This is a genomic window from Butyricicoccus sp. OF10-2 (assembly GCF_003481925.1).
Taxonomy (GTDB): domain Bacteria; phylum Bacillota; class Clostridia; order Oscillospirales; family Butyricicoccaceae; genus Agathobaculum; species Agathobaculum butyriciproducens.
In genome coordinates, this window is the sequence record NZ_QUMC01000029.1 from 1 (window position 1) to 47,191 (window position 47,191).

Here is a 47,191-nt window from a genome sequence, read left to right on the forward strand (position 1 = left end):
GGGGCGAATGCAGCGCACACTATATCCGGGAAGATGTACTGCGGGAACTGGTACAGGAACGGATTCAGGCGGTCAATGCGTATATCCGCAGCGATGTGGAGGGCTTTCAGGAGGAGTGGCTGCATTACCGCCGCGCCGATCAGGAACGAGACATCCGGGAAGATCAGAAACGCATGGAGCAGGCAAAAAAGCGCCTTGCCAATCTTGATGTGGTCATGTCCCGGCTCTATGAGGATTACGCTCTCGGTGAGATCGGCAAGGAGAAGTATAAGAAAATGACGGCTGATTATGAAGCGGAGCAGGAACGGTTAAAGCTCGAAATGAAACAACGGAAGAATGGGGCGAGCAGCGGCAGGCAATGGGCGATGATCTGGACGCTTTCATTGCGCTGACGAAAAAGTATGTGGATGTCACGGAGCTGACGCAGACGATTGTCAACGAGTATATCAAGAAGATCATCATCCATGCGCCGGACAAGTCCAGCGGCAAGCGCCGACAGAAGGTTGAGATTTTCTTCAACTTTTTGGACGATGTGGAGATCCCCGTACTGGTAGAACCCATGATCGCAGAATCTACCCTTGGACGCAGAAAAACGGCGTGACCTTTTCGGTCACACCGTCCTCTGCCCCAACCGCAAGACAAATAGTTCCTTACGACTGTTAAGCCTTCGGAAAACGCCTTTTGTAATATTGAGCGAATGGGTTCAGTTGAAATTTCAAGTAGCAGAGCGTCGAAAAAGTGGTATAATGAATAAGTAAAAGGAAGACAGATGTGAACAGAGCGTGAGTGCAGGCGGTACTGCGCTGTGTATGCCGCGTATGCCAAAGCGTGTGCCAGCAAGTGGATTGTAGACAACAAGGAATCGCAGATTTTTAATCGAGGCCGATTTAACCGCTGTTGTGCGACTACAGAGGGTCAACAGGGGCTTGCAGACCTTTGTCCGTTCAGGTCATAATTTCCCGACGATGAAGCCGCTGGACTAAAAAGTCTAGATATACCGTCACTTTTGGGCATTGTGGGATTGGTTTGACACCAATTTGACACCACATATGAACAAAATGGCTTTACAGAAAGTAAGGAGTTATCCGTTTGGGATAGCTCCTTTTTTCGAATTCTTTTTATGAAGAAATTTCAAGCAAAAGCACTCCTTTCTCTCATAAAGAGATAATTGATGTATGTGCGCACTGATTAAATTTAACGGAGCAGTGTCTCCTCTTTACAATCAAAACATATATGTTGCGGCATACATTCTGTACGAGGATGATTCTGGGCGGAATAGACTTGAAAACAGTTCAGATTATCATGGGGCACGCAGATGCCGAAACAACCATGCGCGTTTATGCAAACGTGACCAAAGCGCAATCCCAGAATGAGATGATGCGAATGGAGGGAAAGATGAAGCTGAAGTAGAATTATGCAACTCAAATCCTGTTTGAGGACACTTGGTTTTTCTGCTACCAATGATATATTTGCGGAAAATGCGTGGTATTTCAGAAATGCACTTGTCCGTGCAAACTATACGAACCTGCAGAAAGGTATTCACGAAACAACGGAGTATCTGGAAGTGTTTTTCAGAAATCTGCTTTTGAACGAGAAGAATGAGCTTCATAATCGCAATCTACATATAAGTGGACTTTTGAATGAAGAAAAAGTGGATATGGGAAATGCAAAAGTGGATATTGAGAATGAAAAAGTGGACATTGAAAGCGTGCTTTCCGAGAAAGGCAGTAATTTCTCAGTAAAAACGACGGTTCATATTCATAGACTCTTTTGTGAATGCTACCCTAATAGTTGGCCACAGGAGATGCGGGAGGTTTGACGGTTACGTTATAATTTGAAAAATACGATTGACATACGAGATAAACAGGGCTATGCTTGTATTGCGAAAAAGCAAGCTCTTGACAGTGCATGAGGAGGAATTATCATGGCATCACTTTTTCCAAGAGAGGAACACGCCGAAGCACTGTTCCACAGAATTCTGAGCAATCCGGGTGCAGAGCAGCAGTTGTACGAAACCTTCTGCATGGAACAGGAGAATGCATCGTTTGAGGATGGCGGCGGTGCAGAGTGCAGCTTTGCGAAAGCGCTTTTGCAGGCTTACGAGAACCGCGATATTTCCGCGCTGACGATTGCGCTATGCAATAACACGATGTTCGATCTGCTGCGCACAGCCTATCTTATTCCGTATCGCTTTCATGGCAAAAACGGCGGGAATCCCAGACTGCTGACCGATGCGAACGGTGAGGTGCGCGAGGAATACCGCAATGCCGTCTCGGCACGAGAGCTGCGCAAGTTCCACGATATTTACCGTCAGCACCTGTCTGTACCGCGTGCGGCGCTCTACCTGGCCGATGGCAGTCATCTGCGCCACAAGTACACCAAGGACATGCAGGTGCGGGAGATGTATTCGCCGTCCCGCCGCGGCGTGCTGACGCTGTACGCGCTGCCGGATACGGTCGAGCAGGGTCTGACCGAAGCACAGGCGTACAACATCGTCTGGGACGCATTCAATGAAATCCAGCAGAGGTGTCCGACCGCGATGGTATTCTACGGTCAGGACACCGGCTACAAGTTGCAGAAAAGCCACGATGAACTGGGCGTTCTGCTGCCGCTTAAGGAGTTTGAACATAACATCCTGCACCATCTCGAGCAGGTGGACGGCATTGTGCTGCGCTGTCGTGAGGAGATGATCCATCAGGCTGGCAAGGACTCGCTGCCGCTGTAAAAAGCATAACAAAACCGCTGCTATGAGGAAAACTCACAGCAGCGGTTTTGGCTTGTCTGCAGAAAATCAGGTGCAGTAACGGAACATCTTATCCGTCATAATACGGGCGAAGATCAGTCCGAGCGGAAGCGCGAGAATGATCAATGTGGCAGACGCGAACCACGAAGCGGAAATGCTCAGGTTCATCATACCGAGATTGTAAATTGCGCGGTAGAGATACAGGCCGGGCACCATAATCACAATAGATGGCACTGTAATCGCGATGCGCGGAAAACCGGAGTGCTTTTTGTACGCAGAAGCCAGCAGTCCGGCGATCATGGCCGCGAAAAATGCGGCAGCCGCAGGCGGCAAAGATGCAAGGTCAACCAGCTCCAGACGCAGCGTGTTGGATATTGCGCCGATAACCGCGGCGGACATCGCCAGTGGTACCGGGCTGTTGAACATGATCGAAAAGCCGAACACACCGCAGAAGCTGGTGAGCAGGCGGAATACGATATACTGTAGCATGCTGAGGTTCAGCGGCAGAAAATCTACCGGTTTGAGGTGCAGCGCGAGCGCCATCAGCCATGCGGCCATCGTGGCAATCAATACGATCATTACCGCGTAGCTGAGCCGTTCGAGACCTGACCGCATATCCAGCTTGGCCATGTCGATGCCGCTGGTGATGAACGGAAATCCGGGAATGATGAACAGCATGGAGCAGATGTAGCCGGCTTCGTGCTGGACATTGATGCCGCAGGTCATCTCGGCAATCTTGAGACAGCCCGCGTACACCAGACAGGCTGCTGCGACCGAAACAGTCGTGCAGAGCACAAGCGTCAGATGGTGCTTGGACAGCTTGCAGCGCACGGCGTTGCCGATACCCGCGCCAAAGAATGCGAGTATCATCTCGACCCAGCCGCCGCCGAGCAGAAACGTAAATGCACCGCAGGCGAGGGCAGCCGCCAGACCGAGCATCAGTGGCGAATACAGTCCGTGCACCTGCTCGATTTCGTCAAGGTGGGTGTGCAGCTGCTCGCCGGTCATACGGGAGCAGATGTCGGCAAACTCAGCGACGAACTGCTCGAGTCGGTTGAGCTTTGAGGTGTTGACGCCTGTGCTGGTCAGCGTGAGCGTTTGCGAAAATGCCTGTTCACCGTCAAAGCAGGTGTATTCGATTGAGGTCAGGCCAATGTCGGCTGCACAGACCAGCCCCAGCTCCTCCGCAAGCGTGTTCATCGAACTGCGGACACGCCATGCACCGGTGCCGCATGAGAGCAGCATCAAGCCGGTGCGGCCGATGACGGAGGCCTTCTCGCGCAAGGGCGCGGCAGAGATCGGTAGAGTAGCATCATGTGATGTGTAATCGTGCCACGCAATGTGCATGTGGTTGGGGCGAAAAGCAGTTTGCGGCATAGTAACGCACTTCCTTATATGGCTGTATTGTAGTCGTTCTGTGCAGTAAAGTCAATAGATGAATGTAGAAAACGTCTGTTCAATTATTTGTAAAAGTAAATTCCTGTTGGGTGTGGAATTTAGCCTTACAAACTTATTCGCTGTTCACCTGTAGTGGTAAAAATCACATATTTTGCAGAGTCGCCGTATTCTGAGCACTTTGCCTGTGAAGCTTTCAGCAGTTTTGCTTTTTCAACTTCTTTATTAATCTCATATATCTGCTTCTTGGCCAGTTTGGGATTAAAAGTAACAATCCTTTTTTCTGTTATCTTGAACTTTTTAATTTTTCCTGTTTCGGAGTCCTTGAATTTATATTCAAACTCATCTACACATTCTTTGATGCGGTATAAAAGTATTAAGCAGTTAAAAACAAAAATCCAAGAAGATATTTACTAATCTTATTGACATAGAAAAATAAATGAATATAATCATAGTTGAACAACTATTCAACTAAAATTATACGAGGTAAGTGTATGCCTAAAACGTCTTATATTTGTAATTGCGATGTAATTCATGAGGATATTGTGAATGATGTGAAATCCAAGATGCAACCCAAAGATGATTATATCCAGTTAGCATCTTTATTTAAGCTATTTGGAGATGGTACCAGAGTACAAATCTTACACGCTCTGGAACAGAGTGAGATGTGTGTATGTGATCTTGCTGTGCTACTGGGGGTAACGAAATCCGCAATCTCACACCAGTTAAAGGCATTGCGTCTTGCGAATCTGGTAAAATTCCGTAAAGAAGCACAGATAGTTTACTACTCGCTGGCAGATGATCATGTGAAAGAGATTATTGACAAGGGATTTGAGCATCTTTGGCAGAAATAATATTTTTTAATATTATAGTTGAGTAATTGAACAATTAAACAAATTATAGAGTAGGGATGCGCTGATTGCTGCAGGTTATGATCCGTGTAAAAAATGCAATCCGTAAAAATGTGTCAGATATTTAAAAAATATAGAAGAGGAAGGTTGTAGTTCTATATTGCAATACTTCTTCTTTGCGCATATTGGATATGTTGTTGAGGGCGACTGTTGCACGCAGAAGATAAGTTGCGCCGGTCTGCGATAATGTGCTGTTTGTATAAGGAAAAGGACAAGGAGTTATGATGAATTTTAGTGGTATATTGATTGGTGTGCTTACCTTTTTTCTGATTGGATTGTTCCATCCTATTGTTATATATGCGGAGTATTACTTTGGAAGCCGCTGTTGGCCGGTATTTTTGCTGGTGGGCATTTTGTGTATGATTCTATCCGTAAGAATGCAGGAAATACTTTGGTCGGTTTCCCTGGGTGTTTTGGGCGTCAGTTGCTTTTGGAGCATTAAGGAACTGAAAGAACAGGAAATAAGAGTGGCAAAAGGATGGTTCCCGAAGCGGAAGGTGGATAAGCACTAAAGAAGAAAGCGGGGAGATGAGAAGATGGCGGTATGGAGATTACAGGTGAATACTGGAGGAGCGAACGTTGCGGATTATTGCTTGCAAAACCATGTTGCAGCACTTTGGGGCTGGCAAGGTACTTGCTATGGAGCGTTTATCAAGCAATCTTACACGTTTCTGACGAGCTGATTGAAAAAATCTATATCGACTTCTTCAACAGACTGCCAGAATTCATGCAGAACGCCCTAAGTGAAGACTTCCGGGTGGCGTAAGTGGTATTTTTAGGATCTGAAATATAGAGTTTTCAAGGTACAAATCCCACTATTTATGTGGGAAGTTTAAGTGAGTGATTGAACAATTAAACAAATTATAAGGAGATTATCATGAAACGCATATTTCTATTAAAAGGGTTGGACTGTCCAAATTGTTCCGCAAAAATTGAAAAGGAAGTCGAAGAATTGGATGGAGTACAATCCTCAGTTGTAAATTTGATGAAGCAGACGCTTACAATCAATGTTGCTCCAGCTGCCGCAAATACAATAGCCAGTCAGATTGAAACGATTGTCTACAGCCATGAGCCGGGTGTGGAGGTTCAGGAAGAAACAATTATCCCCGTTACAAAGAGTTATTTGTTAAAGGGCTTGGACTGTCCGAACTGCTCCGCAAAAATTGAAAAAGAAGTCGGAGAATTGGATGGAGTGCAATCCTCAGTGGTAAATCTGATGAAGCAGACGCTTACAATCAATGTTGCTCAGACAGCCGCAGATACGATAGCCAGTCAGATTGAAACGATTGTTCATAGCCATGAGCCAGATGTGGAAGTTTCTGAAATTGTACAGGAATCTTATATACCGGAAAAAAGCAGGAGGCCAATGAATCCTATAACAATGAGGACAAGAAGTTGACGATTCGTTTAGCGATTGGCGCAGCAATCTATGGTATTGGTATGGCATTGACTGTTTTTGCGAAAGTGCCACTGCCTATCGAGTTAGCTTTTCTCATTGTTTCTTATGTTATTCTTGGTGGAGATGTTGTATGGCAGGCTGTGAGGAACATTTCAAAGGGGCGTGTATTTGATGAACATTTTTTGATGAGTGTTTCTACGATTGGGGCTTTTGTCATTGGTGAATATCCAGAAGCAGTTGCTGTTATGCTGTTCTATCAAGTTGGTGAATTTTTCCAGTCGTTGGCTGTTAAGCGTTCCAGAAAATCTATATCAGATTTAATGGATATACGTCCGGATTGTGCTACAGTCAGAAGGAACGGAGAATTGATTACCATATCTCCTGAAAGTGTTGCCATTGGTGAGATTATTATTGTAAAGCCTGGTGAAAAAATCCCATTAGACGGTGTGGTATTGGATGGAGATTCTATGCTGGATACGAGGGCTTTAACTGGAGAATCGGTTCCGAGAAGCGTTCATAAAGGAGACGAAGCACTTTCCGGTTGTATGAATCAGACGGGTGTTTTAACGATTAAGACAACGAAAGCATTTGGTGAATCTACTGCTTCAAAGATTATTGATCTTGTGGAGAATGCGTCCAGTAGAAAAGCACCAACAGAAAATTTCATTACTACATTTGCACGTTATTACACTCCTGTTGTTGTAATCTTAGCAGCTATTCTGGCAATTCTGCCACCGATCCTTCTTGGTGGAGGTTGGACAGAGTGGATTCGCAGAGGATTTGTTTTCCTTGTGGTATCTTGCCCATGTGCATTGGTCATTTCAATCCCGCTGACTCTCTTCGGAGGTATTGGTGCGGCATCTAAACGAGGTGTTCTTGTAAAAGGAAGTAATTATTTAGAGGCGCTTAATAATGTCAGCATTATTGTGTTCGATAAAACTGGAACACTTACAAAGGGTGTTTTCAATGTGACTGATATTCTGCCTGCAAATGGATTTTCAAAAGAACAGGTTCTGGAGTATGCGGCCCAGGCAGAGAGCTTTTCTAACCATCCTATTGCAAAATCCATTCTCTCCGCTTATAGAAAAGAAATTGACCAATCAGTTATCTCTGATTACAAGGAAATTTCCGGATATGGAATCAGTGCCATGGCAGGAAAGAAGAAAGTTTATGCTGGCAATACGAAACTTATGGATTCAGAGCATGTGGAGTACACAGCCTGTGAAAAAGTTGGTACAAAGGTTTATATAGCAGTAGATGGTCAATATGCCGGATGCATTTTGATAACAGATGAAGTAAAGCCGGACAGCAAAAAAGCAATTTCTGATTTGAAACATATCGGTGTGGAAAAAACAGTCATGCTTACCGGTGATGATGAAAAAATTGGGAAGTCTGTTGCAGAAGAATTGCAGTTGGATGAATATTATGCACAGCTGCTTCCTGACCAAAAAAGTGGAAAAGGTTGAGCTTTTAGATGGTAAAAAGAGACCGGGAAGCAAAATGGCTTTTGTTGGTGATGGTATCAATGACGCTCCTGTCCTTGCCCGTGCAGATGTTGGTATTGCAATGGGTGGGCTTGGTTCGGATGCGGCCATTGAAGCAGCAGATGTAGTTCTGATGACAGATGAACCGTCTAAGCTGGTGGACGCGATTGAAGTAGCAAAAGCGACAAAACAGATTGTCATGCAGAATATAGTGATTGCTCTTGGGATTAAGAGTGTGTTCCTGATTCTTGGCGCTCTTGGTATTGCGGGAATGTGGGAAGCTGTATTTGGTGATGTAGGCGTTACCATAATTGCTGTTTTAAACGCAATGAGAATTTTGAGAAAATAGGAAATGAGGTGGGAATGTGAAACGAAAACTGATTCTGTTAGTTGTTACGATTGTTTTTCTTGCAGGTTTCGGTGCACTTTTGCACTCACCGCTCTCTATGATTGATGCAATCACAGGAGCAACACCGAAAGCAAAAAAAGCTGCCCAAGCCGCCGCACAGTTGGAAGGCTCTTATGTTCTCGGTATTAATATGATGTCAGATGGTCTCGACAACGAGAACACCCGGAATAAATTAAAAGAATTGGCACTGGACGATTCGGAAACAAATGAAACAGATCTCATGAAAACGGACATTAGTTTTCGGTTATATGTATCTGAGACGGATTATCCGCTTGTCAGTTATGCTAAGAAACTCTGTGACAGGTTGAAACAGGCCGGTTTTTTCGTAGATCTGAAAGAGTACAGTAACACAATGATGCTATCAAGAGTGGTAAGTGGAAAGTATGATGTATTCCTGGCATCGGATGATTTTATTGACGTTACAACGCTAACACAGATGGACTATATGATCATGGACAGCGAAGAAATGAGGTGAGCGGGAATTTATGAGAAAATGGAATACGATTTTGTCTGTTTTAATGCTTCTCATTTTTATGATTCATGGAATCATGGGCAGCTTTATGCTGAACGGAGTTGGAAGTAGCGCAGGGAAACTTCTTGCATGGATTGGTGTTGGTATTCTTGTTGTGCATACGGTGATTGGTGTCATCCTGACAGTTCAGAGTTTACAGACAGCGAAGCAATCCGGAAAAATGTATCTGAAACAGAACGCCATATTCTGGGCGAGACGAGCCAGTGGGCTGGCAATACTGATCCTGCTGTTCTTCCATATTGGCTTGTTTGGAAAGGTGCAGAATGGGACATATATTTTGTTCCCTTTTACAACGGTAAAGATGGTAACTCAGCTTTTGTTCGTGGCGGCAATCTTTGTTCATATTTTTATCAATATCCGCCCATTGCTCGTATCGCTGGGAATCATCAGTTATAAAGAACGAAGGGGGGATATTTATTTGATTCTTTCGGTGCTCCTTCTGTTTATAGCGGGCGCAGTTATTTTCTATTATATTGGGTGGCAATATCTATGAGTAAGACAATTATTATTATTATAGGTGCTGGACTGGCAGGACTTTCAGCGGCTTTGCAGGCAGCGGAAAATGGATGCAATGTAAAACTGGTTTCCTCCTTTCCATCAGAGCGGGCACAGTCTGTTATGGCGGAGGGCGGTATCAACGCAGCTTTGAATACAAAAGATGAAAACGACAGTCCCGAAGAACATTTCACAGATACAATAAAGGCGGCTTGCGGTCTGGCAGACCCAAATGCAGTTTGGGGAATGACACAGGCAGCACCGGAGCTGGTGCACTGGCTGTTAAAACTTGGAGTTCAATTTAACATGAGCGGCTATGATGATGTGGATCTGCGGAATTTTGGCGGGCAGAAAAAGAAAAGGACTGCTTTTGCGCAGAGCGATACCGGGAAGCAGATTATGACAGCTATGATAGACGCTGTTCGCAGGAAAGAAGCATCTGGTATGGTAGAACGGTTCAGCCATCATTCTTTCCTAACACTTCGTCTTTGTGACAATATTTGTTGTGGCTGCGTAATCAGGGATGAATACAGTCAGGAGACTGTGGAATTACCGGGGGATGCGGTTATTGTTGCCACCGGTGGTATGCACGGATTGTTTGGAAATACAACGGGTTCGCTGAGCAATACAGGAGAAGTCACCGCAGAATTGTTCAGGCTTGGTGTTCCTCTGGCAAATGGCGAGATGATCCAGTATCATCCGACAACTGTGAAATGTGGTGGAAAACGCATGCTCATCAGCGAGGCGGCCAGAGGGGAAGGTGGCAGGTTGTTTGCCATGAAAGATGGAAAACAATGGTATTTCATGGAGGAAAAATACCCGGAGCTTGGAAATCTGATGCCACGAGATATTACCGCCAGAGAGATATGGAAGGTCAGCCATGAATCAGAGGTATTTCTTGACATGACGGAAATATCGGACGAGATTATTTCAAATAAGCTATCTGGTCTGGCAGACGATTGTATGACCTATCTGCATAAAGATATACGAAAGGAACCGGTGTCTGTTTTACCGGGAATTCACTATTTTATGGGAGGCATTCTGGTGGATGAGCAGCACAGAACGCCGATTCAGAATCTTTACGCTGTCGGAGAATGCTGTGCCCAATATCATGGTGCCAACCGTCTTGGTGGAAATTCTCTGTTAGGAGCGTTATACGGAGGACGTGTTGCGGCAAAATCAGCATGCGAACAGGCAGATGTAGTAGATCTATCTTGTGCGACACAGATAGATTTTCCACCAGCGTCCCAAATTTCAGAAATAAAGCAATTAAACAAAGTGATGCAGGAGACTATGGGCGTTGTCAGAAATGAGAATACGTTGTTAAATGGGATTCAAACGGTACAAGCGCTGACAGGAAATCTTCCATTGCTTGGCATGGCAGTTCTAAAGAGTGCTCTTGCAAGAAAAGAAAGCCGTGGTGCACACTGGCGGGAGGATTATCCGAAGAGCAATGACGATGATTACCTTAAAACAACGGTAGCCAGATTTGATGGAAAGCAGATACAGATTTCCTTTGTACCTGTTCCAGAAAGGCGGTGATTCACTTGGTATATAAAATAAGAATCAGGCGGCAGGAGAGTCAGAAAGCAGACAGTTATTGGCAGGAATTTGAGTTCGACGGAAGCAGAAACAGCTCTGTTGCCACTGTTCTAAAGGAATTGAACAGTAGAACCCCTTTGAAAGATAACTCAGGGAATATAGTTACTCCCATCAGCTGGGAATGTAGCTGTATGGTGCGAAAATGTGGGGCTTGCGCCATGCTGATTAACGAACGTCCGAGGCTGGCATGCTCTACATTTCTACATACGTTAAAAGGTTCTACAATTACCTTGGAACCTTTAAGCAAATTTCCGCTTGTAAGAGATTTGATCGTTGACCGGTCAAATCTGTTTGAAAATTTGAAAAAACTGAACCTTTGGCTTGAAAGTGAAGCTTATATGAGTTCGTGGACACATGAACCGAGATACCAGTCGGCACGCTGTCTGATGTGTGGCTGCTGCCTTGAAGTGTGTCCTAACTTCTCTGCAAATGGGACTTTTGCAGGCGCTGTTGCTGCAGTCAACGCATTTCGGATTCTGAATGAAGAACAGGAAATAAGCCATCGAAACGATGTTTCAACTCAATATAAGGAAAATTATTTTGAGGGATGCGGGAAATCATTAGCTTGCCATAACATTTGCCCGATTGGTCTACCTGTCGAAGAATTGATCGTGAGGTCAAATTCGGTAGCTATTTGGGGAAGACAGTGAGTAGCAAAATGCTGATTAAAAAACATGATTAACCTACATCTATGGTTTTACCAAAAATAGAGACATATCCTTTGTTTCGGTGTGTTAGCGGTTTTATTATGGACTGGATTCCGTATATGTATACTGTGGCAAAGATACCAAAAACAGGAGTAGTTCTTGTAATGAACCTGTTTGTTGCAGTCGCTTTTCTGGCTTTTGGGGAACTTGCAAATCTGCTGCTTGTCAGTTTGAGTGTTTGCTCTATTTTAGGGGGAATTGTTCGGAAATGGGTCGAATATAAGAATTATAAGTAATCAGCGATTTTGGGAAAAGCAGGCTGAGGCGTTCGGGAAGCGGTTTTTGAATTTTGAGCGAATGAGTACAGTTGAAATTTCAAGTAGCAGAGCGCCGAAAAAGTGGTATAATGAACGAGTAAAAGGAAGACAGATGCGAACAAAGCGTGAGTGCAGGCGGTACTTCGCTGTGTATGCCGCGTATGCCAAAGCGTGTGCCAGTGAGAGGATTGTAAACAACAAGGAATCGCAGACTTTTAATCGAGGCCGATTTAACCGCTGTTGAGCGACCGCAGAGGGTCAACAGGGGCTTGCAGACCTTTGTCCGTTCAGGTCATAATTTCCCGACAATGAAACCGCTGGACTGATTGCGGGCGCACAAGGCAGAATAACCGTGTACACGCGAGATTCTGCAGATAGCTTACACCAAATTACCACAGGCTTGCAGCAAAGGAAGCCTTGGAAATGTACAGATTGAATTTGGGCAATCGACCCGTCGAGAAATCGGCGGGTCTTTTTTTGCTCATCGGAGGCGCGGCGGTGTGTTCTTTTCGCAGCCTTGCAGCCACACAGCGTTTCACGCCGGTATCCCATTTCAACTTGTTTTACAGGAATATTCGCCGCAAAAGCGCTCCGAATACGGCGTATAGTCTGTGTTTTCGCCTGTTTTGGCAGAAAAAAGGCGAAATTCCTTGAAATACCGTCCGCGAAGTGCTATGCTATTCTTATATAATGCCGTTTTGCGGCGAGAAATGAGGAAAAAGAAGGGCAGTCTGTCGGGGAGAGGCGGCTGTCACGGGTAAGGAGAATTGGTTGATGAAAACAAAAAAGAGGAAGCGGGGTCTGTCCTTCCTGCTCGCGGTACTGGTAACAGCGGCATGTCTGCTGACCGGCTGCGGCACACAAAAGAGCGAAGCACAGGAGGACGCGGAAACCATTCAGGTCTATCTATGGAACACCACGCTGTACGAAAAATATGCCCCCTATATCCAGTCGCAGCTGCCGGATGTGAATATTGAGTTCATTGTCGGCAATAACGATCTGGATTTTTACAAATTTCTGAACGAGAACGGCGGCCTGCCGGACATCATTACCTGCTGCCGCTTCTCGCTGCATGACGCTGCGCCGCTCAAGGCAGTCTGATGAACCTCGCCACGACCAACGAGGCAGGCGCGGTCTACAACCCCTACCTCAGCAGCTTCAAAAACGAGGACGGCAGCATCAACTGGCTGCCGGTCTGCGCGGACGCGCACGGCTTTGTGGTCAACCGCAGTCTGTTCGAGAAATACGGCATTCCGCTGCCAACCGATTACGACAGCTTTGTTTCCGCCTGCAAGGCGTTTGCAAAGCACGGTATCCGCGGCTTTGATGCGGACTATACCTACGATTACACCTGCATGGAAACCCTTCAGGGACTTTCGGTTTCCGAGCTTTCCTCGGCGGAAGGCCGCAAATGGCGCGCCGCGTACAGCGACCCGGCCAGCACCGAGAAAGTCGGTCTGGACGACACCGTCTGGCCGACCGCATTCAAGAACCTCGAGCAGTTCATCCGCGACACCGGCCTGAACGCCGCTGACCTGACACTGAACTACGACGACATCATGGACCGGATGCGCAGCGGCGAGCTTGCCATGTGCTTCGGCACCTCGGCTAACGTTAAGATCCTGCAGGATGAGGGTATCGATACGACTTTCCTGCCGTTCTTCGGTCAGGACGGGCAGCAGTGGCTGATGACTACCCCGTATTTTCAGATTGCGCTGAACCGCGAGCTGGAACAGGACAGCGCACGCCGCGACAAGGCGATGCAGGTGCTCCATGTCATGCTCTCCGAGGAAGCACAGAACCACATCGTCTATGACGGACAGGACATCCTGAGTTACAGCCAGAACGTCAGCCTCCGTCTGACCGATTATCTGGAGGACGTGCGCCCGGTGGTCGAGCAGAACCATATGTACATCCGCATCGCCTCCAACGATTTCTTCTCGATCTCCAAGGATGTGGTCTCGCGCATGATCGCGGGCGAATACACAGCAGAGCAGGCGTATCAGGCGTTCAACGCGCAGCTGCTTGCGGACGAGCCTGCCCCGGATGCGGCTGTGCTGACCTCGGACAAGGGCTATTCGAACGTTTTCCATGCGGACAGCGGCAACGCTGCCTTCTCCGTAATGGCGAATACGCTGCGCGGCGTGTATGACACCGATGTGCTCATCGCTGCGGCGAACAGCTTTACCGGCAGCGTGCTGGCGGCAGACTATACCGAGAAGATGGCGGCCTCTATGATCATGCCGAACGATCTACGCGCGTATCAGCGCACGATGAACGGTGCGGAGCTGACCGAGACCGTCCGCGCCTTTGTCGAGGGCTGCGAGGGCGGCTTTACGCCGTTCAACCGCGGCTCTCTGCCGGTGGTCAGCGGCATCGCCATCGAGGTCAAGGAGGAAAACGGTGGCTTTACGCTGATCGGGATCACGCGGGACGGCAAACCGCTCCGCGAGGACGAGACCGTAACCGTAACCTGTCTGGCGACGGCGGGCAGCATGGCGCCGCTGTTTGCGGACGAGAGCCGTGCCTTCGAGGGCGGCGACACGAGAGTTCGGGACACCTGGAGCGCGTATGTTTCCGGAGGGAACGCCGTACTGGCGGAGCCGGAAAACTATATTACATTGAGGTAAACGAAAATGGCAGATAAAACACGCGGAAGCAAAATAAAATACCGCTTCCTGAAAAAATGGCGCCGCCCTGCCGCCGCACTGTTGGCTCTGGCGGTGCTGCTCGGCGGCATCTGCTATCGGTATTTCTTGTTTATGTCGCAGACGGTCTATCGGGAGAGCACCTCGCATCTGTCGGAGATCCTGCGTAAATCCGACAATATGCTGAACCATCTGGTCAGCCGAAACCAGATGATTCTGCATCTGTGGAACGATTTTCTGAAAAACGCCTCGAGCGAAGAACAGATCCGTTCCAGTCTGAACGAGATGCAGAAGGAGACCGGCTGCGCCGCCCTCTACTTCCTCGCCTCGGACGGCAGCTGCATGACGCAGGACGGCGAAAAGAGCAGCCTTGGCTCGCAGACCGATCTGGACACGCAGCTTTTCGCCGGAGAGGATGTCGTTGTGAATGCGGTGCTGCCCGGAAAGCCGCAGATGCTCGTGTTTGCCTGCCCGGAGATGAGCGGCACCTACCGCGGCTTCGCCTATGATGCGATCGCCATCGCCTACTATAATGGTACGGTGCTGAGCGCGATCGACAACTCCGCCTTCGAGGGCACGAGCCACAACTATGTTGTCTACCCGGACGGGCGCGTTGTGCTCGACAGCGAGGCTGACGGTGAGAACGGCAGCGAGGAATCGGTCTATAATTTCCTCGCGGAGCTGCGCAGCAGCTCCAATCTGTCCGATAAAGCGTTCGACGCGCTGAGTGACGATTTCGCGCAGGGCAGGGACGGAAGCAAGATGCTGACGCTGCATGGAACCCGGTACTATCTGGTCTACGAGAACACAGGCATTCAGGACTGGATTATGCTCAGCCTTGTCCCGGTCAGCGTTGTTAACGCCAGCATGGATACGCTGTGGCACCGGACGGTCGAGATCGTGACCGCTATTGCGTGCCTGCTTATGGTGCTGCTCATCGCGCTCATCGTGCACAGAAGCCGCGATGCGCTGCGTCGGAGAGATACCGAGATCCTGTATCGGGATGAGCTGTTCACCCGGCTCTCACGCAACGTGGACGACGTTTTCTTCATGCTGGATGCCGAAACCTCCCGCACGGACTATGTCAGCCCGAACATCGAGCGGCTGCTGGGCGTGCCGCTCGAGCAGGTGCAGCAGGACATCCGTGCACTGCGGGCGCTGCACCCGAAAGACTCTCCCGACCACGATAAGAACTTCCTCGCGGGGATTCAGTGCGGCGAGCAGAGCGAATGGGATGCCGATTATGCCCATCAGCAAACCGGTGAGCGCCGCTGGTTCCACATCGTCGCCATGGGCAGCGAGGTCGCAGGCCGGACCAAGTACATCCTCGTGATGTCCGACCGCACGGCTGACCGGAAGATCAATCAGGCACTTTCCGAGGCGGTTGCGGCCGCCGAAGCCGCCAGCCGCGCCAAGAGCACCTTCTTGTCTAATATGTCGCACGATATCCGCACACCGATGAATGCGATCATCGGCTTTACTACCCTTGCGGTCAGCAATATCGACAATCAGGAACGGGTGAAGGACTATCTGACCAAAACCCTCTCCTCGAGCCGCCACCTGCTCGCGCTCATCAACGATATTCTGGACATGAGCCGCATCGAGAGCGGCAAGCTTCATCTGGAGGAAACCGAGGTCAACCTCGCCGAGATGCTGCACGATATCAAGACCATCGTCAGCGGACAGATATACGCCAAGCAGCTCGAGCTTTATATGGATGTGCTTGACGTTGCCGACGAGGACGTTTACTGCGACCGGACACGTCTGGGGCAGATTTTGCTCAACCTGCTGTCCAACGCCATCAAGTTCACGCCGGCGGGCGGCACGGTCTCCGTGCGTATCCGGCAGCTTGCCGGAACCGTGCGCGACTGTGCACAGTACGAGTTCCGCGTCCGCGACAACGGCATCGGCATGAGTCCGGAGTTCGCGCAGAAGATTTTTGAGCCGTTTGAACGCGAGCGTACCTCCACGGTCAGCCGGATACAGGGAACCGGTCTTGGCATGGCCATCACCCGGAACATTGTCGAGATGATGGGCGGCACAATCAAGGTGCAGACCGAGAAGAACCGGGGCACCGAGTTTATCATCTGTCTGCCGCTGCGCGTGCGGACCGGAACCCGCCGCGAGGAAAAGATTGCGGAGCTTGCCGGCCTCAAAGCGCTGGTGGTGGACGACGATTTCAACACCTGCGACAGCGTGGCAAAGCTGCTGACCCGTGTGGGAATGCGTGCGGAGTGGACGCTCTCCGGACGGGAGGCTGTGCTGCGTGCACGGCAGTCCATCGAGCTGGGCGACCCCTGCCGCGCCTATATCATCGACTGGCGGCTGCCGGACATGAACGGCATCGAGGTCACGCGCCAGATTCGCAGCCTGAATGATGACACCCCCATCATCATCCTGACCGCCTACGACTGGTCGGATATCGAAGCGGAGGCGAAGGCGGCAGGCGTGACGGCCTTCTGCTCCAAGCCGATGTTCCTGTCCGACCTGCGCGACACCCTGCTGACAGCCATCGGACACATGCAGACGGCAGATGAGCAGGACATCCTGCCCGGGAAAAACGCCGACTTCCGCGGACGGCATATCCTGTTGGTTGAGGATAACGAGCTGAACCGTGAGATCGCAATGACAATCCTGCACGAGTACGGTTTTCTGGTCGATATCGCCGAGAACGGCGCGGTCGCGGTGGAAAAGGTCCGCACCTCGGACCCGGGCCGCTATGATCTGGTGCTGATGGATGTGCAGATGCCGGTCATGGACGGCTATACCGCCACCCAGCGCATTCGTGCGCTGAAGGACCCGGCGCGCGCCGCAGTCCCGATCGTTGCCATGACGGCCAACGTGTTCGAGGAGGAGCGAAAGCAGGCGTTCGACTGCGGCATGAACGGCTTTTTGTCCAAGCCGATCGTGGTTGAGGAGCTGATCGACGCGCTGAAGGGCATTATGCACTGACCGCGCCATGCGGATACATCAAAACCCGGAGTACCGGCCGAGAACGGCTGACGGTACTCCGGTTTTTTCGGATATGCAGAGGAAAATAAATGCCGCTGCGCCGCAATCTTCGCTTTCCTTTTCGGTCGGGAAATAGTATAATTATGGCATGGGAAAAGGAATGAATAAATTTTACCGAAGGAGGGGCAGAACATGAAAAAGCGATCAAGAATTGCTCTGCTGACCGCACTTCTCACCATAGTGTTTGCGGCGGGTATTGGCGTTTACAGCAACTATATCGGAATGCAGATTTATCAGGAAAGCTCGAATCATCTGCTCGAAAGCTATGCGCAAATCTCCAAGACCTTCACGCTGTTCGTGCAGCGAAACTGGACCGTGCTGAGCCAGTGGGACAGCCTGATGAGTAACGTACAGACTGATGAAGACGTTGACGAGATATGGAACACGATTCAAGACAACCGATCGTCGTGGCATTACAGCGATTTCTATATGGTCAATCAGAACTCGCAGTATCTAACAGCAGATGGGCGAAAGGGCAGCGCCGACAGCATCGACGGCGTTTTTCAGGAGATGTACAGCAAGGGCGGGCCAATCGTCTCCACCTATACGGCAACCTACGGCGTGCCCAAGATCGCGTTTGCGATGCCGATGAGCCGAAATCTGACGCTGGACGGCGTGACCTACACCGGTATCGCGGTCAGCTATGATACGGACGTGGTCGATGATCTGGTTGACGGCAGTATGTACGGCGGACAGAGCGACTGCTATGTGGTGCGCTCGAACGGCGACATCGTGCTGGAGTTTGAACCGCAGACCGAGCTGTGCGCGGGAATGACCAACCTGTACGACCTGTCCAACCACGCTGACTGGAAATATGGCAGCATGGACGATATTAAGGACTGCATTCAGCTTGGCAAGAGCGGAAGCGCGCAGTTCACCTGCGATGGGACGAGAAACTATCTGGTCGCGATGCCGACCGCGTTTCCGGACTGGTCACTCGTTGGCATCATCCAGGCGGATGAGGTGGACGGTGCACTGTATGACGTGCAGAATTCCTCGCTCATCCTGCTCGGCGCACTCTGTTTTTTCACCGTCATCATCGTGGTGCTGGCGCTGGGGATGGAGAGCCGGCTGCGCCTTAAGAACGAGGAAATGGAGCGGCTGAACCTCGAGCGCGAAAAGATGAAAAGCGACCGTTTCCTGCAAAGCATGAGCCGCATCGTCGATCGGTATTCCATCGTCAATCTGGATACCGGACGCTACCGCTATTATGAGCTGCGGTTCGATCAGCCGCTCTATCCGACCTCCGGACAGTATTCGGAAATGGTCGAAATCATCTCTAAACGCTATGTCGCGCTGATCGATACGGAAAACGCCAAGCTTTCGCGGCTGCTTACGCCGGACTATCTGCGCAGTGTGCTCCGCAAACCGGATGACAACCTCAAAATCGAGTATTGCAGCCGGACGGAGAACGCCTATATGGTGATGACCGTCCTCCCGGTTGAGTGGCACGCGGACGGCACGGTCTCCGTGATCATGCAGGTTGTGCAGGATATCGGGCAGAAGGTCGAGCTGGAAAACATGGCAAACACGGACGGTCTGACCGGCCTGTTCAACGAGCGCTATTTCAGTCGGGTCCTGAACATCTGTGAGGCGAAAAAGCTGCCGTTTGTGCTGTATTACCTCGATCTCGACCGCTTTAAGCCGATAAACGACACCTACGGTCACGCCATGGGAGACCGGCTGCTCAAGGAGATCAGCGCGCGGCTGCTGCGCTGCATCCGCAGCCGGGACTACGCCTTCCGCATCGGCGGCAATGAGTTCGCGCTTATCGTCAGCGCCGATATGGACGAGGAGCAGCGCAGCCGCATGGCCGAGCGCATTCAGACTATGCTCTCTGCGCCCATCGTTATCGAAGGAAAACTGCTTTCGGTCGGCGTCAGCTGCGGCTGCGCCTGCTATCCGGAGGACGGCGACGCTTCGCAGGTGCGCATCACGGCGGACAGCCGTATGTACGCGGAAAAGCAGCACCATCACGAAGACGACCGGACGGAGGAACAGTCATGAAACACAAAACCCTGCGGTGCGCCGCAGAGACAGCCGCCCTGCTGCTGACCGTGGCAATGCTGACGTTCCTCATTGCCGGACTGCATCAGCACGAGCCGGACAGGGAGCTTTCCACCCTTGATACCGGCTGGTATCAGCTGACGAACGGCGTGCGGCGCGAGATTACGCTCCCGGTCACGCTTCCGGCTGAGCCGGGGCAGACGCTTACCCTGTATAACGACACGCTGACCGCCCGCGATGCCGGAAAGCTGCTGAGCGCGCGCGGCGTGGAATACGGCATCGAGATCCGTGCGGGCGAAACGCTGCTCTATCGCTACGAGGACAACGCTTTTCCGAAAAACACGCAGATGAAGGGTCGCCTGTGGGCGGATGCGGAGCTTCCGGACAATATCGGCGGACAGACGCTCAGCCTGACCTTTACGCAGCTTTCCGACCGGACAGACAGGTTTGACGCGCCTTTGCTCGGCTCGGTGCGGAGCATCACCGGCCACCATATCCAGACCTCACTGTTTTCCCTGGTCATGATGCTCGCCATGGTCATCCTTGCCGTGCTGGCGCTGCTGATCTTCTGCTACATGAGCAGCTGCGGCATCCACGAGCGCCGCTTCCTCGATGTGGCGGTCTTTCTGCTGCTGTGCAGCCTGTGGTGCCTGACCGATTCCGCTCTGTATCAGATTTACGGACGGGATACTGCCGCCGGAAGCGTCGTTTCCTTTTACGCCTTTATGCTGATGTCTATCCCGATGGTGCATTTTGTCCGCAACACGATAAGCGGCAGACGGCAGCTCGTTCCCGATATATGCATTGCGCTGTTCTGCGCCAACGCGCTCGCACAGGGCGCGGCGTACCGGCTTTTCGGCATCCGGTTTATTGATATGCTGCCGCTGACGCACCTGCTTCTGACGGCAGGCGTTGCGGCGATGCTGATCGTGCTGCTCCGGTCGTACCGCGAGCAGCCCTCGCAGCAGCTTCGGCTGCATATTGCGGCGTTTGCCGCACTGGGCGTGTTCGGCGTGGCAGCGCTCGTCCTGTACGGCCTGCTGCACATCTACTGGTACGATGCAATATTCCAGTTTGGCGTGCTGCTGTTCATCATCCTGCTCTTCCGTGAGCTGCTCGGACAGGCGACCGAGGATATGCGCTTTCACATGGAGCACCGCATCAGCATCAGATGCAGCGTGAGGATCGTATGACCGGTCTGCCGAATCGCCGCGCGTTTGAGGAATACATGGAGCGCATCCGCACCGGCGAGGTCGGATGCCGCGATGCGGTGCTGACCTATATCCGGCTGGAGGGCTTGAACGAGCGCAACGACCGCTTCGGCCTTCAGGCAGGGGATGAGGCGGTCATCGCCGCCGCGCGGTGCGTTGCAGACTTTTGCCGCGCGTGCGTGGACGGAGGCGAAAGTGTATCGTGCTTCCGCACCGGCGGAAACGAGTTCGCCCTCATTCGTCCCGAGCCAAGGGCAAATTCGGGGCAGCTGCACCGGCAGTTCAGCGCGATCGTCGCGCGGTACAACCGCACCTGTGCGCCGCGCGCCCGCATCACGATGACCTACGGCTTCAGCCGCCTGTGCGACGAGGACGGAAAATCGCGCAGCATCAGCGCATGGAAGGCGGAGGCGGACGCCTATTTGAAGAGAAATGCAACCAGACTGGGAGGGGACACGGAATGACAACCAATCTACATTATCTGATCGCCGGGATGGCGGTGCTGCTGGTTGTTCTGTGGCAGTATTCTCATCAGCGGCAGATGGATGACCGGAACAGCCTCATGTTCCGCCGCCTGCTGACCGTCGTCAGTCTGGACGTTTTCACCGAGCTGGTGAGTACATGCTTCATCCTGTACGCTCCGTACAGCTTTGGCGTCGGCCGCATGCTCTCGAACACCGTGTTCTATCTGTTTCAGGCGATCCTGCCGCTCATGCTGCTGTACTATGTCTGTACACTGTGCTCGAGCCGCGTGATCTCCACCGGAACCGTACTGCGCATGGGCATTCCGACTATCGTTTTGGTTTTTATCATTCTGACCAACCCTTTCACCGAAAAGCTGTTCTATTTCGACAGCACCGGCTACTACCACGGTCCGTGGTATCTGCTGCTGTATGTCAGCGCCCTGCTGCACATCGCAGCGGCAGCGATTTTTGTCGCGGTGCACCGGGATGCGGTCAGCCGCCGCAATCTGACGGCGCTGCTTACGGTCTTTTTGCTCGCCGCCTTCGGCATCGCCGCGCAGGCCGTCAATCCCGCGGTGCTGACGATCGGCTTCGGCCTTTCGCTCAGCATTCTCGCAATGTATCTGACCATCAACAATCCCTGCGCGTGCATGGACAGCCTGACCGGACTGAATGACAAGCAGTATCTGCTGCGCCGCATGAACGAGCTGACCGACGCACACAAGGCCTTTCACATCATCACGGTCTACGCCTACCAGCTTGACCACATGAACAAAGTCTCGGGCGTGCAGAGCGGCGACGAATTTCTGCGCCGCGCGGCAGAGCACATGCAGGAGATCGCGGGCAGGAACGTGTTCCGCGTGACAGGCAAGCGGTTTCTGCTGCTGACGTTCTCGCTGCGCGAGTACGAAGCCTGTCTGACGAGTCTGCGGCAGGTGTTCCGCACGCAGCCGGATGACGAGCAGGCCGCTCCCTCGCCGGTCATCCTGTGCGGCGTGGTGGGCGCGGAAAAGCTGGGAACGGGCGGTCTTGTGCTGGATTATGCGGAATATCTCGAATCTCTCGCAGCACGCCGCGGCGGGACTGAGGTCATCCAGAACGACCGCAAGAACAGGGACAGTTTTTACTACAACAAGCAGGTCGAGCAGTTCCTGCACCGCGCGATCGACGAGGATCTGTTCGAGGTCTATTATCAGCCGGTCTATTCGCTGCATCAGCAGCGCTTTGTCACCCTTGAGGCGCTCAGCCGCCTGCGGCATCCCACGCTCGGCTGGATCTCACCGGATATTTTTATCCGCCTTGCGGAGAAGAACCGCCTTATCAGCCAGATCACCGAGCTTCAGCTGCGGCGTGTCTGCCGTTTTCTGCGCGAAACCCGGCGCTCCGCGCGAGCATTGCGAACGTCAAGATCAATCTTTCGCCGCTCGATCTCATTCACAGCGATGGCGGAAGCCACCTGATCCGCATTCTGGATGAATACGGTCTGCCGTACTCCTGCTTCCAGTTTGAGATCACCGAGACGGTTGCGACCGAGTATTCCGCGAGCCTGACCCGGGTGGCGGAGAGCTTTCAGGCGGCCGGCATCGGCCTGTGTCTGGATGATTTCGGCTCGGGCTACGCCAACCTGAATACGGTCATGCAGCTGCCGTTCTCGGTCATCAAGCTCGACCGTTCGCTGCTGTTCCACATCTGCACGGACAAAAACGCCGCGCTCTTCTACCAGAGCATCGTATCCGCCTTCTGCCGTCTCGGCTACCGCATCATTGCGGAGGGTGTGGAGACGCAGGAGGAGATGGAGCTGCTGCGGAGCTGGAACGTGGACATGATTCAGGGCTATTATTTCTCCCGTCCCCTGCCGCCGAGCGAGCTGCTGCGGCTGCTGACCGAGGAAGCCGTCGAGCAGATGTGACCGGGTGCGGCGGACCGCCCCAAAAAATCCGTGAAAAAATTTTTCAGAAGACGGAACCTTTTTAGACGTGCTTCGTCTAATAGAGAGAAAGAGAGCAGATACTGCTCTCTTAGAAAGAAGGCTTTTTACATGAAAAAAACACTGATGGTATTTGCATGCACGGCTCTGCTGGCTGCATCGCTTTCGGCCTGCGGCAGCAAGCCCGCCGAAAATAAGGATACCGGTACAGCATCGTCTGCGGCGGCCTCGTCCTCGAGCAGCGAACAGCAGCAGGAAAACACGCTCACCGGCTCGCTCGATGAGAAGAAGAACGGCATGTTCGTTGTAACGGATGCCGAGGGTGCCTCCTATGAATTTACCTACGATCCCTCCGATACGCCGAAGGGTCTGGACGATGCCGCAGAGGGCGATTCGGTCACTGTGACTTATACGGGCACGGTCTCCGAGGTCGATTCGTTTGACGGCACGATCGTTTCGGTCGAGGAAGCGGAGGCAGCACAAAATTAAAGACGCGGCTCCTTGCGCAGACTCCGTCGCGCTGCCGCTTGGAAAGAACGCAAAAAATCCCCTGCCGGGGACAGATTTTCTGTATCCCCGGCAGGGGATTTCGCTTTTCAGGACTTCTGTTCGGCCTTGTCCAGATACATCAGATAATCCGCCTTGCGGATAGCCTCTGTGATCGGATGCACGCCGCAGATGCCGCCGATGCTGACCGAAAGCTGGACATCCGCGAACTCCGACATGCGGATGCCGCGCACGACCTGCTGGATCTGCTTTTTCTTGTCGAGGAAAACTTCCTCGGTCATGCGCGGAAACAGCAGCAGGAATTCGTCGCCGCCGTAGCGGATCAGAATATCGGTCTTGCGAATGCAGGAGCGCACCGCGTCCGCAATGTCGCGCAGCGCCGCATCGCCTGCGGCGTGGCCGCAGCGATCGTTGATGAGCTTGAAGTTGTTTACGTCGATCAGCGCCACGCCCTCCATGCCCTCAAGGTGGGTGCGGTAGGTTTCAAAATAACGGCGCGAATAGACGTTGGTCAGCGGGTCGAGGAACAGCTGCATATCCTCGCCGCGCGTGCGGTCAAGCAGAAAACGTGAGCCGTTTGCGTCGATCCAGCGGCCCTCGTTGAGCCGCGAGACCAGCTCGAGCACGCAGGGCGTGCCGTTGATCGTAATATACTTGGAGATGACGAAATACATCTCATTTCGTGTAAATTCGAGCTTATTGAGCGTAGTATGCTCAGCATACGCCCGTGCAGAGATGCAGTTGGCGCAACCCACGTCGGTATCCCAGAATGCGGCGCAGCGCTCACCCGTGCGGTGCAGAACGCCGTCCGCATCGAGATCGAGCACGGCGTATTTTGTCGGGTCAACCAGACGGACGACATCAAAGAACGCGCTCAGACGCTGTATATCATCGGTGATCGACAGCTCGTCCGTTGCGCTTTTGTCTGTGCAGCGGAAGGGCGCACAGCTGTCCTGCACTTTCTGCGTGTCGGTCAGACAGCCGATTACGCCGACATAGTGACCGGGGGAGAATGGCGACCAGAGCGTACGCATCCGGATGTTGTGCCAGTGCTGCTCGTGCCCGACCGGCAGGAGCAGGCTGAGCGAAAGCTCATTGTTCTCGGGCGTTGTGGCCTTGAGGGCGGCTCTTAGCCGCGCAATATCGGCCGGCCGCAGCAGTCGGAGACTGTCCGGTTCATGCACGTTCAGTATCGTGCGCTGCTGCTGCCGCGGACGGCTTTGGTCGGCTATTATGACGATATCGGCGGGAACGTCATACTCAAACTGCACATCGCCGCAGCAGGAGACAAAGAAATCCAGCTTTTCCTTGACATAATCCAGCTCGCGCTGGGCGCGGTCGCTGAGCGGTACATCGCTCTTTTGCAGCAGCTCGGCAGACAGGCGCTTTGCGTCGCGGTGGAGCACCTGATCGGCGGCGAGCGTCGGCAGTGCGCTTCGGAGGCGCATGCTGATCTCATGAAGGCAGTCGAGCAGCATCGGGTTGAACGCGCCGCACTCTCCGTTGAGGATCATGGTGATGGCGGTGTCGTGGCTGTACGCCTTTTTGTAGCAGCGGTCACTGGTCAGCGCGTCAAATACGTCCGCCAGTGCGACCACCTGCGCCGAGATCGGGATCTGTTCACCGAGCAGGCCATCCGGATAGCCGCCGCCGTCCCAGCGCTCGTGGTGCCAGCGGCAGATTTCGATAGCGACCTTGACCAGCGGCTCGTCGCGGTATTGCGTCAACTCCTCGAGCATGGATGCGCCGACGGCGGGATGGGTGCGGATGATGTTGAATTCCTCGGGCGTCAGTGCGCCCGTCTTGTTCAGAATGCTCTCGGGGATGCTGATCTTGCCAATGTCGTGCAGGGCGGACGCGGTGGTAATGAGGCGGATCTTTTCCTCAGTCAGACCGTATACATCGGTCTTTTCGGTCAGCTTGCGCAGCAGCATTTCGGTCACGGTTTGCACCTGAAGCACATGCTGTGCGCTCTCACTGTTGCGGAACTCGACAATATGACTGAGGATGCCAATCATGACATGGCTGTTTTTCTCGTTCCGATAGATTTGGTCGGAGACCATGTCCATCAGCCGCTTCTGGTTGGCGTAGAGCGTGAGCGTGTTTTTGACGCGGCGCTGCACAATGAAGGAGTCGAACGGACGGCGGATATAGTCGGTAATGCCAAGGCTGTAACAGCGTTCGATAACCGCACGGTCCTCGGCGGCGGAGATCATGATGACTGGCAGCTCCTCGATCCAGCGGAACTGATTCATGCGCTCGAGCACGCCGAAGCCGTCGATTTTCGGCATATTGATATCCAGCAGCAGCAGGTCGATGTGCATATCCTGCTGGATCATGAGGAGGGCCTGCGCGCCGTCCTCTGCCTCTGCGTAGTCATATTCCTCACCGAGAATCGCCTTGAGCATTTCTCGGTTGAGCTCTGAGTCGTCAACAATCAGAATTTTCTGTCGGTTCATAGTCGTTCGACCGCAGCCGGGTCGCTTTCCCTCCCTTTGTTTACCGGAATTTGACCGGTTGCACAATTATATTATACTACCAATGCGATGCAGAATAAAGGAAAACTTCCGTCAGCGCCAACGGCGGAAATTTCTGTTGTGCAGGAGCGCGGCAGCATGTTATAATAAAAGATAAATTGTGCCGACCTGCGGCACAGACAACGAACAAGAGAGAGGACACCATCATCGGTATGAACAGACACAAACGGGTAAAATGCGCTCTGGCGCTTTTGACCATGCTGACGGCGGGGCTGCTGTCCGGCTGCGCCTCGGAGGCGGCATCCGACAGCACACTGCCGACGATTACCGTCGGCAGCGACACCTATCCGCCTTATGTTTATATGGATAATAACGGCGACATTACCGGTCTGGACGTGGATATTGCGGAGGAGGCATTCCGCCGCATGGGATACCGTGCGGAATTCACCACGATCGACTGGGAACAAAAGACCGAGTTGGTCGATAACGGAGAAATCGACTGCATCTGGGGCTGCTTTTCCATGGACGGCCGCGAGAACGACTATCAGTGGGCGGGACCGTATCTGGTGAGCCGTCAGGTCATCGCCGTCGGCGCGCAGAGCGGCATCGAGCAAATGAGCGATCTTGCCGGAAAGACCATCGCGGTGCAGGCTACCGGCAAGCCGGAGGCGATCTTTCTGAGCGGAGGCGAAAACGTCCCGGCCTTCCGAAATGTCATCAGCCTCGCTGACCGCGGTGTGCAGTATGCCATGCTGGACTGCGGCTATGTGGACGCAGTAGCAGGACACGAGGAGGCTATCCGGCAGTATATGAAGGACTACGGCGCGAACTTCCGCATTCTGGATGAACCGCTGCTGACGACCGGCATCGGCGTGGCGTTTTCCAGGCACGACACACGCGGTCTTGCGGCGCAGCTGACCGAGGTTGTCGCGCAGATGCGCGAGGACGGCAGCATGGAACAGCTAGTCGGAAAATATCTCGAGGTTCCCGCGCACAGTCTGGAGGTGGAGCAGCTTGAACAATAATTCCCGACGCATTGTCTTACGAGGACGTTCTGGTGCCTGTGCTTCGCAGCGGGGCTTTTGTTCCTCGGCGCGGTATTCCTGCTGTCCCGGCACGCGGATATGCGGGACTGCGAGCAGCGCATGACCGAACTGATCGACTTTGTAAAGGAGCAGTCCTCCTCCTATGTGCAGTATAACGAGACCGCCGTGGCCAAGGCGCTCGTGCGCGGAACGACCGCCGTTCAGGAACTGGAGGGCGTGACGCTTGACTGCGGCGAGGATGAGCTGCGGCAGTATGCGGAGCGGCTGGGACTGACCGGCATTTCGGTGCTGGATGCGAACGGCAGGCTGGTCTGCGAGTACAGCACGGACGGCATCGGCTATACCCGCCTGCAAACCGATCTGGAAGCCGGGCGCGTGCTCGCCGTGATCGGTCATCCGCAGAGCACCTATGTTCGGCGCGTGCAGCTGACCGACGGCTCGTTTGCCGACGTTGCCGTGCGCAGCTGTTCGGACGACCGCGGCGCGGTGCTTGGCTGGCGGCACACCGGGGCGGCGTTCGCAAAGAAATCCGTGCTCTCCGTGCAGAATCTGCTCGACGGCTACGACGCCGAGACCACGGGAACCGTGCTCCTGTCGGACGGCAACCGCGTAACCGCGTCGGACGATCTGTCCCTCATCGGTACGGATACCACGGAAAATAATCTGCTCCGCCGCATCCGCTCGAGCGGCCATGCCGACCGGCTGGTCTATGCCGGACGCAGGGGACTGACCCAATATTACGGCATGTACAGCCACGGGCGCAACTTCTACTACTATATATATGTCCCGGGCAGACTGCTCTACACGAACACGCCGGTCAATATGATCGTGGCATTCCTCGCCTGTGCGGTCGTTCTGACGCTGCTTCTGTTTGTGCGCCGAGGCACGGAAAAGAGCTTTCTCCAGCAGCAGAAAACGCTCGAAAAGGAATATCAAACCTCGCTTGAGCAGAAAAACGCCGAGCTTGAACGCGCTATCCGTCAGGAAACGGCGGCAAACCGCGCCAAGCGCGAATTTCTGTTCAATATGTCGCACGACATCCGCACGCCGATGAACGCGATCATCGGCTTCACCTCGCTTGCGGCCACCCATATCGACAACCGCGAGCAGGTGCTCGACTACCTGAAAAAGACTGCGACGGCGAGCCAGCATCTGCTCTCGCTCATTAACGATGTGCTCGATATGAGCCGCATCGAGAGCGGCAAGGTCTCGCTCGAACTGCGTCCGGTGCACCTGCCCGAGCTTGTACACGATCTGCGCGATATTATCCAGTCGAGCATCACCGCCAAGCGCATTTCGCTTTTCATCGACATGGTCGATGTGGAGGATGAGGATGTGGTTGCCGACCCCATGCGCCTCAATCAGATCATGCTCAACATCCTGTCCAATGCCATTAAGTTCACCCCGGTAGGCGGCATGATCACCCTGCGCATCGTTCAGAAGCAGACCGCACCGCATGGCAGTGTGGATTATGAATTTCATATCCGTGATACCGGCATCGGCATGAGCTCGGCGTTTCAGGAGCATATCTTCGAGCAGTTTGCGCGCGAGGAAACCTCGACCGTGAGCAAAATTCAGGGAACCGGTCTCGGCATGGCGATTACGAAAAATCTGGTCGATATGATGGGCGGCAGTATTTCGGTCGAGAGTGAGCCGGGGAAGGGCTCGGAATTTACGGTTTCCCTGCGCTTTCCTATCAGCGGAGAGCAGGCCGCGCCGCAGTGCATCCCGCAGCTTGAGGGTCTGCGCGCGCTCGTGGCGGATGACGACACCGACACCTGTCTGAACGTCAGCAAAATGCTGCGAATGATCGGCATGCGGTCGGACTGGACGACCTCGGGACATGAGGCTGTCGTCCGTACGCAGGACGCGATCGAGCAGGGTGACGGCTTCTATGTCTTTATCATCGACTGGATGATACCCGATCTGAACGGCCTTGAGGTCGTGCGCCGCATCCGCAAGATGATCGGCAGCAACACCCCAATCATCATCCTGACCGCCTACGACTGGACGGATATCGAGGTTGAGGCAAAAGCCGCAGGCGTGACCGCGTTCTGCGCCAAGCCGCTGTTCATGTCCGAGCTGCGCCGCGTACTGGCTGAACCGTTTCTTTCGGCAGAGCCTGCGGAGCAGACGGAGAAAAAGGCGGATTTCGCCGGAAAACGGCTGCTGGTCGTCGAGGATAACGCCCTCAACCGCGAAATCGCAGTGACGATGCTCGAGGAAGGCGGGTTCGAGGTGGACACGGCGGAAAACGGAAAGGTCGCGGTAGACAAGGTGCGCGAGAGCGCGCCCGGGCACTATGATCTGGTGCTGATGGATATTCAGATGCCGGTCATGGACGGTTATGCGGCCGCGCGTGCCATCCGCGCTCTGCCGGATGCCGAAAAGGCGGGTCTGCCCATTGTCGCCATGACGGCGAACGCCTTTGACGAGGACAGACAGAACGCAGAGAAGGCCGGTATGAACGGCCATCTTTCCAAGCCGTTCGATATGCAGCAGTTGCTCACGATGCTCCGGGAGAAGCTGTCGCCGTAACGCTTTCATTTTCATCGCGTTATTCGATAATGAAGCCGCCGGATCAGATTGAATAGGAAACGCAGGAAGCGTCCGTTAGGGATGCCTTCCTGCGTTTTTCTTTGCACACTGCCGGTACGGCGGATTTTTTACCTTTTTTTGCCCAGAAAAGGTTTACATTGCTTATCAATTAGCTTATGATAAAATCTGACAAAGGAGGTGGGCCTGTGCACGGAGTACGTCAATGGTGGGTGCGTCTGTCCATTGTGAACAAGGCGATTGTGCTGAGCTGCGCATTCGTCATTCCCATTCTGCTGGTGGTGGGACTGTTAATGAACGATTTTTATGATTACCGCGAGAAAAGCAATGATATCCTGTCCGAATATGCACGCTGCACGGACTACATGAACGCCATGGAGCAGGAAAATGCGCTTCTGAGCGAGCTGACGCTTGCGGCGCCCGGGTCCGATACGATCGACAAATATGCGGACGCCGTGCAGGACACCGCCTGTGCGTGGGAGCGGCTGCGCAGCGCAGAGACCGACGGCAACACACAGAGCGAGGTGCTCAAGCAGGTCATCGACCGCACGATGAAAAGCTATCGAGTCCGTCAGGAGACGTTCATCGCGCAGCTGCATGGCGGCACATTTGATGCGGTGAACTACGAAGCTCTGCGTACACAGGGCAGCTATCTGACGCAATACACCGACCAGCTGACGGAGGCCTTTCTGATGGAGGGACGCGAGGGCTATCTGGTCCTCGGTCAGCGGGGTACCGCGCAGAACATGGTATTTACCATCGTAGCCGCGATCGGCAGCGTGCTGTTTGCAGGCGCGATGCTGTACTACGCACGCAGCCTGCTGCTGCCGGTGCAGCAGATGAGCCGCGGTGCGCGCCGCGTCGCGGATGGCGAATATGACATTGAGGACTTCAACTTTGCACGCTCGGACGAGATCGGTATGCTCGCTGACTCGTTTAACCACCTCAAGCACCAGATCGCGCGGACGATCCACGCACTGGAAAGCGAAGCACAGCTGGAAAAATCCCTGCGTCAGCAGGAGAGCGAGGCAGCACGCCTGCGGCAGCTGATCGAGCAGAGCCGCTTTGCGCAGCTGCAGAGCCAGATCAACCCGCATTTTCTGTTCAACACGCTGCAGAGCGTGGCCAATATGGCCGGAATCGAGCAGGCGACCGTCACCGGCGACATGGTGGTGCGGCTGGCGAACTTCTTCCGCTACACGCTTGACCATGATGACAGCGTGGTAACACTCGACCGCGAGCTTGCGCTGCTGCGCGACTACATTTCACTGCAGGAGCTGCGGTTCGGTGAACGCATTTCGTTCGAGATGGACTGCGACAGCCGCTGTGCGGCCTGTGAACTGCCGAAATTCACACTGCAGCCAATCGTGGAAAACTCCATTGTGCACGGCATGCGCAGCCGCAGTGCGGGCGGCCGCATCCGCATTGTGACGCAGCTTGCACCGGAAGGCTGCCGCATCCAGATTACGGACAACGGCGGCGGCTTCTCGCGCAGCAAAATGAAACAGAACACCGCCGAGGGACACCGGTCCATCGGCCTGCAGAATATCGCGGGACGCATTGCGCTGTCCGGCGGCAGCTTCCGCATTGTCAGCTGTCCCGGATTGGGCACGACAGCCCGCATCATACTGCCCATGAAAGGGGAAGAGCATATATGTTAAAGGTACTGATTGCGGAGGACGAACCGCTGAGTCTGCAGAATCTGAGCGGACAGATGCGTGATTTGCTTGGCGCGGATGCACTCATCGAGGGAGTTGCGAACGGACGGGAGGCGGTTGAACGCGCCCGTCAAATTCAGCCGCAGCTGGTGCTGATGGATATTGAAATGCCGGTGATGAACGGCCTTGATGCGGCAGCCATCATCCACAAAGCCATGCCGGAAACGCACATCGTGTTCCTGACTGCCTTCGACCGCTTCGACTACGCTGTAGGCGCCATGCGGGCCGGCGGAACGGATTATCTGGTCAAGCCGTTCGACAGTGCTCAGATTACCGCCTGCCTGCGCAAGCTGAATCTGCTGCCGGAAAGCCGTCCGGCGGTACGCGGGGACAAGCCGGGAAATGCGTTCTGCACCCAGTTTTCCGTGTGGCTGGAGCATCATTACATGCGGGATGTGTCGCTCGATCAGGCGGCAGAGGCGATGGGCATGAGTGCGTTCTACTTCTCACGCTTTTTTCGCACCTCGTATAACCAGACCTTCCTTGAATACTTGACCGCCTACCGTATCGACCGTGCGGTTGAGCTGCTGCAGCAGACTGATATTCCGGTACGGGAAATCGCTGTTCGGGTCGGCTATACGGATGCAAACTACTTCACGAAGGTGTTCAAGCGGCATTTGGGCGTAACGCCTACCGAGTACCGCAATCATAACGCAAACTGAACGAGCCGCGCGGCAGGATTTACGGAATTTATACGGAAATTTACTATTCCTTCCAAAATGTTTATGCAAATGTCATAAAATAGAATGTGAAAATTTTCAGTACGCTGTGATTTTACCTGTCTACCGCAAGTATTTACGATGTTGCCGAAACTGGTCACCCTATATAATAGGAGATGGAAAGATGAATAAACGCTTTCGGTGTGTGATCGCCGGATGGCTGCTGCTCATGCTCTGTGCATGTACCGGCGGCACGGACGAGCCGCATATCCGCTATTACCGCCTTGCCAGCGGACAGAGCGAAAACTACCTCGCCAATCAGGCGTGTCAGCGCTTCTGTGATCAGGTGCGCAGGGAAACGGACGGCGCGATACAAATTCTGCCGAGCTTTGATAACGAGCTTGGCACCGATGCATCCGCACTTGAGCAGTGCGTGTACGGTGGAATTGATTTTGTACGCACGCCAATCTCGTCTGCCGCAGCGTATGCACCGCAGCTTGCGGCGCTGCAGCTGCCGTACGAGTACACCTCGGACAAGCACCTGTTCCGGGTGCTGGACGGCGCAGTCGGTCAGCAGGTGATGGCCTCGCTCGAGGACAAGGGCCTTACCGGTTTAAGCTATTTTTATGCCGGTTACCGGTGCTTTTTCACGACAGGAAAGGCGATCACCTCACTCGATGACATGAAGGATCTGCGGCTCGGCACCGAGGATTCCTCGCAGATGAAGCAGGTCATTCCGATGTGGGGCGCCGAGGCGGTGACGCTGCCGCCGGATGAGATCGCGCTCGCGCTCCGCACTGACCGGATTGACGGCGCCGAGAGCACGCTGCCTACCTATGTGGACAGCGGCTACTATCAGCTTGCACCGTACTGGACGTACGACCGACATTCCTACAACGCGGATGTGCTGGTCGCGTCCTCGGAAACGTGGGAAACGTTCTCACAGGAGGAGCAGACCATCATTGAGCGATGCGCCGCTGAGGCGGCTTCGTGGCAGCGCGACCACTGGCAGAGCGCAGAGGTTCGAGCAATGCTGCATGCATCCCGCAGCGGCTGCTACATGGCGCTGCTCGATGAGGAGCAGGCCGAAAAGTTCCGTGCAGCGGTGCAGCCGATTTACGAACACCTTTCCGATGCGCAGAAGGAGGTCGTGCAGGCCGTACAGGCACTGGCCGACAGCGATTAGCGAGAACCCCCTCCTTGTGCATGACCAGTTTGTTCGCAAACGTCCGCAAAACGGCGTTTTCGATAGAGGAAAACGAACAAGGAGGCTAAAAAGATGAAAATCAAAAGATTGATGGCAGGTCTGCTTTGCGGTGCAGTCGGTGCGGCAACCCTTGGTTTGTCCGGCTGCGGCAATGCCGCGGACAGCGGCATGATGGATGCGGCAAACGCCAATGCAGTTGCAGGCGGCAGCAGTGATCTGCCGGTCATCACCTGGAAGATGGGTTCCACCTGGGGTGACGGCAACATTCACTTCACCTGTGACGAGCGCTTCTCCGAGCTGGTCAGCCAGCTGACCGACGGACGATTCACCATCACCAACTATCCGGAGGGCTCGCTTTGTGCGGCAAACCAGCTGTTTGATTACGTCCAGAACGGCACCATCCAGTGCGGCGGTGACTGGGGCGGCTACTGGAGCGGCAAGGATACCGCTTTTGAGCTGCTCTCCACTACAATGGATAACTTCACCGGCATGGACTACTACATCTGGATCACCCAGGGCGGCGGCCTGAAGTGCTATCAGGATATGTACGGCAAGTACAACATGACGTATTTCCCGATTATGATCAACCACGCAGAGTCCGGTATCCGTTCGACCAAGCCGATCACTTCTATCAAGGACATGCAGAGCATGAAGATCCGCCTCGGCGGCGTTATGGCCGGCCGTGCAGCGGAAAAGCTGGGCATCAACATCACCACCGTTGCGGCAAGCGAGCTTTATGAGTCCCTGCAGCGCGGCGTTATCGACGGCGGCGAGTTCTCCACGCCGTGCTCGGATGATTCGCTGAAATTGCAGGAGGTTGCCAAGTACTGGTGCTCGCCTGCATGGTATCAGTCCGGCGGCGTCAACGGCGTTATGATCAACAAGGATGCATGGAATCAGCTCCCCGAGGAGTACCAGAACGCCATCCAGATGGCGGCTGAGATCTGCACCTCCGAGCAGCTGTCCCGCTACCTGTGGATGGATTTCGATTCCACCAAGAAGATGCTCGAGGAGGACGGCTGCGTCGTCACCAAGATGAACCAGGACGACTGGAATACCATCCGTGAGACCTGCCGTCAGGTTTACGAAGAAGAAGCTGCGAAGAATGAAAACTTCAACATGGTATACAGCTCTATGCAGGATTACCGTGAACATGCCGATACCTACCGCGCAATGCTCGGTGACTACGGCTGGGGCTTCAACTACGATGAATCCGAAAAGTGACCGACAGAGTGTTCCGTGCTCTCTTTTGAGAGCACGGAGCCTCAGAAGATGAGGTGTAATATATGAAAGTGATCAAACGCATCTGCGATGTGATCGACCTCGTCAATGACTGGATCGGCAGGATTGCTTCCTTCGCCGTTCTTGGCATTCTCGCGGTCATTGTTACCGAAGTCGTGCTGCGCCGTTTGTTCCACAGTCCGCAGATCTGGACGATGGACGTCATCTGCATGACCTTCGGCTGCTACATTATCATGGTCTGCGCCTACGGCTTCCAGAAGAAGGCCTTTGTTGCGGTTGATGTGCTGTATGCACGGCTTAAACCGCTTGCGCAGAACATTCTGCACCTGATTACCTATCTGGTGTTCTTTGTTCCGTTCGTATTCGTGCTCGTGCCCGAGAGCTTCGGATTTTTCCTTCGCTCGTATACCACGGGTGAGCGCGGCTACTCGGTATGGGCGCCGCCGGCATGGCCGGTCAAGCTGGCGCTGTTCGTCGGCATGACGCTGCTCGCACTGCAGGGCATTTCCGAGATGCTCAAGTGCGTGCGCGGCATCGGTGAAGCCGTTTCCGGCACGGATGATACGAAGGGAGGCGACGCTGCATGATGGAAATGCTGACCAATCTTGTCACGCAGTCCGGCGTGAGCGCAACACAGCTCAGCGCGATCCTGCTTGGCGTACTGTTCCTTATCATGATCATCGGTCTTGCGACCGGTCAGGAGCTTGCGTTCGTCCTCGGCGGCGCCGGTGTTATTATCGGCTATCTCGCCTGGGGCGGCCCGGGTATCACCATCGCCATGACCAAGGTGTACGACCAGATGCAAAGCTATTCCATGGTCGCCATTCCGATGTTCGTGCTGATGGCAAACTTTTTGACACATTCCAAGGTTGCGGATGGGCTGTTCCTCTCTATCCGCTACCTGCTTGGTCCTCTGAAGGGCGGTCTCGGTCTGGCAGTGATCGTGGTTTCCACCGTGTTCGCTGCCACGACCGGCATCGTCGGCGCATCCGTTGTTACCATGGGCATGCTGTCCGTACCGGTGCTGCTGAAGTGCGGCTATAAGCCGTCTCTCGCGTGCGGCATGGTGTGTGCGGGCGGTTCGCTCGGTATCCTGATTCCGCCGTCTATCATGCTGGTTTCGATGGGCTCCTATGCGAATGTATCGGTCGGCAAGATCTTCTTCGCCGCTATCGTTCCGGGTCTTGTCCTGTCGCTGTTCTACATGATCTATGTGTTCGTCATCTGCCATATCCACCCGGATTACGGTCCGGCGATGACCACCGAAGAGCTGGCTGCCATGCCGCTGCGTGAGCGCATCACCGGTTCGCTCATCAACCTGATCCCGCCGGTCATCCTGATCGTCGGCGTGCTCGGTTCCATCTTCACCGGCTGGGCAACTCCGACCGAGGCAGCAGGTGTAGGCGCACTGTTCTCGCTTATTCTCGCGATCTTCTACAAGCAGTTCAGCTGGAAGATGCTGTATGATTCGCTCATCGACACCGCAAAGACATCTGCGATGGTATTCATCATCCTGTTCGGCGCGTCTGCCTTCACCGGCATCTTCATGTCGCTCGACGGCGACCAGCTGATTGCAACCTGGATTTCGAGCGTTGGCATCGGCAAGTGGGGCGCGTTCGCAATCATGATGGCGATCGTATTCTTTATGGGCATGTTCCTCGACTGGCTGGGCATCGTTATGATCGTATTCCCGATCTTCCTGCCGATTATGGATATGTTCGGCTTTGACCGTCTGTGGATCGTCGCAGTTACGGCTGTTATGCTGCAGACCTGCTTCATGACGCCGCCGTTCGGCTTCGCACTGTTCTACATCAAGGGCATTGTGCCGCCGTCGGTCAAAATACAGGAAATCTACCGCGGCGTTATCCCGTTCATCCTGATTATCATCGCAGTGGTAATTCTGGTAACGGTATTCCCGCAGGTTGTATATTTCCTCCCGAATCTGGTAGCATCTTAATCTTTCTCCTGAGCTTCCGGCAGCCACCTGTGCCGGAAGGCTCATTTGCAGTAAGGAATAGCAGGTTTTGGGCAAAAAATGCCTATGGACTGTGCAGGATATGGTGTTATACTGGATAAGTACGCAAAAACGTACCATTTGTTACCTGTGTTATTTCGCAGTTCGATGCGGTTTTCCTCTTACCGTATTACCGTAAAATGGGAAATGTGTAGATGTGTTTGAACTGCGGAATAAACTTCTGTCTGCCGGATTGTTGGAGCATTTGCCGACGGCAGAACCCCCTACGGGCTCTCTGATCTGTTGAAAATCAGAGAGCCCTTGCTTATTCTTGCGTGGAAAAATTCCGCAAATCGCTTGACTTCTCGAAAAATTTCGGGTATAAGATTATATTGAACAGACAAAAATTCGATGATATACTACTATATAATGTATGCCTGTTTAAAGCCTGAACGGTACGTTCAGGCTTTCAGCGTATCATCGTTAAAGGAGGGGATTTATCGTGCAGACGCAGATTTTTACGGTGCATAAGCGGCATCTGGGACTGCGGGCGCCGACGGTGCTTGCCCTTGGCTTTGCGCTGACGATTCTGGTGGGTGCGCTGGTGCTGATGCTGCCGGTTTCGGCGGCAGACGGACAGATAACGCCGTTTCTCGACGCGCTGTTTACAGCAGCCTCGGCGAGCTGTGTTACCGGACTCGTCACGGTCAGCACGGCGGTGCACTGGTCGGTATTCGGCAAGTGCGTCATCCTGCTGCTGATTCAGATCGGCGGACTCGGCTTTATGTCCGTCGCGGCTATTGCGTCGTTTGTCCTGCGGCGAACGATCACGCTGCACGAGCGTATGGTGATGAGCGCGGGGCTTAATCTGTCGGACGGCGGCGGCATTGTCCGTCTGACACGGCGCGTGCTGTTCGGCACGTTCATCATCGAAGGGACGGGAGCGGTTCTGCTGTCCTGCCGGTTCGTGCCGCATTACGGTTTCCCGAAGGGAATCACAATGGGCGTGTTCCACGCGGTTTCGGCATTCTGCAACGCAGGCTTTGACCTGATGGGCACACCGGACGATCCGTTTCAGTCGCTCATCGGCTGGGCGGAGGATCCGCTCGTGAACATTACGCTGATGGCGCTCATCGTGCTCGGCGGTCTCGGCTTTTTCGTGTGGAGCGACGTGTGGGACAAGCATAGTTTCTGCCGTCTGCGCCTGCACACGAAAATCGTGCTGACGGCCACGGCAGGTCTGCTGCTGTTCGGCTTTGGCTGGACGCTGCTGTTCGAGTGGAGCAATCCGGCAACGCTCGGTGCGTTTGATACTCCGCACAAGCTGCTTGCGGCGGCGTTTGAGTCCGTGACCCTGCGCACGGCAGGCTTCAACACCATCGACCTCGGCGCGCTTACCGGCCCGAGTCAGGCGGTGTCGTGCCTGCTCATGTTCATCGGCGGATCGCCCGGCTCAACAGCAGGCGGCATCAAGACCGTGACGGCGGCCGTGCTCGTGCTCACGGCCATCAGCGCCTTCTGCGGGCGCACAACGGTTTCGGCGTTCGGCCGGACGATTGCGCCGCGCAGCATCATGAACGCCGTAACCCTGCTCATGGCAGGCGGCGTGCTCTGTCTGGTCGGCGCCTGTGCGATCGCCGGAATCGAGGACGCACCGTTTCACCAGTGCCTGTTTGAAGCGGTCTCCGCGTTCGGCACGGTCGGTGTGTCCATGGGTCTGACACCGACGTTGGCGGCGGCTTCGCGCGTTATTCTGATCGTGATGATGTATATGGCCGTGTCGGTGTGCTGACGCTCGGCGTTGCCGTTTTCATGCGCCGCAGAGAGCCGCCAAGGCTCAAATACCCGGACGCAGATGTATTTATTGGTTGAGGCAGCATTCCGCAATTACATTTTCGGCATTTTGCGTGATGATGCCTTTATGGTGAAGTAGATTAAGCAGTTATCCAAAGGAGAGACAGATATGAAATCCTTTCTGGTGATCGGCATGGGCCGATTCGGTACCGCCGTTGCGCAGGAGCTGACCGAGCTTGGTCAGGAGGTTCTTGCCATCGACGAGAACGTCGAGAGCGTGCAGCGCATCGCGGATGATGTGACGCAGGTCATGCAGGGCGACGCGCAGGACGAAGCCGTGCTGGGGGCCGTCGGCGTGCGCAACTTCGACTGCTGTATTGTTGCGGTAGGTACGGATATGGAGGCGAGCATCCTCATCACAGTCATGCTCAAGGATCTGGGCGCGCAATACATCATTGCCAAAGCGAGAAGCACTGTGCATGCCAAGGTGCTCGAACGCGTCGGTGCGGACCGTGTTGTCCTGCCGGAGAGCGAAATGGGCTGCAAGCTGGCACAGCGCCTGGCACATACCAACGTGGTGGATTTTATCGGCGTGTCGGACGAATACAGTATTCTGGAGATACACGCGCCGAAAAGCTGGGTCGGCAGATCGCTGGTGCAGCTTGACGTGCGGCAGAAGCATAAAGTGAATGTGCTCGCCGTCCGTCATGGTGAACAGGGTGCACTGGATGCAAGTCCTAAGCCGGATAGAGCCATCGAGGCGGATGATCTTCTGTTTATCATGGGCGAAAATAAATTTGTGAGCAGGGTGGTGGAACTGGATTGATTGAGATACAGAGCCGTCAGAATGCCGCGCTCAAGCACCTTGCGCGGCTGGGACGGGAACGAAAATACCGCCGGAGCACGGAGGAAATGCTGTGCGAGGGCGAAAAAATGCTGGGAGAAGCACTGCGTTCGGGCGCGAAGCTGAAAACCGTGCTTGTGAGAGACGGCTGGGACAGTCCGTTCATCAAAGAGGCGGAAGGGCAGGGAGCTGTCCTGTATTCTGCACCGGATGCGCTGTTCAAACTCGCAAGTGAGGTGGAAACGCCGCAGAACGTCATCTTTTCCTGCGAGCAGCCGCAGTGGACGGCAGACGCGCTGGACGGAGCCGGGCAGGTGCTCCTGCTGGACGGCTTACAGGACCCGGGCAACCTTGGCACGATCTTACGCACCGCCGAAGCGTTCGCGCTCGGCGCCGTTGTGTTGTGCGAGGGCTGCGCCGATCCGTTTTCACCCAAGGTCGTGCGCTCGACGATGGGCGCGGTGTTCCGTCTGCCGTGCGTGACGCTGCCGCTTGCGGAGGCCGCCGAACGGCTGCACCGGAACGGTCTGCCGCTGTATGCCACCGCGCTGCACGAGGACAGCGTGCCGCTTTCCTCGGTGTCGCTTTCCAAAGCCGCCGTTATCATCGGCAGTGAGGGAAAGGGCGTGACCGAGCAGGCGCTCCGTCTGTCCGATAAGCGCGTTATCATTCCCATGAAGGGCCGTGCCGAATCGCTCAATGCGGGCGTTGCCGCGGCCATCGTGATCTACGAAATGACAAAATGAGGAGGCGGGCACTATGCCGTCAAGACTCAGCTATGTTTGGCTTTCGCTCAAGCGCGGACTCGGCTCGCGCACAGCTGCCGAGGTACTCGATGCCTTCGGCTCTCCGGAGGCGGTGTTCGCTGCCGACCGGCAGGCACTGACAGCTGCGCCGTGTGAGCTGCGCAAGACCCATGTCGATCTGCTGTGCGACAAGGATACGTCCGAAGCCGAGCAGGTCATCCGGTCCTGCACGGAAAAGAATATCCAGATCATTACCATCGGCGACAGCGCTTATCCGGACCGCCTGCGGGCGATCCCAGATCCGCCGACCGTGCTGTATGTGCGCGGACGCTGGCCGGATTTCGACAGCGTTCCCGCCGTAGCCGTCGTCGGCACGCGCAAGGCGACGCCGTATGGCCTGAAAGTCGCCGATCAGATCGGCACAACGCTGGCCCGGACGGGCATGATAACCGTCAGCGGCATGGCGCTCGGCAATGACGGCGCGGCACACCGCGGTGCGCTGAAGGCGGGCGGTCTGACCGTCGCCGTGCTGGCGGGCGGTCCCGATGTGTGTTATCCGCCGCAGCACCGCAGCCTGATGGGCGATATCCTGCTCATGGGGGCTATCATCAGCGAATATCCGCCCGGCACCGAGCCGCACGGACGCAATTACCATCAGCGCAACCGCATCATCAGCGGTCTGTCGGTCGCGTCCGTCATCGTGGAGGCGAGCGACTGGCGTTCGGGTGCGCTCATTACCGCGCGTCACGCGCTCGATCAGGGACGCGATGTGTACGCCGTGCCCGGCCCGATAGACGCGCCGCAGTCGCAGTCGTGCAATGAGTTGATCGAAAAAGGCGAAGCCGCGCTGCTCAGCAGCCCGGTGACGCTCGTGCGCGCCTACGGCGGCATGATGCCCGAACAGGCGGTACAGCAGGCGTTCCGGCGCCAGACCGGCGAGTATCCGGAACCGGCTGCCAGAAGTGCATGGGAGGACATTCGCAGGCGTGAGCAGCAGGCCGAACAGCGCCGCGCCGCTGCCGCAGAAAAGGCGAAAGCCGAACCCAAAACACCGTCAGCAGCCGCAAAACCGCTGCCGGACGGCTTAAATGAGGATGAAAAAACCATCGTCACGCTTGTGCGGGATGGTGTGAGCACGCCCGAGGAGCTGATCGACCGCTGCGGTCTGGCAGCGCCGCGGGTGATGAGCCTTGTCACCATGCTGGAAATGGATGGGATTCTGCGCCGCGAAAAGGGCAGACTCATCCTCGGCACCTGGTGATAAGCAGGAGAGAGAAGAAAAGAAATACACGCATTCCGCACCGTTGGGTGCGCATTCAATAGAATTTCCGCAGGAAATTCATAAAAAGGGGGAGCATGGTCCAGACCACCTTCTCTTGCCGCTACGCGGCAATTCACCTTGTGTATCACCCTTTTTATAGAAGTGCGGAGAAAAGATTCGACGAAGGAGAAACTTTTCTCCGCATGGGATGTATCCGAACCCGCGGTTCGGTACATCCTCTCGTACGCAAGCGTGGTTGCGTACGAAATAGTTTTTGGAGGTTTTTATGTCTAAATTAGTCATCGTGGAGTCCCCGGCCAAGGCAAAGACGATCGGAAAATATCTCGGTTCGGACTATGTCGTCAAGGCTTCGATGGGACATCTGCGCGATCTGCCGAAAAAGAAAATGAGCATCGATATCGAGCACGATTTCCAGCCGGAATATGTGCCGATCGAGGGTAAAGATAAAATCATCAAGGAAATCCGCAGCGAAATCCGCAAGAGCGATTTCGTCTATCTCGCAACTGACCCTGACCGCGAGGGAGAAGCGATTTCGTGGCACATCAAGGAGCTGTTCAAGCTCAAGGACAAGAATTCCCGCCGCGTGACCTTTAACGAGATCACCAAGCAGGCGGTCCGCTCGGGCATCGAGAACCCGCGCGATATTGATATCGATCTGGTAAATGCACAGCAGGCACGCCGTATTCTCGACCGAATCGTTGGCTATCAGCTATCGCCGTTCCTGTGGCGCAAGGTCAAGCGCGGTCTGTCCGCAGGCCGTGTGCAGAGCGTTGCAACCCGTCTGGTCGTGGACCGTGAGAACGAAATCCGCGCATTCGTGCCGGAGGAATACTGGTCGATCGAGGCCCTGCTGCAGACCGCGGACGGCGGCAGGTTTTCAGCGCGCTACTATGGCGACGCGAACGGCAAGGCTGAGCTGAAAAACGAAGAGCAGGCGATGCATGTTGTCAACGCTGTTACCGGCAAGCCGTTCACCGTCGGCAATATCAAGCGCGGCAAGAAAAAGCGCACCGCCGCACCTCCGTTCATCACCTCGACGCTGCAGCAGGAAGCCAGCCGCAAGCTGAATATGACGCCGCGCCGCACGATGAGCATCGCACAGGAGCTGTACGAAGGTATTGAACTCGGTGAATACGGTCTGACCGGTCTTATCACCTACATGCGTACTGACTCGCTCCGCCTGGCGGATGAGGCCACCGCTGCCGCTGCCGGATTCATTCGCGGTCGCTACGGCGAGGAATATTATCCGGGCAAGCCGCGTGTGTTCAAGACCAAGGGCAACGCGCAGGACGCGCACGAAGCCATTCGTCCGTCCAACGTGCAGCTGCTGCCTGAAGAAATCCGCAAGTACCTGACGCCCGATCAGTTCAAGCTGTACCGCCTGATCTGGTCGCGCTTTGTGGCTTGCCAGATGGCAGACGCCATTCTCGATACGGTTTCCGCCGACATTGTCTGCGAGGGTCAGGTGTTCCGTGCATCCGGTCATACGGTCGCGTTCCCGGGCTTTACTGCGGTTTACGAGGAGGGCACGGACGACGAGAAAAAGCAGGATTCCGCAGGAAAGCCGCTGCCGCGCTTCGATCAGGGCGACAAGCTGACCGCCGAGAAGATCGAGCCGTCCCAGCACTTTACGCAGCCGCCGGCTCGCTACACCGAGGCATCGCTCATCCGCGCGATGGAGGAACGCGGCATCGGCCGTCCGTCCACCTACGCGCCGACGATTTCCACCATCATTGACCGCGATTACGTCACCAAGGAGAACAAGGCGCTCCGTCCGACACCGCTCGGCGAAGGCGTTACCGGCCTGCTGGTTGACGAGTTCAAGTCGGTTGCCGATTACGAGTTCACCGCCAACATGGAGCACGAGCTGGACGAGGTCGAAGCGGGCAAGCTGAACTATATCCAGCTGCTGCACAACTTCTATGACGGCTTTGAAGCCGCGCTCAAGCAGGCGGAGATCGACCTCGAGGGCAAGCGCATCAAGATTCAGGACGAGGTGACCGACGTTATCTGCGAGAAATGCGGACGCAACATGGTCATCAAGTCCGGCCGGTTCGGCAAGTTCCTTGCGTGCCCCGGTTTCCCGGAGTGCACCAACACCAAGCCCATCACCGAGGACACCGGCGCTGCGTGCCCGGTCTGCGGTGCAAAGGTCGTCAAGAAAAAGTCCGCACGCGGCTATGTGTACTACTCGTGCGACACCTATCCGACCTGCCAGTTTATGACGTGGGACAAGCCGCTCAAGACCAAGTGCCCGAACTGCGATTCCTCGCTGTTCCGCCACACCGACCGCGATTCCAAGGAGGTCACGGACGTTTGTCTGCGTGAGGGCTGCGGCTACAAGGAACTGGTCAAGGAGGGTCTGTCGCCTGAGGAGACCGAAAAGCGCCGCAAGATGCGCGAAGCGCGTGCCGCCAAGGCTGCGGAACGTGCTGCCGCAAAGGAAGCCGCCGAGAAGAACGGCGAGACCGAGGAAAAGGTCAAGAAGGCAACGAAAAAGGCAACGACTAAGAAATCCACCGCAAAGAAAACCCTGCCGTGGATGACCAAGACCACCAATAAATTCAAAAAGCTGAAGGACGAGGCCGTACAGGAGCTGACTGCCAAGCAGCAGGAGCAGTACGCCAAGGCTCTGGCAAAGTATGAAGCAGAAAAGGCGGCTGAGAAGGCGAAAAAAGCCGCTGAGAAGAAAGCAGCAGCGAAAAAGCCTGCCGCAAAGAAAAAGACCACGGCAAAGGAGAGCGCCGAATGAGTGAAATGGTAACAGTAGTCGGCGCGGGACTGGCCGGCTGTGAGGCTGCATGGCAGCTGGCACAGCGCGGTATCTCCGTGCGCCTGTGTGAGATGAAGCCGGTGCAGCACACGCCTGCGCACCACTCGGACGATTTCGCCGAGCTGGTGTGCTCCAACTCGCTGCGCTCGGATGAGCTGGCGAACGCCGCCGGTCTGCTCAAGGAGGAGCTGCGCCGTCTGGACAGCCTTATCCTCTCCTGTGCGGATGCACACCGCGTAGAGGCGGGCGGCGCACTGGCGGTTGACCGCGAAGCCTTCGCGGCAGCCGTCACCGAGAAGATCAAAAACCACCCGAATATCGAGGTGGTCTACGGTGAGGTAACGGAGATTCCGGAAGGCAGAGTCGTAATCGCCTCAGGCCCGCTGACCTCGGATACGCTGTTTGACGCCATCCACGCTAAGGTCGGCGGCGATTTCCTGCACTTTTACGATGCCGCCGCGCCGATTGTCACGGCTGAGAGCATCGATATGGATTCCGCCTACGAGGCTTCCCGCTACGGCAAGGGTACCGCAGATTACATCAACTGCCCGTTCTCCCGCGAGGAGTACGAGGCGTTCTGGAACGCACTGACCACCGCTGAGGAAGCGCCGGTGCACGGCTTCGAGGACTCTAAGGTGTTCGAGGGCTGCATGCCCATCGAGGTCAACGCGCGCCGCGGCTTTGACACGCTGCGCTTCGGCATTTTGAAGCCCATCGGTCTGCCGGACCCGAAAACCGGAAAGGATCCGTATGCGGTCCTGCAGCTGCGCCGCGACAACGCGAACGGTACGCTGTACAATCTGGTCGGCTGCCAGACCCACCTGAAATTCGGTGAGCAGAAGCGCGTGTTCTCCATGATCCCGGCGCTGAAAAACGCCGAGTTCGTGCGCTACGGTGTCATGCACCGCAACACATTTCTGGATTCTCCGCGCCTGCTGGACGCGACTTACGCGCTCAAATCCGACCCGCGCATCCGTTTTGCGGGCCAGATGACCGGCGTAGAAGGCTATGTGGAGTCCACCGCCTCCGGCTGGGTGGCAGGCGTGGCAACGGCCATGGACGTGCTCGGCAAACCGATGCCGACACTCGACCGTCTGACCGCCACCGGTGCACTGGCGACCTATATTTCCGACCACACGGTTGCGAAATTCCAGCCGATGAACGTAAACTTCGGCATTATCGAGCCGCTCGGCTATAAAATCAAGGGCAAGCGGGAGAAGAACACCAAAATCTCCGAGCGGGCGCTCGAGCAGATCGAAAAACTGAAGGGAGAGCTTTAATATGAGGATCATCGTTGATGCGATGGGCGGCGATAACGCGCCCGAATCCGCTGTATGGGGCGGTGCGCTGGCTGCGAAGGAATACGGCGAGGAAGTGCTGCTGGTCGGCAAGCCGGAGGTCGTAGCGAATGTCCTCAAGGAGAAGGGACTTTCCGATGTCAAGGGCATTACCATCATGCCCGCAAACGATCTGGTCGATATGCACGACGATCCCGCAACGGTACTCCGCCGCAAGCCGGATTCGTCCATGGCGGTAGCGTTCAAGCTGCTCAAGGCCGGTGAGGGCGATGCGCTCGTTTCCGCGGGCAACACCGGCGCACTGCTCACCGGCGCGACGCTGTACGGCGGCCGCATCAAGGGCATCCGACGCGGTGCGCTGGCACCGGTTATGCCGTGCGCGAACGGTCAGGTTATGCTGTGCGATGCGGGTGCAAACACCGAATGCACCGCCGAAATGCTGCTGCAGTTTGCGTTCCTCGCTTCGCTGTACGCGGAGAAGATCAACGGGGTCGTCAAGCCGCGTGTCGGTCTTGTCAACAACGGCACGGAGGATACCAAGGGTGATCCGCTCCGCAAGGAGGCTTACGCGCTGCTGAAAAAGGCGGGCGACGAGGGCCGTCTGAATTTTGTCGGCAACGTAGAGGGCAGCATGGTGCCGCTCGGTGCGTGTGATGTTGCTGTCTGCGACGGATTTACCGGCAATGTGCAGCTCAAGACCATCGAGGGTGTAGCCAAGTTCATGTCGAAAGAGATCAAGGGCGTGTTCATGGCCTCTGTCGGTACCAAGCTGGGCTATCTGCTGTGCAAGAAAGGCATGGACGACTTCCGCGAGGTGTTCAATCAGGACAAGATCGGCGGCGCGCCGTTCCTCGGCATCGCAAAGCCGGTCATCAAGGCGCACGGCTCGTCCAACGAAATTGCGGTGATGAACGCGGTCCGTCAGGCCATCGCGTACACCAAATCCGGCATGATCGATGCAGTAAAGGAAAACATTCAGTACATGACGGTTTCCGAGTGATCCACAGGAAGAAGGAACAAAAATGCTGAAAATTGACTATAAATTCAAGGATGAAAGCCTGCTCCGGCTGGCGATGACGCATTCGTCCTACGCGAATGAGCACCACGGCACGCACCTGCAGTGCAACGAGCGCCTGGAGTTTCTGGGCGATTCTGTGCTGGGCTTTGTCACGGCGGGTTACCTGTTCACACACTATCCCGATCTGCCGGAGGGTGATTTGACCAAGCTGCGCGCGGCAGTCGTCTGCGAGGGCGCACTGGATGAGATCGCGCACGAGATCGGTATCCCCGAAGCCATCCGTCTGGGACACGGTGAGGAGATGGGCGGCGGACGCAAGCGTGCGTCCATTCTCGCTGACGCGACAGAGGCTCTGCTCGGCGCTATCTTTATGGACGGCGGCATCGAGCCTGCCCGTGCGTTCGTGCTGCGGTTTATCCCGCATAAGGTCGAGGTTGCGCTGGCAGGCGGCGCGTTCAAGGACTACAAGACCATGCTGCAGGAGATCGTGCAGAAGAACAAGCAGGAAACGCTGGAATACCGTCTGGCAGGGCAGTCCGGCCCGGACCACGACAAGCGGTTCACCATGGAGCTGCTGCTCAACTCCAATGTGTTCGCGCAGGGCATCGGCAAGAGCAAAAAGGAAGCCGAGCAGATGGCGGCGAAGAAGGCTTTGGAAAATATGGGATGCTGACGCTTATCGCCAAACCGCAATAGAGATAAACGGCAAAGAGGTCGAGAAATCGACCTCTTTTGAGGCTGTCGAAAAACTAACGTTTTCCGAGCACGCTCTCGATCGAAACCACGCTTTCGATCGAATTCCGAAGAAAAAACGCGCCTTGCAGGCACATTTTTTCTTCCCTTGTATAAATTCCGAGATACATGCTC

40 protein-coding genes and 2 pseudogenes are annotated in these 47,191 nt (G+C 54.8%); 40 read left to right on the forward strand and 2 right to left on the reverse strand.

What is annotated here, in order from left to right; all coding sequences use genetic code 11:
- The 5 genes and pseudogenes from DXB00_RS13225 to DXB00_RS13240 form a co-directional block, all read left to right on the forward strand.
- A pseudogene (locus DXB00_RS13225) lies at positions 1-392 on the forward strand (hypothetical protein); the annotation flags it as partial.
- Positions 359-601, forward strand: a complete 243-nt coding sequence (locus DXB00_RS17430) for a DUF4368 domain-containing protein (protein WP_243107230.1) — start codon at positions 359-361, stop codon at positions 599-601. The pseudogene DXB00_RS13225 and the gene DXB00_RS17430, both read left to right, overlap by 34 nt.
- A 632-nt stretch (positions 602-1,233) precedes the next feature.
- The gene (locus DXB00_RS13230) at positions 1,234-1,410 is read left to right on the forward strand and encodes a tyrosine-type recombinase/integrase (protein WP_119215029.1); all 177 of its coding nucleotides are present in this window, start codon (positions 1,234-1,236) and stop codon (positions 1,408-1,410) included.
- 4 nt (positions 1,411-1,414) lie between these two features.
- A complete protein-coding gene (locus DXB00_RS13235) occupies positions 1,415-1,819 on the forward strand; it encodes a hypothetical protein (protein ID WP_442861151.1) in 405 nt (134 codons plus the stop codon).
- Between the two features lie 105 nt (positions 1,820-1,924).
- On the forward strand, positions 1,925-2,725 hold the full coding sequence (locus tag DXB00_RS13240) for a DUF4866 family protein (protein ID WP_118285405.1): 801 nt from the start codon (positions 1,925-1,927) through the stop codon (positions 2,723-2,725).
- A gap of 66 nt (positions 2,726-2,791) precedes the next feature.
- On the opposite strand, the gene DXB00_RS13245 is transcribed toward DXB00_RS13240, so the two are convergent.
- The gene (locus DXB00_RS13245; protein WP_110436406.1) at positions 2,792-4,120 is read right to left on the reverse strand and encodes a threonine/serine ThrE exporter family protein; all 1,329 of its coding nucleotides are present in this window, start codon (positions 4,118-4,120) and stop codon (positions 2,792-2,794) included.
- Positions 4,121-4,632: 512 nt separating this feature from the next.
- Between DXB00_RS13245 and DXB00_RS13255 the strand changes: the two genes are divergently transcribed.
- From DXB00_RS13255 to DXB00_RS13340, 19 genes and pseudogenes are all read left to right on the forward strand, one after another.
- A complete protein-coding gene (locus tag DXB00_RS13255) occupies positions 4,633-4,992 on the forward strand; it encodes an ArsR/SmtB family transcription factor (RefSeq protein WP_005330964.1) in 360 nt (119 codons plus the stop codon).
- 278 nt (positions 4,993-5,270) lie between these two features.
- Positions 5,271-5,561: a DUF4491 family protein gene (locus DXB00_RS13260; protein ID WP_118729931.1), complete on the forward strand. Its 291-nt coding sequence runs from the start codon at positions 5,271-5,273 to the stop codon at positions 5,559-5,561.
- Between the two features lie 32 nt (positions 5,562-5,593).
- The gene (locus tag DXB00_RS13265) at positions 5,594-5,815 is read left to right on the forward strand and encodes a hypothetical protein (RefSeq protein WP_119215030.1); all 222 of its coding nucleotides are present in this window, start codon (positions 5,594-5,596) and stop codon (positions 5,813-5,815) included.
- A 111-nt stretch (positions 5,816-5,926) separates the two neighbouring features.
- Positions 5,927-8,281 (forward strand): annotated as a pseudogene (locus DXB00_RS13270) (heavy metal translocating P-type ATPase).
- Between the two features lie 16 nt (positions 8,282-8,297).
- Positions 8,298-8,816 (forward strand): DUF6921 family protein, encoded by a 519-nt coding sequence (locus tag DXB00_RS13275; protein WP_118729929.1) that lies wholly within the window; start codon positions 8,298-8,300, stop codon positions 8,814-8,816.
- A 10-nt stretch (positions 8,817-8,826) separates the two neighbouring features.
- Positions 8,827-9,366, forward strand: coding sequence for a hypothetical protein (locus DXB00_RS13280; protein ID WP_008703787.1), 540 nt, complete (start codon positions 8,827-8,829; stop codon positions 9,364-9,366).
- On the forward strand, positions 9,363-10,910 hold the full coding sequence (locus DXB00_RS13285) for an FAD-dependent oxidoreductase (RefSeq protein WP_118729928.1): 1,548 nt from the start codon (positions 9,363-9,365) through the stop codon (positions 10,908-10,910). The genes DXB00_RS13280 and DXB00_RS13285 overlap by 4 nt, the downstream gene beginning before the upstream one ends.
- Positions 10,907-11,620, forward strand: coding sequence for a succinate dehydrogenase/fumarate reductase iron-sulfur subunit (locus DXB00_RS13290; protein WP_442861150.1), 714 nt, complete (start codon positions 10,907-10,909; stop codon positions 11,618-11,620). Before DXB00_RS13285 ends, DXB00_RS13290 begins: the two co-directional genes overlap by 4 nt.
- Positions 11,621-11,661: 41 nt before the next feature.
- Positions 11,662-11,913, forward strand: coding sequence for an MptD family putative ECF transporter S component (locus tag DXB00_RS13295; protein WP_118360377.1), 252 nt, complete (start codon positions 11,662-11,664; stop codon positions 11,911-11,913).
- A gap of 444 nt (positions 11,914-12,357) precedes the next feature.
- A complete protein-coding gene (locus DXB00_RS13300) occupies positions 12,358-12,588 on the forward strand; it encodes a hypothetical protein (RefSeq protein ID WP_118729927.1) in 231 nt (76 codons plus the stop codon).
- Positions 12,589-12,708: 120 nt separating this feature from the next.
- On the forward strand, positions 12,709-13,035 hold the full coding sequence (locus DXB00_RS17435) for a hypothetical protein (protein WP_243107232.1): 327 nt from the start codon (positions 12,709-12,711) through the stop codon (positions 13,033-13,035).
- Positions 13,035-14,564 (forward strand): extracellular solute-binding protein, encoded by a 1,530-nt coding sequence (locus DXB00_RS13305; RefSeq protein WP_243107233.1) that lies wholly within the window; start codon positions 13,035-13,037, stop codon positions 14,562-14,564. Before DXB00_RS17435 ends, DXB00_RS13305 begins: the two co-directional genes overlap by 1 nt.
- A 6-nt stretch (positions 14,565-14,570) precedes the next feature.
- Complete coding sequence (locus DXB00_RS13310) at positions 14,571-17,534, forward strand: hybrid sensor histidine kinase/response regulator (RefSeq protein ID WP_119215031.1); 2,964 nt, start codon at positions 14,571-14,573, stop codon at positions 17,532-17,534.
- 192 nt (positions 17,535-17,726) lie between these two features.
- A complete protein-coding gene (locus tag DXB00_RS13315) occupies positions 17,727-19,601 on the forward strand; it encodes a sensor domain-containing diguanylate cyclase (RefSeq protein WP_119215032.1) in 1,875 nt (624 codons plus the stop codon).
- Complete coding sequence (locus tag DXB00_RS16205; RefSeq protein WP_147359220.1) at positions 19,598-20,794, forward strand: diguanylate cyclase; 1,197 nt, start codon at positions 19,598-19,600, stop codon at positions 20,792-20,794. Before DXB00_RS13315 ends, DXB00_RS16205 begins: the two co-directional genes overlap by 4 nt.
- A complete protein-coding gene (locus DXB00_RS13330; RefSeq protein ID WP_158581322.1) occupies positions 20,791-21,276 on the forward strand; it encodes a diguanylate cyclase domain-containing protein in 486 nt (161 codons plus the stop codon). The genes DXB00_RS16205 and DXB00_RS13330 overlap by 4 nt, the downstream gene beginning before the upstream one ends.
- Positions 21,273-22,736 (forward strand): GGDEF domain-containing phosphodiesterase, encoded by a 1,464-nt coding sequence (locus tag DXB00_RS17785; RefSeq protein ID WP_305143105.1) that lies wholly within the window; start codon positions 21,273-21,275, stop codon positions 22,734-22,736. The genes DXB00_RS13330 and DXB00_RS17785 overlap by 4 nt, the downstream gene beginning before the upstream one ends.
- Positions 22,709-23,185, forward strand: coding sequence for an EAL domain-containing protein (locus DXB00_RS17790; protein WP_305143106.1), 477 nt, complete (start codon positions 22,709-22,711; stop codon positions 23,183-23,185). The genes DXB00_RS17785 and DXB00_RS17790 overlap by 28 nt, the downstream gene beginning before the upstream one ends.
- Before the next feature lie 129 nt (positions 23,186-23,314).
- On the forward strand, positions 23,315-23,692 hold the full coding sequence (locus DXB00_RS13340) for a hypothetical protein (protein ID WP_117750972.1): 378 nt from the start codon (positions 23,315-23,317) through the stop codon (positions 23,690-23,692).
- A gap of 107 nt (positions 23,693-23,799) precedes the next feature.
- Here DXB00_RS13340 and DXB00_RS17795 read toward each other — a convergent pair whose 3' ends face one another.
- Positions 23,800-26,169, reverse strand: coding sequence for an HD domain-containing phosphohydrolase (locus tag DXB00_RS17795; RefSeq protein WP_118729922.1), 2,370 nt, complete (start codon positions 26,167-26,169; stop codon positions 23,800-23,802).
- Positions 26,170-26,399: 230 nt separating this feature from the next.
- Here DXB00_RS17795 and DXB00_RS13350 point away from each other — a divergent pair, with 230 nt between their 5' ends.
- The 16 genes from DXB00_RS13350 (at position 26,400) to rnc (ending at position 46,997) form a co-directional block, all read left to right on the forward strand.
- Positions 26,400-27,212 (forward strand): substrate-binding periplasmic protein, encoded by an 813-nt coding sequence (locus DXB00_RS13350; protein ID WP_117489432.1) that lies wholly within the window; start codon positions 26,400-26,402, stop codon positions 27,210-27,212.
- A 57-nt stretch (positions 27,213-27,269) separates the two neighbouring features.
- Entirely contained in the window at positions 27,270-29,771 is a 2,502-nt protein-coding gene (locus DXB00_RS13355; protein ID WP_243107234.1) for a hybrid sensor histidine kinase/response regulator, read from the forward strand.
- Between the two features lie 206 nt (positions 29,772-29,977).
- Entirely contained in the window at positions 29,978-31,450 is a 1,473-nt protein-coding gene (locus DXB00_RS13360; protein ID WP_158578352.1) for a sensor histidine kinase, read from the forward strand.
- Positions 31,444-32,169, forward strand: coding sequence for a response regulator transcription factor (locus DXB00_RS13365; protein ID WP_117489305.1), 726 nt, complete (start codon positions 31,444-31,446; stop codon positions 32,167-32,169). Before DXB00_RS13360 ends, DXB00_RS13365 begins: the two co-directional genes overlap by 7 nt.
- 181 nt (positions 32,170-32,350) lie before the next feature.
- A complete protein-coding gene (gene dctP, locus DXB00_RS13370; RefSeq protein WP_118480359.1) occupies positions 32,351-33,352 on the forward strand; it encodes a TRAP transporter substrate-binding protein DctP in 1,002 nt (333 codons plus the stop codon).
- Between the two features lie 93 nt (positions 33,353-33,445).
- The gene (locus DXB00_RS13375; RefSeq protein ID WP_110436436.1) at positions 33,446-34,597 is read left to right on the forward strand and encodes a TRAP transporter substrate-binding protein; all 1,152 of its coding nucleotides are present in this window, start codon (positions 33,446-33,448) and stop codon (positions 34,595-34,597) included.
- A gap of 62 nt (positions 34,598-34,659) precedes the next feature.
- Positions 34,660-35,202, forward strand: coding sequence for a TRAP transporter small permease subunit (locus DXB00_RS13380; RefSeq protein WP_110436437.1), 543 nt, complete (start codon positions 34,660-34,662; stop codon positions 35,200-35,202).
- Positions 35,199-36,572: a TRAP transporter large permease gene (locus DXB00_RS13385; RefSeq protein WP_199697299.1), complete on the forward strand. Its 1,374-nt coding sequence runs from the start codon at positions 35,199-35,201 to the stop codon at positions 36,570-36,572. Before DXB00_RS13380 ends, DXB00_RS13385 begins: the two co-directional genes overlap by 4 nt.
- A gap of 499 nt (positions 36,573-37,071) precedes the next feature.
- On the forward strand, positions 37,072-38,361 hold the full coding sequence (locus tag DXB00_RS13390; protein ID WP_119215036.1) for a TrkH family potassium uptake protein: 1,290 nt from the start codon (positions 37,072-37,074) through the stop codon (positions 38,359-38,361).
- A 171-nt stretch (positions 38,362-38,532) separates the two neighbouring features.
- On the forward strand, positions 38,533-39,189 hold the full coding sequence (locus DXB00_RS13395) for a potassium channel family protein (protein ID WP_118285384.1): 657 nt from the start codon (positions 38,533-38,535) through the stop codon (positions 39,187-39,189).
- Positions 39,186-39,953, forward strand: coding sequence for a TrmH family RNA methyltransferase (locus tag DXB00_RS13400; RefSeq protein WP_118729920.1), 768 nt, complete (start codon positions 39,186-39,188; stop codon positions 39,951-39,953). Before DXB00_RS13395 ends, DXB00_RS13400 begins: the two co-directional genes overlap by 4 nt.
- Before the next feature lie 13 nt (positions 39,954-39,966).
- Positions 39,967-41,214: a DNA-processing protein DprA gene (gene dprA / locus DXB00_RS13405; RefSeq protein WP_118729919.1), complete on the forward strand. Its 1,248-nt coding sequence runs from the start codon at positions 39,967-39,969 to the stop codon at positions 41,212-41,214.
- A 286-nt stretch (positions 41,215-41,500) separates the two neighbouring features.
- Entirely contained in the window at positions 41,501-43,987 is a 2,487-nt protein-coding gene (gene topA / locus DXB00_RS13410) for a type I DNA topoisomerase (protein ID WP_118729918.1), read from the forward strand.
- Positions 43,984-45,288, forward strand: a complete 1,305-nt coding sequence (gene trmFO / locus DXB00_RS13415; protein ID WP_118729917.1) for a methylenetetrahydrofolate--tRNA-(uracil(54)-C(5))-methyltransferase (FADH(2)-oxidizing) TrmFO — start codon at positions 43,984-43,986, stop codon at positions 45,286-45,288. The genes topA and trmFO overlap by 4 nt, the downstream gene beginning before the upstream one ends.
- Before the next feature lies 1 nt (position 45,289).
- Positions 45,290-46,306 (forward strand): phosphate acyltransferase PlsX, encoded by a 1,017-nt coding sequence (plsX, locus tag DXB00_RS13420; protein ID WP_117489291.1) that lies wholly within the window; start codon positions 45,290-45,292, stop codon positions 46,304-46,306.
- Between the two features lie 22 nt (positions 46,307-46,328).
- Positions 46,329-46,997, forward strand: a complete 669-nt coding sequence (rnc, locus tag DXB00_RS13425; RefSeq protein ID WP_117750987.1) for a ribonuclease III — start codon at positions 46,329-46,331, stop codon at positions 46,995-46,997.
- Positions 46,998-47,191: the final 194 nt, after the last annotated feature.

Excerpts from the sequence above, each read along its gene's own strand:
- DXB00_RS13300 (WP_118729927.1), top strand. The coding sequence starts at position 12,358 with ATGTACAGATTGAATTTGGGCAATCGACCCGTCGAGAAATCGGCGGGT.
- DXB00_RS13255 (WP_005330964.1), top strand. The coding sequence starts at position 4,633 with ATGCCTAAAACGTCTTATATTTGTAATTGCGATGTAATTCATGAGGAT.
- DXB00_RS13380 (WP_110436437.1), top strand. The coding sequence starts at position 34,660 with ATGAAAGTGATCAAACGCATCTGCGATGTGATCGACCTCGTCAATGAC.
- DXB00_RS13235 (WP_442861151.1), top strand. The coding sequence starts at position 1,415 with ATGCAACTCAAATCCTGTTTGAGGACACTTGGTTTTTCTGCTACCAAT.
- DXB00_RS13230 (WP_119215029.1), top strand. The coding sequence starts at position 1,234 with ATGTTGCGGCATACATTCTGTACGAGGATGATTCTGGGCGGAATAGAC.
- DXB00_RS13385 (WP_199697299.1), top strand. The coding sequence starts at position 35,199 with ATGATGGAAATGCTGACCAATCTTGTCACGCAGTCCGGCGTGAGCGCA.
- DXB00_RS13310 (WP_119215031.1), top strand. The coding sequence starts at position 14,571 with ATGGCAGATAAAACACGCGGAAGCAAAATAAAATACCGCTTCCTGAAA.
- DXB00_RS13245 (WP_110436406.1), bottom strand. The coding sequence starts at position 4,120 with ATGCCGCAAACTGCTTTTCGCCCCAACCACATGCACATTGCGTGGCAC.
- DXB00_RS17795 (WP_118729922.1), bottom strand. The coding sequence starts at position 26,169 with ATGAACCGACAGAAAATTCTGATTGTTGACGACTCAGAGCTCAACCGA.
- DXB00_RS13340 (WP_117750972.1), top strand. The coding sequence starts at position 23,315 with ATGAAAAAAACACTGATGGTATTTGCATGCACGGCTCTGCTGGCTGCA.
- DXB00_RS13330 (WP_158581322.1), top strand. The coding sequence starts at position 20,791 with ATGACCGGTCTGCCGAATCGCCGCGCGTTTGAGGAATACATGGAGCGC.
- DXB00_RS13375 (WP_110436436.1), top strand. The coding sequence starts at position 33,446 with ATGAAAATCAAAAGATTGATGGCAGGTCTGCTTTGCGGTGCAGTCGGT.
- DXB00_RS13315 (WP_119215032.1), top strand. The coding sequence starts at position 17,727 with ATGAAAAAGCGATCAAGAATTGCTCTGCTGACCGCACTTCTCACCATA.
- DXB00_RS13295 (WP_118360377.1), top strand. The coding sequence starts at position 11,662 with ATGGTTTTACCAAAAATAGAGACATATCCTTTGTTTCGGTGTGTTAGC.
- DXB00_RS13305 (WP_243107233.1), top strand. The coding sequence starts at position 13,035 with ATGAACCTCGCCACGACCAACGAGGCAGGCGCGGTCTACAACCCCTAC.
- DXB00_RS13265 (WP_119215030.1), top strand. The coding sequence starts at position 5,594 with ATGGAGATTACAGGTGAATACTGGAGGAGCGAACGTTGCGGATTATTG.
- trmFO (WP_118729917.1), top strand. The coding sequence starts at position 43,984 with ATGAGTGAAATGGTAACAGTAGTCGGCGCGGGACTGGCCGGCTGTGAG.
- DXB00_RS13280 (WP_008703787.1), top strand. The coding sequence starts at position 8,827 with ATGAGAAAATGGAATACGATTTTGTCTGTTTTAATGCTTCTCATTTTT.
- DXB00_RS17435 (WP_243107232.1), top strand. The coding sequence starts at position 12,709 with ATGAAAACAAAAAAGAGGAAGCGGGGTCTGTCCTTCCTGCTCGCGGTA.
- rnc (WP_117750987.1), top strand. The coding sequence starts at position 46,329 with ATGCTGAAAATTGACTATAAATTCAAGGATGAAAGCCTGCTCCGGCTG.
- DXB00_RS16205 (WP_147359220.1), top strand. The coding sequence starts at position 19,598 with ATGAAACACAAAACCCTGCGGTGCGCCGCAGAGACAGCCGCCCTGCTG.
- dprA (WP_118729919.1), top strand. The coding sequence starts at position 39,967 with ATGCCGTCAAGACTCAGCTATGTTTGGCTTTCGCTCAAGCGCGGACTC.
- plsX (WP_117489291.1), top strand. The coding sequence starts at position 45,290 with ATGAGGATCATCGTTGATGCGATGGGCGGCGATAACGCGCCCGAATCC.
- DXB00_RS13350 (WP_117489432.1), top strand. The coding sequence starts at position 26,400 with ATGAACAGACACAAACGGGTAAAATGCGCTCTGGCGCTTTTGACCATG.
- topA (WP_118729918.1), top strand. The coding sequence starts at position 41,501 with ATGTCTAAATTAGTCATCGTGGAGTCCCCGGCCAAGGCAAAGACGATC.
- DXB00_RS13240 (WP_118285405.1), top strand. The coding sequence starts at position 1,925 with ATGGCATCACTTTTTCCAAGAGAGGAACACGCCGAAGCACTGTTCCAC.
- DXB00_RS17430 (WP_243107230.1), top strand. The coding sequence starts at position 359 with ATGGGCGATGATCTGGACGCTTTCATTGCGCTGACGAAAAAGTATGTG.
- DXB00_RS13285 (WP_118729928.1), top strand. The coding sequence starts at position 9,363 with ATGAGTAAGACAATTATTATTATTATAGGTGCTGGACTGGCAGGACTT.
- DXB00_RS13260 (WP_118729931.1), top strand. The coding sequence starts at position 5,271 with ATGATGAATTTTAGTGGTATATTGATTGGTGTGCTTACCTTTTTTCTG.
- DXB00_RS13365 (WP_117489305.1), top strand. The coding sequence starts at position 31,444 with ATGTTAAAGGTACTGATTGCGGAGGACGAACCGCTGAGTCTGCAGAAT.
- dctP (WP_118480359.1), top strand. The coding sequence starts at position 32,351 with ATGAATAAACGCTTTCGGTGTGTGATCGCCGGATGGCTGCTGCTCATG.
- DXB00_RS17785 (WP_305143105.1), top strand. The coding sequence starts at position 21,273 with ATGACAACCAATCTACATTATCTGATCGCCGGGATGGCGGTGCTGCTG.
- DXB00_RS13395 (WP_118285384.1), top strand. The coding sequence starts at position 38,533 with ATGAAATCCTTTCTGGTGATCGGCATGGGCCGATTCGGTACCGCCGTT.